Annotated in this window: 54 protein-coding genes and 1 other RNA gene (2 of these 55 cut by a window edge); 29 read left to right on the top strand and 26 right to left on the bottom strand. The window is 74.5% G+C overall.

Features of this window, described 5'->3' with window-relative positions:
* Positions 1-694: the 5' portion of a TetR/AcrR family transcriptional regulator C-terminal ligand-binding domain-containing protein gene (locus tag ACF1ED_RS12820; RefSeq protein ID WP_391759510.1), read on the bottom strand. Its footprint begins 47 nt before the window's first position; 694 of the gene's 741 nt are visible here — the first part of the coding sequence; it begins with the start codon at positions 692-694; its stop codon lies off the left edge, out of view.
* A 383-nt stretch (positions 695-1,077) separates the two neighbouring features.
* Positions 1,078-2,718: an MFS transporter gene (locus tag ACF1ED_RS12825; RefSeq protein ID WP_391759512.1), complete on the bottom strand. Its 1,641-nt coding sequence runs from the start codon at positions 2,716-2,718 to the stop codon at positions 1,078-1,080.
* A 171-nt stretch (positions 2,719-2,889) separates the two neighbouring features.
* Here ACF1ED_RS12825 and panB point away from each other — a divergent pair, with 171 nt between their 5' ends.
* The 3 genes from panB (at position 2,890) to ACF1ED_RS12840 (ending at position 5,727) form a co-directional block, all read left to right on the top strand.
* Positions 2,890-3,753 carry a 3-methyl-2-oxobutanoate hydroxymethyltransferase gene (gene panB, locus ACF1ED_RS12830; RefSeq protein ID WP_391759513.1) on the top strand — a complete coding sequence of 288 codons (864 nt, stop codon included), beginning with the start codon at positions 2,890-2,892 and terminating at the stop codon, positions 3,751-3,753.
* A gap of 109 nt (positions 3,754-3,862) precedes the next feature.
* A complete protein-coding gene (locus tag ACF1ED_RS12835) occupies positions 3,863-4,864 on the top strand; it encodes an ATP-binding cassette domain-containing protein (RefSeq protein ID WP_391759515.1) in 1,002 nt (333 codons plus the stop codon).
* Complete coding sequence (locus tag ACF1ED_RS12840) at positions 4,861-5,727, top strand: ABC transporter permease (RefSeq protein WP_391759517.1); 867 nt, start codon at positions 4,861-4,863, stop codon at positions 5,725-5,727. The genes ACF1ED_RS12835 and ACF1ED_RS12840 overlap by 4 nt, the downstream gene beginning before the upstream one ends.
* Before the next feature lie 23 nt (positions 5,728-5,750).
* Here the strand turns inward: ACF1ED_RS12840 and ACF1ED_RS12845 are convergent, their stop codons facing one another.
* Positions 5,751-9,047, bottom strand: a complete 3,297-nt coding sequence (locus tag ACF1ED_RS12845) for a BTAD domain-containing putative transcriptional regulator (RefSeq protein ID WP_391759519.1) — start codon at positions 9,045-9,047, stop codon at positions 5,751-5,753.
* A 134-nt stretch (positions 9,048-9,181) separates the two neighbouring features.
* On the opposite strand from ACF1ED_RS12845, the gene ACF1ED_RS12850 reads away from it, so the two are divergent.
* Positions 9,182-9,976: a site-2 protease family protein gene (locus ACF1ED_RS12850; RefSeq protein WP_391759521.1), complete on the top strand. Its 795-nt coding sequence runs from the start codon at positions 9,182-9,184 to the stop codon at positions 9,974-9,976.
* Here ACF1ED_RS12850 and ACF1ED_RS12855 read toward each other — a convergent pair.
* The gene (locus tag ACF1ED_RS12855; RefSeq protein ID WP_391759523.1) at positions 9,973-10,167 is read right to left on the bottom strand and encodes a hypothetical protein; all 195 of its coding nucleotides are present in this window, start codon (positions 10,165-10,167) and stop codon (positions 9,973-9,975) included. The genes ACF1ED_RS12850 and ACF1ED_RS12855 overlap by 4 nt on opposite strands.
* Before the next feature lie 101 nt (positions 10,168-10,268).
* Positions 10,269-10,967 (bottom strand): NADPH-dependent F420 reductase, encoded by a 699-nt coding sequence (gene npdG / locus ACF1ED_RS12860; RefSeq protein WP_391759525.1) that lies wholly within the window; start codon positions 10,965-10,967, stop codon positions 10,269-10,271.
* A gap of 92 nt (positions 10,968-11,059) precedes the next feature.
* Here npdG and ACF1ED_RS12865 point away from each other — a divergent pair, with 92 nt between their 5' ends.
* Both ACF1ED_RS12865 and ACF1ED_RS12870 read left to right on the top strand, forming a co-directional pair.
* Entirely contained in the window at positions 11,060-11,659 is a 600-nt protein-coding gene (locus ACF1ED_RS12865) for a hypothetical protein (RefSeq protein ID WP_391759527.1), read from the top strand.
* A gap of 101 nt (positions 11,660-11,760) precedes the next feature.
* Positions 11,761-13,071 carry an MFS transporter gene (locus ACF1ED_RS12870; protein ID WP_391759529.1) on the top strand — a complete coding sequence of 437 codons (1,311 nt, stop codon included), beginning with the start codon at positions 11,761-11,763 and terminating at the stop codon, positions 13,069-13,071.
* Positions 13,072-13,093: 22 nt separating this feature from the next.
* Here the strand turns inward: ACF1ED_RS12870 and ACF1ED_RS12875 are convergent, their stop codons facing one another.
* Positions 13,094-13,324, bottom strand: coding sequence for a hypothetical protein (locus tag ACF1ED_RS12875; RefSeq protein ID WP_391759531.1), 231 nt, complete (start codon positions 13,322-13,324; stop codon positions 13,094-13,096).
* Positions 13,325-13,385: 61 nt separating this feature from the next.
* On the opposite strand from ACF1ED_RS12875, the gene map reads away from it, so the two are divergent.
* Positions 13,386-14,243 (top strand): type I methionyl aminopeptidase, encoded by an 858-nt coding sequence (gene map / locus ACF1ED_RS12880; protein WP_391759533.1) that lies wholly within the window; start codon positions 13,386-13,388, stop codon positions 14,241-14,243.
* A 117-nt stretch (positions 14,244-14,360) separates the two neighbouring features.
* Complete coding sequence (locus ACF1ED_RS12885) at positions 14,361-15,011, top strand: heme oxygenase (biliverdin-producing) (protein ID WP_391759535.1); 651 nt, start codon at positions 14,361-14,363, stop codon at positions 15,009-15,011.
* Positions 15,012-15,020: 9 nt separating this feature from the next.
* Here the strand turns inward: ACF1ED_RS12885 and ACF1ED_RS12890 are convergent, their stop codons facing one another.
* The 3 genes from ACF1ED_RS12890 to ACF1ED_RS12900 all read right to left on the bottom strand — a co-directional run bounded on the left by ACF1ED_RS12890 (position 15,021) and on the right by ACF1ED_RS12900 (position 18,961).
* Entirely contained in the window at positions 15,021-15,698 is a 678-nt protein-coding gene (locus ACF1ED_RS12890; RefSeq protein ID WP_391759537.1) for a PhzF family phenazine biosynthesis protein, read from the bottom strand.
* Positions 15,699-15,788: 90 nt separating this feature from the next.
* On the bottom strand, positions 15,789-17,423 hold the full coding sequence (locus tag ACF1ED_RS12895; protein ID WP_391759539.1) for an HtaA domain-containing protein: 1,635 nt from the start codon (positions 17,421-17,423) through the stop codon (positions 15,789-15,791).
* Between the two features lie 116 nt (positions 17,424-17,539).
* Positions 17,540-18,961 (bottom strand): HtaA domain-containing protein, encoded by a 1,422-nt coding sequence (locus ACF1ED_RS12900; protein WP_391759541.1) that lies wholly within the window; start codon positions 18,959-18,961, stop codon positions 17,540-17,542.
* Between the two features lie 138 nt (positions 18,962-19,099).
* Between ACF1ED_RS12900 and ACF1ED_RS12905 the strand changes: the two genes are divergently transcribed.
* The 7 genes from ACF1ED_RS12905 to ACF1ED_RS12935 all read left to right on the top strand — a co-directional run bounded on the left by ACF1ED_RS12905 (position 19,100) and on the right by ACF1ED_RS12935 (position 26,500).
* Entirely contained in the window at positions 19,100-20,101 is a 1,002-nt protein-coding gene (locus tag ACF1ED_RS12905; protein WP_391759543.1) for a hemin ABC transporter substrate-binding protein, read from the top strand.
* 5 nt (positions 20,102-20,106) lie between these two features.
* Positions 20,107-21,186: a FecCD family ABC transporter permease gene (locus tag ACF1ED_RS12910; protein WP_391759774.1), complete on the top strand. Its 1,080-nt coding sequence runs from the start codon at positions 20,107-20,109 to the stop codon at positions 21,184-21,186.
* Positions 21,183-22,046, top strand: a complete 864-nt coding sequence (locus tag ACF1ED_RS12915) for a heme ABC transporter ATP-binding protein (RefSeq protein WP_391759545.1) — start codon at positions 21,183-21,185, stop codon at positions 22,044-22,046. The genes ACF1ED_RS12910 and ACF1ED_RS12915 overlap by 4 nt, the downstream gene beginning before the upstream one ends.
* Before the next feature lie 187 nt (positions 22,047-22,233).
* Positions 22,234-23,388 carry an iron uptake system protein EfeO gene (gene efeO, locus ACF1ED_RS12920; RefSeq protein ID WP_391759547.1) on the top strand — a complete coding sequence of 385 codons (1,155 nt, stop codon included), beginning with the start codon at positions 22,234-22,236 and terminating at the stop codon, positions 23,386-23,388.
* Positions 23,385-24,614, top strand: a complete 1,230-nt coding sequence (efeB, locus tag ACF1ED_RS12925) for an iron uptake transporter deferrochelatase/peroxidase subunit (protein WP_391759549.1) — start codon at positions 23,385-23,387, stop codon at positions 24,612-24,614. The genes efeO and efeB overlap by 4 nt, the downstream gene beginning before the upstream one ends.
* 19 nt (positions 24,615-24,633) lie before the next feature.
* The gene (efeU, locus tag ACF1ED_RS12930; RefSeq protein WP_391759551.1) at positions 24,634-25,512 is read left to right on the top strand and encodes an iron uptake transporter permease EfeU; all 879 of its coding nucleotides are present in this window, start codon (positions 24,634-24,636) and stop codon (positions 25,510-25,512) included.
* Positions 25,472-26,500: a hypothetical protein gene (locus ACF1ED_RS12935; RefSeq protein WP_391759553.1), complete on the top strand. Its 1,029-nt coding sequence runs from the start codon at positions 25,472-25,474 to the stop codon at positions 26,498-26,500. Before efeU ends, ACF1ED_RS12935 begins: the two co-directional genes overlap by 41 nt.
* Positions 26,501-26,524: 24 nt before the next feature.
* Here the strand turns inward: ACF1ED_RS12935 and ACF1ED_RS12940 are convergent, their stop codons facing one another.
* Positions 26,525-27,301 (bottom strand): bifunctional DNA primase/polymerase, encoded by a 777-nt coding sequence (locus ACF1ED_RS12940; RefSeq protein WP_391759555.1) that lies wholly within the window; start codon positions 27,299-27,301, stop codon positions 26,525-26,527.
* Positions 27,302-27,412: 111 nt separating this feature from the next.
* Entirely contained in the window at positions 27,413-28,036 is a 624-nt protein-coding gene (locus tag ACF1ED_RS12945) for a TetR/AcrR family transcriptional regulator (protein WP_391759557.1), read from the bottom strand.
* Between the two features lie 182 nt (positions 28,037-28,218).
* Here ACF1ED_RS12945 and ddaH point away from each other — a divergent pair, with 182 nt between their 5' ends.
* Positions 28,219-29,049, top strand: coding sequence for a dimethylargininase (gene ddaH / locus ACF1ED_RS12950; RefSeq protein ID WP_391759559.1), 831 nt, complete (start codon positions 28,219-28,221; stop codon positions 29,047-29,049).
* Here ddaH and ACF1ED_RS12955 read toward each other — a convergent pair.
* From ACF1ED_RS12955 to ACF1ED_RS12965, 3 genes are read right to left on the bottom strand one after another with little or no spacing between them, the layout of a single operon-like run.
* Entirely contained in the window at positions 29,046-30,032 is a 987-nt protein-coding gene (locus ACF1ED_RS12955) for a small ribosomal subunit Rsm22 family protein (protein WP_391759561.1), read from the bottom strand. The two genes, ddaH and ACF1ED_RS12955, sit on opposite strands and share 4 nt — an antisense overlap.
* Before the next feature lie 9 nt (positions 30,033-30,041).
* A complete protein-coding gene (locus ACF1ED_RS12960; RefSeq protein WP_391759563.1) occupies positions 30,042-30,530 on the bottom strand; it encodes a hemerythrin domain-containing protein in 489 nt (162 codons plus the stop codon).
* A 15-nt stretch (positions 30,531-30,545) separates the two neighbouring features.
* Complete coding sequence (locus ACF1ED_RS12965; RefSeq protein ID WP_391759565.1) at positions 30,546-31,844, bottom strand: Bcr/CflA family multidrug efflux MFS transporter; 1,299 nt, start codon at positions 31,842-31,844, stop codon at positions 30,546-30,548.
* A gap of 78 nt (positions 31,845-31,922) precedes the next feature.
* On the opposite strand from ACF1ED_RS12965, the gene ACF1ED_RS12970 reads away from it, so the two are divergent.
* The gene (locus ACF1ED_RS12970; protein WP_391759567.1) at positions 31,923-32,924 is read left to right on the top strand and encodes a Gfo/Idh/MocA family protein; all 1,002 of its coding nucleotides are present in this window, start codon (positions 31,923-31,925) and stop codon (positions 32,922-32,924) included.
* Positions 32,925-32,973: 49 nt separating this feature from the next.
* On the opposite strand, the gene ACF1ED_RS12975 is transcribed toward ACF1ED_RS12970, so the two are convergent.
* Positions 32,974-34,605 carry an alkaline phosphatase D family protein gene (locus ACF1ED_RS12975; protein ID WP_391759569.1) on the bottom strand — a complete coding sequence of 544 codons (1,632 nt, stop codon included), beginning with the start codon at positions 34,603-34,605 and terminating at the stop codon, positions 32,974-32,976.
* A gap of 167 nt (positions 34,606-34,772) precedes the next feature.
* On the opposite strand from ACF1ED_RS12975, the gene ACF1ED_RS12980 reads away from it, so the two are divergent.
* Entirely contained in the window at positions 34,773-35,516 is a 744-nt protein-coding gene (locus tag ACF1ED_RS12980) for an SDR family oxidoreductase (protein WP_391759571.1), read from the top strand.
* Positions 35,517-35,520: 4 nt separating this feature from the next.
* On the opposite strand, the gene ACF1ED_RS12985 is transcribed toward ACF1ED_RS12980, so the two are convergent.
* Positions 35,521-35,853 (bottom strand): nuclear transport factor 2 family protein, encoded by a 333-nt coding sequence (locus ACF1ED_RS12985; protein ID WP_391759573.1) that lies wholly within the window; start codon positions 35,851-35,853, stop codon positions 35,521-35,523.
* Between the two features lie 161 nt (positions 35,854-36,014).
* Here ACF1ED_RS12985 and ACF1ED_RS12990 point away from each other — a divergent pair, with 161 nt between their 5' ends.
* On the top strand, positions 36,015-36,449 hold the full coding sequence (locus ACF1ED_RS12990; RefSeq protein ID WP_391759575.1) for a hypothetical protein: 435 nt from the start codon (positions 36,015-36,017) through the stop codon (positions 36,447-36,449).
* Positions 36,450-36,461: 12 nt separating this feature from the next.
* Here ACF1ED_RS12990 and ACF1ED_RS12995 read toward each other — a convergent pair whose 3' ends face one another.
* From ACF1ED_RS12995 to ACF1ED_RS13005, 3 genes are all read right to left on the bottom strand, one after another.
* On the bottom strand, positions 36,462-38,021 hold the full coding sequence (locus tag ACF1ED_RS12995; protein WP_391759577.1) for a serine/threonine-protein kinase: 1,560 nt from the start codon (positions 38,019-38,021) through the stop codon (positions 36,462-36,464).
* A 137-nt stretch (positions 38,022-38,158) separates the two neighbouring features.
* Entirely contained in the window at positions 38,159-38,512 is a 354-nt protein-coding gene (locus ACF1ED_RS13000) for a hypothetical protein (protein WP_391759579.1), read from the bottom strand.
* 16 nt (positions 38,513-38,528) lie between these two features.
* On the bottom strand, positions 38,529-39,785 hold the full coding sequence (locus tag ACF1ED_RS13005) for a multiprotein-bridging factor 1 family protein (protein WP_391759581.1): 1,257 nt from the start codon (positions 39,783-39,785) through the stop codon (positions 38,529-38,531).
* 347 nt (positions 39,786-40,132) lie between these two features.
* Here ACF1ED_RS13005 and ACF1ED_RS13010 point away from each other — a divergent pair, with 347 nt between their 5' ends.
* The 5 genes from ACF1ED_RS13010 to ACF1ED_RS13030 all read left to right on the top strand — a co-directional run bounded on the left by ACF1ED_RS13010 (position 40,133) and on the right by ACF1ED_RS13030 (position 43,115).
* Complete coding sequence (locus tag ACF1ED_RS13010; RefSeq protein ID WP_391759583.1) at positions 40,133-40,339, top strand: hypothetical protein; 207 nt, start codon at positions 40,133-40,135, stop codon at positions 40,337-40,339.
* Between the two features lie 79 nt (positions 40,340-40,418).
* Complete coding sequence (gene tgmA / locus ACF1ED_RS13015; RefSeq protein WP_391759585.1) at positions 40,419-40,679, top strand: putative ATP-grasp-modified RiPP; 261 nt, start codon at positions 40,419-40,421, stop codon at positions 40,677-40,679.
* 5 nt (positions 40,680-40,684) lie between these two features.
* A complete protein-coding gene (gene tgmB / locus ACF1ED_RS13020) occupies positions 40,685-41,644 on the top strand; it encodes an ATP-grasp ribosomal peptide maturase (RefSeq protein ID WP_391759776.1) in 960 nt (319 codons plus the stop codon).
* Positions 41,641-42,804: an ATP-grasp peptide maturase system methyltransferase gene (tgmC, locus tag ACF1ED_RS13025; protein ID WP_391759587.1), complete on the top strand. Its 1,164-nt coding sequence runs from the start codon at positions 41,641-41,643 to the stop codon at positions 42,802-42,804. Before tgmB ends, tgmC begins: the two co-directional genes overlap by 4 nt.
* 17 nt (positions 42,805-42,821) lie before the next feature.
* Positions 42,822-43,115, top strand: coding sequence for a DUF6087 family protein (locus ACF1ED_RS13030; protein ID WP_391759589.1), 294 nt, complete (start codon positions 42,822-42,824; stop codon positions 43,113-43,115).
* Positions 43,116-43,238: 123 nt separating this feature from the next.
* Here the strand turns inward: ACF1ED_RS13030 and rnpB are convergent.
* Positions 43,239-43,637, bottom strand: an RNA gene (gene rnpB / locus ACF1ED_RS13035) — RNase P RNA component class A.
* Between the two features lie 78 nt (positions 43,638-43,715).
* On the opposite strand from rnpB, the gene ACF1ED_RS13040 reads away from it, so the two are divergent.
* Positions 43,716-44,492: a MerR family transcriptional regulator gene (locus ACF1ED_RS13040; protein ID WP_391759591.1), complete on the top strand. Its 777-nt coding sequence runs from the start codon at positions 43,716-43,718 to the stop codon at positions 44,490-44,492.
* Positions 44,479-45,342, top strand: coding sequence for a hypothetical protein (locus ACF1ED_RS13045; protein ID WP_391759593.1), 864 nt, complete (start codon positions 44,479-44,481; stop codon positions 45,340-45,342). The genes ACF1ED_RS13040 and ACF1ED_RS13045 overlap by 14 nt, the downstream gene beginning before the upstream one ends.
* On the opposite strand, the gene ACF1ED_RS13050 is transcribed toward ACF1ED_RS13045, so the two are convergent.
* Positions 45,287-46,735 (bottom strand): RNB domain-containing ribonuclease, encoded by a 1,449-nt coding sequence (locus tag ACF1ED_RS13050; protein ID WP_391759595.1) that lies wholly within the window; start codon positions 46,733-46,735, stop codon positions 45,287-45,289. The genes ACF1ED_RS13045 and ACF1ED_RS13050 overlap by 56 nt on opposite strands.
* 409 nt (positions 46,736-47,144) lie before the next feature.
* On the opposite strand from ACF1ED_RS13050, the gene yaaA reads away from it, so the two are divergent.
* Together yaaA and eda are read left to right on the top strand one after the other, a co-directional pair.
* Positions 47,145-47,912 (top strand): peroxide stress protein YaaA, encoded by a 768-nt coding sequence (gene yaaA, locus ACF1ED_RS13055; RefSeq protein WP_391759597.1) that lies wholly within the window; start codon positions 47,145-47,147, stop codon positions 47,910-47,912.
* A gap of 63 nt (positions 47,913-47,975) precedes the next feature.
* Positions 47,976-48,626, top strand: a complete 651-nt coding sequence (eda, locus tag ACF1ED_RS13060) for a bifunctional 4-hydroxy-2-oxoglutarate aldolase/2-dehydro-3-deoxy-phosphogluconate aldolase (protein WP_391759599.1) — start codon at positions 47,976-47,978, stop codon at positions 48,624-48,626.
* Here eda and ACF1ED_RS13065 read toward each other — a convergent pair.
* The 5 genes from ACF1ED_RS13065 to ACF1ED_RS13085 all read right to left on the bottom strand — a co-directional run bounded on the left by ACF1ED_RS13065 (position 48,610) and on the right by ACF1ED_RS13085 (position 53,513).
* Positions 48,610-49,413: a GNAT family N-acetyltransferase gene (locus ACF1ED_RS13065; RefSeq protein WP_391759601.1), complete on the bottom strand. Its 804-nt coding sequence runs from the start codon at positions 49,411-49,413 to the stop codon at positions 48,610-48,612. The two genes, eda and ACF1ED_RS13065, sit on opposite strands and share 17 nt — an antisense overlap.
* Before the next feature lie 51 nt (positions 49,414-49,464).
* Positions 49,465-50,850, bottom strand: a complete 1,386-nt coding sequence (locus tag ACF1ED_RS13070; protein ID WP_391759603.1) for a bifunctional RNase H/acid phosphatase — start codon at positions 50,848-50,850, stop codon at positions 49,465-49,467.
* Positions 50,850-51,593: a zinc ribbon domain-containing protein gene (locus ACF1ED_RS13075; RefSeq protein WP_391759778.1), complete on the bottom strand. Its 744-nt coding sequence runs from the start codon at positions 51,591-51,593 to the stop codon at positions 50,850-50,852. The genes ACF1ED_RS13070 and ACF1ED_RS13075 overlap by 1 nt, the downstream gene beginning before the upstream one ends.
* Positions 51,590-52,408 (bottom strand): Nif3-like dinuclear metal center hexameric protein, encoded by an 819-nt coding sequence (locus tag ACF1ED_RS13080; protein ID WP_391759605.1) that lies wholly within the window; start codon positions 52,406-52,408, stop codon positions 51,590-51,592. The genes ACF1ED_RS13075 and ACF1ED_RS13080 overlap by 4 nt, the downstream gene beginning before the upstream one ends.
* A gap of 67 nt (positions 52,409-52,475) precedes the next feature.
* Positions 52,476-53,513 carry an ABC transporter substrate-binding protein gene (locus ACF1ED_RS13085; protein ID WP_391759607.1) on the bottom strand — a complete coding sequence of 346 codons (1,038 nt, stop codon included), beginning with the start codon at positions 53,511-53,513 and terminating at the stop codon, positions 52,476-52,478.
* A gap of 240 nt (positions 53,514-53,753) precedes the next feature.
* Here ACF1ED_RS13085 and ACF1ED_RS13090 point away from each other — a divergent pair, with 240 nt between their 5' ends.
* A protein-coding gene (locus ACF1ED_RS13090; RefSeq protein ID WP_391759609.1) for a hypothetical protein crosses the window boundary here: on the top strand, positions 53,754-53,790 show its 5' end (the start). It continues 1,154 nt past the right edge of the window; only the first 37 of its 1,191 coding nucleotides appear in the window; its start codon is at positions 53,754-53,756; its stop codon lies off the right edge, out of view.

Consider the following 53,790-nt stretch of genomic DNA (forward strand, 5'->3'; position numbering starts at 1 on the left):
CCGGGAGGTCGGGCGACAGGTCGGCGTCGGGTTGGAGGACGGTACGGAGCAGGAGCGGGCCGACGAAGAGGTCGTTGACCAGCTCCAGGTCGAGGTCGGCCCGGATCTCGCCGGCGGCGACGCCCCGCTCCAGGACCTCCATGCCGAGGCGGCGGCGGGGTTCGATGGCGGTGCGGTGGTACTGGTCCCAGAGCCGGGGGTGGGTCTGCATCTGGGCGAACATGTTCCGCAACAGCGCGGAGGTCCGCTTGGCGAGTCCGCGCCGCCGCATGAACTCCAGGAGCATCACCAGGTCGTCGCGGACCGAGGTGCCGGGCAGCTCCGGGTCGGGCGGCTCGACGGACCGGATCAGCTCGACCAGCAGGTCCTCCTTGCCGGCCCAGCGGCGGTAGATCGTCGCCTTGCCGACCCCGGCGGTGCGGGCGATCCGCTCGATGGACACGTCCCCGAGCGCCACACCGCCCTCCAGCAGCCCGATGACCGCGTCGAAGACCGCCCGCTCGACCCCCTCGCTGCGGGGCCGGCCCCGCCGGGCCGCGCCCTCGGCGCACGCCTCCGGCCGCGCGTCCCCGTCCGGGCCGGGGGCCGGTGTGCCGGCCGTCGCCGGAGCGGCGGGGGCCGCCGGGGGCCGGGGGCCGGGGGCCGCGCCGGGCTCGGCCGGCTCGCCGGGAATCTGGCCGTCCGCCAAGGACACGCGTGTCGCCTCTCGTCGTCGTGGGAAAGCTGCGTCCCCTTCATTCTCGCCCCGCGGAAGGGCGCGGCCCGGCACGGGCCGGGAGCCCGCGCCGGTCGGAGGGGGCCGCTCCGGTGCGGGGGCAGCTCCGGTGCTGGGGGCCGCTCCGGTGTGGGGCCGCTCCGGCACCGGGGCCGTTCCGGTGTGGGGGGCACTCCGGTACGCGGGCAGCCCCGGTGCACGGGCGGGCCCGGTACGCGGGCAGCCCCGGTACACGAGCGGGCCCAGTACGGGAGCCGCCCCGGTACACGAGCGGGCCCGGTACACGAGCCGCCCCGGTACACGAGCCGCCCCGGCACGCGAGCGGGCCCCGCCGCCCGGCCCGCCCGTGCGCCGGGCGGGGGTCAGCGGCGGGCCGGTTCCGCCGCTCCGGTGGCCTCGGGGGCGGCCTGGGACGGGAGGCCGGGGACCGGGGCACGGCCGGGGAGGAAGACGGCGACGACGGCCGCGCCGACGGCGGCGATCGCCGCGGAGGCGTAGGCGGTGACGTGCATCGCGTCGAGGAACGCCTGGTGGGCGGGGGCGACGAGGGCCTCGACGTGGAGCTTCTCGGCCACCGCGAGGGTGGCCTCCAGGGACTCGCCCGCGGTGGCGCGCACGGCGGGCGGGAGGACGCCGAGGTGGGACTCGATCTCGCCCCGGTAGACCGAGGAGAGGACGGAGCCGAGGACGGCCACCCCGAGCGCGCCGCCGACCTGCCGGAAGGTGTTGTTGACGGCGGAGCCGGAGCCCGCCCTCTCCCGGGGCAGCGTCTGCATGATCGCGACGGTGACCGGCGGCATGACGTGCGCCATGCCCGCGCCCTGCACCAGGAAGACCAGGGCCATCACCCAGACCGGGGTGTCCGCGTCGAAGAAGGCGAAGGCGCCGAGGCCGAGGGCGACGGCGGCCATGCCGGTGGCGCAGACCGCCCGCGCGCCGAAGCGGGCGACGGCGAGCCGGGCCCGGGGCGCGAAGACCATCTGGGCGAGGGCGAGCGGCAGCAGGAGCAGGCCGGAGTCGAGCGCGCTGTAGCCGCGGACGCTCTGGAGGTAGAAGGCGGAGAAGAAGGTCACGCCCATGAGGGCGAAGAAGACCAGGGCGATCGCGGCGACGGCGGCGGAGAAGACCGGCTTGCGGAAGTACGAGACGTCGAGGGCCGGGTGGTCGCTGCGCTTCTCGTACAGGACGAAGGCGGTGAGGACGGCGAGGCCGCCGAGGACCGGCAGCAGGACGCCGGGCTCGGTGAAGGACGCCCGCTCGCCGCCGCGGATGATGCCGTACACGAGGAGGACCAGGCCGAGGACGGAGAGGAGTACGCCGACCAGGTCGATCCGGCCGGGCGCGGGGTCGCGGGACTCGGGGACGAGCCAGAGCATCAGGCCGAGGCCGAGGAGCACCACGGGCACGTTGACGAGGAAGATCGAGCCCCACCAGAAGTGCTCCAGCAGGACGCCGCCGGTGATCGGGCCGATCGCGATGGCGAGGCCGACGCTGCCGGCCCAGATGCCGATGGCCTTGGGCTGCTCGTCGCGCTCGAAGACGTTCATGAGGACGGCGAGGGTGGCGGGCATGACGAAGGCGGCGCCGAGGCCCATCACGGCCCGGTGGGCGATCAGCTCGCCGGGGGAGCCGGAGAAGGCGGCGAGGGCGGAGCCGAGGCCGAAGACGGCGAGGCCGAAGAGGAGGGACCTCTTGCGGCCGAGCCGGTCGCCGAGGAGGCCGGAGGCGAAGAGGAGGCCGGCGAAGACGAGCGTGTAGGAGTTGATGGCCCACTCCAGCTCGCTCTGGGTGGCGCCGAGGCCGGTGGGGGCCGGGGAGGCGATCGTCTTGACCGCCACGTTCAGGATCGAGTTGTCGAGGACGACGATCAGCAGGCTGAGCATCAGCACGCCGAGGACGGCCCAGCGGCGGCGGTGGACCGCCTCGGGGACGCGCCCCGGCCCGGCGGCGGGGGCGGGGGCGGGGGGCGGTGACGCGGAGGGGGAGGGGGACGGCTCTGGCATGGACACCACTGTAGACCCATTTCGAAACGGTCCCGTCTCGTATCGCAATGCGGCCCCGTGTGAACAGCGCCACTCCGGCCCACTTCCCCGCCCGCCCGGCGAAGTGCCACCATGGATGTGGTCCGGGGACGCCGTCAGGGCGCCTCGAGATGACACAAGGAGCCGTTGACCATGACGCTTCAGGCTGCCCAGAAAACGCCCGCCGACAGCACGAAGACGCTGTACGGGGGCAAGGGCTCGCGCCGTCTCACCGTCCACGACATCGCCGCCGCCAAGACCCGCGGCGAGAAGTGGCCCATGCTCACCGCCTACGACGCCATGACCGCCTCCGTCTTCGACGAGGCCGGGATCCCGGTGATCCTCGTCGGCGACTCCATGGGCAACTGCCACCTCGGCTACGACACCACCGTGCCCGTCACGATGGACGAGATGGCCCTCCTCTCCGCCGCCGTCGTCCGGGGCACCCGGCGCGCCCTCGTCGTCGGCGACCTCCCCTTCGGCTCGTACCAGGAAGGGCCCGTCCAGGCCCTGCGCAGCGCGACCCGGCTGGTCAAGGACGCGGGCGTCCAGGCGGTCAAGCTGGAGGGCGGCGAGCGCTCGCTGCCGCAGACCGAGATGCTGGTCCAGGCCGGCATCCCCGTCATGTCCCACCTGGGCCTCACCCCGCAGTCCGTGAACACCATGGGCTACCGGGTGCAGGGCCGCTCCGACGAGGCCGCGCACAAGCTGCTGCGCGACGCCAAGGCCGCCCAGGACGCGGGCGCCTTCTCGCTCGTCCTGGAGCTGGTCCCGGCCGAGCTGGCCGCCGAGGTCACCCGCTCGCTGCAGATCCCGGTCATCGGCATCGGCGCCGGCCCCGACACCGACGCCCAGGTCCTCGTCTGGACCGACATGGCCGGCCTGACCGGCGGCAAGGTCCCGCGCTTCAGCAAGCAGTACGCCAACCTCCGCGAGACGCTCGGCGACGCCGCCCGCGCCTTCGCCGAGGACGTGGCCGGCGGGGCCTTCCCCGCCGAGGAGCACACCTTCCACTAGGCGGTCCCCGCACGTCACCGACAGCCCGCCGACAGCACGTCGGCGGGCTGTCGGCGCTCTGTAGGCCGTTTGTCGGAAGCCTGTCGGTGGCGCCGTGTTCCATGGGGGCATGACGCGATCACAGACCAACGCCGTCGAGGTCCGGGGCCTCGTGAAGCACTTCGGCGACACCAGGGCCCTCGACGGGGTCGACCTGGACGTCCGCGAGGGCACCGTCCTCGGCGTCCTCGGGCCCAACGGCGCCGGGAAGACCACCCTCGTCCGCTGCCTCTCCACCCTCCTCGTCCCGGACGCCGGGACCGCCGTCGTCGCCGGCTACGACGTGGTGCGCCAGCCCCGCCAGCTGCGCCGCACCATCGGCCTCACCGGCCAGTACGCCTCGGTCGACGAGAAGCTCTCCGGCTTCGAGAACCTGTACATGATCGGGCGGCTGCTCGACCTGTCCCGCGCGGACGCCCGGCGCCGCGCCGACGAGATGCTGGAGCGGTTCTCCCTCACCGAGGCCGCCAAGCGCCCGGCGATGAACTACTCCGGCGGCATGCGGCGGCGGCTCGACCTCGCCGCCTCGATGATCGGGCAGCCGGCCGTGCTCTACCTGGACGAGCCGACCACCGGCCTCGACCCCCGCACCCGCAACGAGGTGTGGGACGAGGTGAAGCGGATGGTCTCCGAGGGCGTCACCGTCCTCCTCACCACCCAGTACATGGAGGAGGCGGAGCAGCTGGCGAGCGAGCTGACCGTCATCGACCGGGGCAAGGTCATCGCCCGGGGCGAGGTGGACGAGCTCAAGGCGAAGGTCGGCGGCCGCACCCTCAAGGTCCGCCCGGTCGACCCGGAGCAGCTGCCCGCGATGGCCGCCGCGCTCCGCGAGACCGGTCTCGACGGCGTCGCCGGCGCGACCGTGGTGCCCGACGAGGGCGCGCTGTACGTCCCGATCCTCACCGACCAGCAGCTGACGGCCGTCGTCTCGCTGCTCGGCGCCCGCGGCTTCGGCATCGCCCACATCGGCACCCATCTGCCCAGCCTGGACGAGGTGTTCCTGGCCATCACCGGTCAGAAGTCCACCACGTCCGACCCGTCCGACACGATCAGCGAGGAGGTCGCCGCATGAGCACGACCACGGTCACCAAGGCGTCCGCCGGCACCTCCGGCCCCGTCGGCGCGGGCCCGGTCCGGCCGGCCCTCTCCGACGCCGACACCCGCATCGGCCTGCGGGCCAACCTGCGCCACATCGGCGCCCTGGCGCGGCGCAACGCCCTTCAGATCAAGCAGGACCCGGAGTCGATGTTCGACGCCGTGTTCATGCCGATCATCTTCATCCTGCTCTTCGTGTACGTCTTCGGCGGAGCGATCTCCGGCAAGGGCAACAACGACGTCTACGTGAACTACGTGACGCCCGGCCTGATGGCGATGATGGGCATGAACATCGCCATGGGCGTCGGCGTGGGCATCAACGACGACTTCAAGAAGGGGGTGATGGACCGCTTCCGGACGATGCCGATCGCCCGCTCCTCGGTCCTCATCGCCAAGATCGTCGTCGAGCTCGGCCGGATGATGATCGCCACCGCGATCCTCCTCGGCATGGGCTTCCTGCTGGGCCTGTCGATCCACACCTCGGTGCTCCACCTGCTGGCCGCCATCGGCCTGTCGGCGGTCTTCGGCGCCTCCCTGATGTGGATCTTCATCCTGCTCGGCCTGAGCCTCAAGTCCGCGCAGGCGGTGCAGGGCATGGCGATGCTGGTCCTGATGCCGCTCCAGTTCGGCTCCTCGATCTTCGCCCCGACGACGACGATGCCCGGCTGGCTGGAGACCTTCACGGACTACAACCCGCTGTCGAACCTCGCCGACGCCGCGCGGAACCTGATCAACGGCGGCCCGGTCGCCCACTCCGTGTGGATGACGCTGGGCTGGGCGCTGGCCATCACGGTCGTCACGGCACCGCTCGCGGTCTCGAAGTTCCGCAAGAAGACCTGATCCGGCGCCCCCGTGACGGGGGCTCAGGACTCGGCGCGCTCACTGATCGCGTCGGCGGCGCTGCCGAGCAGGGCGGCGGCCTCTTCCAGGGAGAGGCCGTCGCCCTCGGCGTACGCCCGGGCGTACTCCGCCTCCCCGAGGGCCGCGCGGGCCAGCTCCGTGGCCCGTTCCAGGTTCTCCCGCTCCAGGGCCGGCCGCCGGTGCCCCTCCGGGACCAGGCCCTCCCGGGCCCCCAGGAGCACGGCCGCCGTGCGGGCGGCGGAGCCGCCGAGCCCGGCGAGCGCCCAGGCCGCGATGGTGAGGTGGCCGGACGGCATCTGCGGGGCGACCGTCATCGACAGCGGGCTCAGCGACCGTCCGTACCCCTCGATCGCGTTCCGCAGCCCGGCGGCGTAGTCGCCCTCCAGGACGTCGATCCAGGCGAGGCCGGCCAGGGTGAAGCCCTCGAAGATGGAGAGGGTCTCGCTGCTGAACTCGCCCAGCAGGGCGGTGAGGTGCTGCCGCGCCTCCTCGGTGCGGCCGGTGCGGCCGAGGGCGTGGGCGAGGAAGAGCCGGGCGGCGAGCTGCGGTTCGTGGCCGGTGCCGTGGCGGCCGTCCAGGACCTCCCGGAGGATCGCCTCGCCCTCCTCGAACCGGCCGGTCTCGACGAGGATGTCGGCGTACCGGGCACGCAGCAGGGCCTGCTGCGAGACGGCGTCGATCTTCTCCGCGTAGCCGATGGCGGCGACGAAGTCGGCGGCGGCCTCGTCGAATTCGAGCTTCCGCTCATGGGCCTCGGCGCGGGAGGAGAGCGCTTCGGCCATGCCCCAGGCGTCCCCGTACCGTTCGAAGATCACCAGGCTCTCGTCGGCGTCGGCGATGGCCTGGTCGGCCCAGTCGCCCCGGTTGGCCAGCATGTTGGCGCGCAGGTGCAGGACGCTGGCCAGCTCCCAGTCGTAGCCGTTGCGGCGGCACGCCTCGACGGTGGTGTCGAGGATGTCGTGCAGTCTGCCGGGGTCGCCGAGCATGACGACCGCGAAGACCGCGAAGGAGCCGGGGAGCCGGCAGGTCTGCGGCAGCCCCGGCCGGTAGACGGCGCTGATCTCGCGGAGCCGGGCGGTGCCCTCGGGGGTGGTCCAGCGGGCCGTCTCGTGGTCCATGTTGAACAGCTCGACGAGCCGGACGCCCCGCCGGGCCTCCCAGCGCTGCTCCTCGGAGAGCGGCGGCGGCCCGGCCGTGCACGGCTCGTGGAGCGGTACGACGGGCGCGGCGGGCGGCGCGAAGGGGTCGGGGCCGAGGGCGGCGGCGGCCCGGGCGCCCTGGAGGGCGTCGGCGCGCAGGTCGCGCAGCTGCCAGTACCAGAGCAGGCAGTGGACGAGGACGAGCGCCTCGTCCTCGTCGCGGGCGGCGACGGCCCGGGCGAGCGCGGTGCGGAGGTTGCCGTACTCGGCGTCGAAGCGGGCCATGGCGTCGACCTGTCCCGCGCCGCGCAGGGCGGGGTCCCCGGTGCGGGCGAGTTCGCGGTAGTACGTCAGGTGCGCCCGCTCGACCGCCTCCCGCTCCCCCGCCTCCGCCAACCGCTCCGCCGCGTACTCCCCCACCGTCTCAAGAAGCCGGAACCGCATCCCCCGCTCCCCCGGCGCCGACACCACCAGCGACTTGTCCACCAGAGCACCCAGCACGCCCAGCACGTCCGCACCCTCCGGACCCGCGCACACCGCCTCCGCCGCCTCCAGATCACACCCGCCCGTGAACACCGCGAGCCGCCGCAGCACCGCCCGCTCCGGCTCCTCCAGCAACTCCCACGACCAGTCCACCACCGCCCGCAGCGTCTGCTGCCGCGGCAGCACCGTCCGCGCCCCCGACGTCAGCAGCCGGAAGCGGTCGTCGAGGCGGTCCGCGATCTGCCGCGCCGACAGCATCCGCAGCCGGGCCGCCGCCAGTTCGATCGCGAGCGGCAGCCCGTCGAGCCGCCGCACGATCTCGCCCGCCGCTGCCGGGTCCTCCGCCCCGTCGAAACCGGGCCGCGCCGCCGCGCCGCGCTCGGCGAGGAGTCGCAGCGCCGTCGCCTCGGGCAGCGGGCCGAGCGGCCGCAGCCGCTCCCCCGGCACCCCCAACGGCTCCCGGCTCGTCGCCAGCACCCGCACCCCCGCACACCGCGCCAGCACCGCCTCCGCCAACCGCGCCGCCGCACCCACCACATGCTCACAGTTGTCCAGCAGCAACAGCATCCGCCGCCCCGCACAGTGCTCCACCAGACGCGACAGCGGATCCCCGCCGCCGCGCAGTTCCTCGGCGCCGGCGCCGCGCAGCACGGTCTCGCGGGCGCCGAGGGCGGTGAGGACGGCTTCGGGGACGGCCTCCGGGTCGCGTACGGGGGCGAGTTCGGCGACCCAGACGCCGTCGGGCCAGGCGTCGGCGGCCCGTTCGGCCGCCTCCTGGGAGAGCCGGGTCTTGCCCGCGCCGCCGGGGCCGAGCAGGGTCACGAGCCGGGCGCCGGCCAGGTCCTGGCGCAGGGCGGCGATCTCCTCGTCGCGCCCGACGAAGGAGGTGAGCCGGGCCCGCAGGTTGCCGGGGGCGGGGGCAGGGGCGGGGAGGGCCCGTGCGGGGGCGGGGTCCCCGGTGGTCAGCAGCCGCTCGTGGAGGGCGCGGAGCCCGGGACCGGGGTCGGCGCCGAGCCGGTCGGCGAGCGTCCGGCGCACCTCCTCGTACGCCGCCAGCGCCTCCGCCGCCCGCCCCGCCTCCCGCAGCGCACGGATCCGCAGCACCTGCAGCGGCTCGTCCAGCGGCCGGCCGGCACAGAGCGCGGTCAGCTCGGGCAGCACCTCGGCCGCCCGGCCGAGGCCGAGCGCCGCGTCGAGCCGGGCGCGCCGGGCGTCCAGGCGGCGGGCCTCCCAGCGGGCCGCCTCGGCGTGCCGGTCGGGCAGGTCGGCGAGGACGGGCCCCGCCCACAGGCCCAGGGCCTCGTCCAGGAGCGCCGCCGCACGGCCCGCGTCCCCGGCGGCCAGCGCGGCACACCCCTCGGCGGCGAGCCGTTCGAAACGGAAGAGGTCGACGTCCTCGCGGGTGGCGCCGAGGCGGTAGCCGCCCTCGACGGAGTGGACCCGGTCCCGTCCGAGCGCCTTCCGGAGCCGTCCGACCAGGGCCTGGAGGGCGGCGACGGCGTCGGCGGGCGGCTCGTCGCCGTGCCAGACCTCGTCGACGAGGGCGGCCACGGGCAGCGCCCGGCCGGGCCGGAGGGCGAGGGCGGTGAGCAGGGCGCGGACGCGCGGGCCGCCGACGGGCAGCTCGCTGCCGTCGGCGGTCAGCACTCGGGTCGGTCCCAGGAGGCGGTAACGCACTCCCCCATTCTCCGTGAGGGCCCGTCGTCCGCCGTGCGCCGGGGAGGGACGGGGAACCCGGGGGCGGGGCGGTACGTTCTCCGGCACACAGCCCGCGCGTCCCGTGCGGGGCACGCCCCCGGGGGGAACCCGTGATGAGTTCGGCCGCCGTCCGCCGCCAGGAGCGCCGGATCAGCCCCGTCTTCCTGGCGGTGCTCGCCGTCATGGCGGTCACCGGCTGGGCGGTGTGGACGGACTTCGCCGCCCTGCCCGGGGTGGCGGTCTTCCTCTTCGTCACCTCGGCGTGGATCGTCTCGCTCTGCCTGCACGAGTACGCGCACGCCCGCACGGCCCTGCACGGCGGGGACGTCACGGTGGGCGCCAAGGGCTATCTGACCCTGAACCCGTTCGCGTACACCCACGCCGTCCTGAGCGTGGTCCTGCCGGTGCTCTTCGTGATCATGGGCGGGATCGGCCTGCCGGGCGGGGCCGTCTTCATCGAGCGGGGCCGGATCAGGGGCCGCTGGAAGCACAGCCTGGTCGCGGCGGCGGGCCCGCTGGCGAACGTGCTGTTCGCGGTGGTCTGCACGGCCCCGTTCTGGCTGGGCGCGCTCGACGGGGTGCCGCCGGCGTTCCGGTACGCGCTGGCCTTCCTGGCGTTCCTCCAGGTGACGGCCGCGCTGCTGAACCTGCTGCCGGTGCCGGGGCTCGACGGCTACGGCATCGTGGAGCCCTGGCTGTCGTACCGGACGAAGCGGCGGATCGAGCCGTACGCGCCGTACGGCTTCTTCGTGGTGATCGCGCTGCTCTTCGTGCCGGTCGTGAACGGCGCCTTCTTCGACGCGGTCGACGCCCTGATGCGGTCGCTGGGGGTCGGCGACCTGACCCGCTACTGCGGCTCCGAGCTGTTCCGCTTCTGGGAGGGGACGCCGGAGTACTGCCCGCTCTAGACCCCGGCGGTCTCGGCGGCCCCGGCCCGCTCGGCCCTGGCGCGGCGGACGTAGTACCAGGCCATGTTGGAGGAGAGGCCGGCGAGCAGCACCCAGACGACGCCGATGAAGCTGCCGTTGACGAAGGAGATCACGGCGGCGGCGACGGCCAGGGCGCAGACCACGAGGGCGCAGAGGGCGAGACGGGGCATGGGGGTCGGCTCCTGTCGGGTACGGCTGAGGGTGCCCGACCAGTGTCCCCCATGCCCCGAAGCGTCCGTTCTCCGGCTCCGTCCCGGGGCGGGAGGACCGCTCAGACGTCGGTGACGCGCAGGCCCGCGTGGGCCTTGTAGCGGCGGTTCACCGAGATCAGGTTGGCGACCAGCGACTCGACCTGGTGGGCGTTGCGCAGCCGGCCGGCGAAGACCCCGCGCATGCCGGGGATGCGGCCGGCCAGCGCCTGCACGATCTCGACGTCGGCGCGCTCCTCGCCGAGGACCATGACGTCGGTGTCGATCTCGGCGATCGAGGTGTCCTTGAGGAGGACGGCGGAGAGGTGGTGGAAGGCGGCGGCGACCCGGGAGTCCGGGAGGAGCGCGGCGGCCTGCTCGGCGGCGGAGCCCTCCTCGGGCTTGAGGGCGTAGGCGCCCTTCTTGTCGAAGCCGAGCGGGTTGACGCAGTCCACGACGAGCTTGCCGGCCAGCTCCTCGCGCAGCGATTCGAGGGTCTTGGCGTGGCCGTCCCAGGGCACCGCGACGATGACGACGTCGCTGCGGCGGGCGCACTCGGCGTTGTCGGCGCCCTCGACGCCGTGGCCGATCTCGGCGGCGACGGCCTCGGCGCGGTCGGCGGCGCGGGAGCCGATGATCACCTGCTGGCCGGCGGCGGCAAGGCGGTAGGCGAGGCCGCGGCCCTGGTCGCCGGTGCCGCCGAGGACGCCGACGACGAGCCCGGAGACGTCGGGGAGGTCCCAGGGGTCCTTGGCGGGGCGGGGGGAAGTCGAGGAAGTCATGGGCCGACCCTACCGAGCGGTTCGGACCCCGTTCGGGTGGATCGGGGACAACGGGCCGCGCGCGGGCGTCTCCTGCGGCAGGATGCGGCGCCATGGATGCCGTACGGGTCGCGTTGCTGCGGGAAGTGCTCGCCGGGACGGAGTGGCCGGCGGCCGCCCGCCGCTTCGCCGGGGCGCTGCGGGCGTCGGTGGTGCCGCGGCGGGGCGGGCTGCTGCTGGTGGGCACGGAGGCGTACGAGCCCTGGCACCTGGCGGCGCACCTGGTGGACGAGGCGGCCTGGTCGGGGCTGCCGGAGCTGGCGCCGACGCTGGTGCGGCACCGGGCGCGGCCGGGGGACCCGGCGCACCTGGCGGTGGGCCTGGGGCGCCTGGAGGCGGCGGGCCGGGGGGCGACGCTCCTCGTCGTGGCGCCGGAGCGGCCGGAGGAGGGGCTGCTCCAGCGGGTGCACGACGCGCGGCGGGCGGGCGCGACGGTCCTCTCCCTGGACGGCGGCGACCCGGAGGTGCGGGGGCTCGCGCACGAGGCGCTGAGCGTCGCGGAGGGGGCCGGGGTGGACCTGGACACGGTCCAGCACCTGGTGGGCGCGGCGGCGGGCGAGAACAGCCTGCCCGCGCCCCGGGGCCGTGGCCTGCGGCACCGGCTCTCCCTCCTGGCCGACCACCTCACGTCGCCGCCCCCGGCGCGCTGGTGAGGGAGCGGTGCCCGGCCGCCGGCGGACGCGCCCGCCGGCGCGTCCGGCGCCCCGCGGAATTCGGTTGCCCCGGGCCACCGGTCGGCTGAACATGGTTGCTCGTGTCCTCCCCCGCGCCCTCCACGCTCCGCTCCCGGCTCGCCGCCGTGCTCCCCGACACCGCCCCGTGGCGGTCCTCCCGCGACTTCCGCCTGCTCTGGGGCCAGGGGCTCGTCACGTACTTCGCCAGTGCCATGGCGATGGTGGCGCTGCCGCTGCAGATCAAGGAGCTGACGGACTCGCCGTTCGCGGTGGGCGCGATGGGCGCCGTGGAGCTGGTGCCGCTGGTGGTCTTCGGGCTGTACGGCGGGGCGCTGGCGGACGCGGTGGACCGGCGGCGCGTGATCGTCGCGACGGAGGCGGGGCTCGGGCTGCTCGCGCTGCTGTTGCTGCTGAACTCGCTGCTCGGCGAGCCGCTGCTGTGGCCGCTGTACGTGGTCGCGGCGGGGGTGTCGGCGCTGGCCGGGCTCCAGCGGCCGGCGCTGGACTCGCTGCTGGCGCGGATCGTGCCGCACGAGCAGCAGACGGCGGCGGCCGCCCTGAACTCGCTGCGGTGGCAGCTGGGGGCGATCGCGGGGCCCTCGCTCGCGGGCGTGGTGGTGGCCTACGCGGGCCACGCCCCGGCGTACGGGGTGACGCTGGCCGGGTTCGCGGCGTCGGTCCTGATGTGCCGGCGGCTCTCGCCCGCGCCGCCCGCGCACGACGCGGAGAAGCCGTCGCTGCGGTCGATCGCGGAGGGCGCGCGGTACGCCTGGTCGCGGCCGGTGCTGCTGGGCACGTACGCGATCGACCTGGCGGCGATGGTCTTCGCCTTCCCGAACGCGGTCTTCCCCTTCCTCGCGGACGACCTGGACGCGCCGTGGTCGCTGGGCCTGATGTACGCGGCCGGCTCGGTCGGCTCCCTGGTGCTGGGGCTGACCAGCGGCTGGACGTCGCGGGTGCGGCGGCACGGGCTGCTGGTGGCGGGCGGCGCGGCGGGCTGGGGGCTGGCGATCGCGGGCGCGGGCTGGTTCGGGAACGTGTGGCTGGTGCTGCTGTGCCTGGCGTTCGCGGGCGCCGGCGACATGCTGAGCGGGCTGGGCCGCTCGACGATCTGGAACCAGACGATCCCGGAGGAGCTGCGGGGCCGGCTGGCGGGCATCGAGGTGCTGTCGTACAGCGTGGGCCCGCAGCTCGGCCAGGTGCGGGCGGGCGTGATGGCGGGCTGGACCGGGACCCGGACGGCCGTGTGGGCGGGCGGGGTGGCCTGCGTGGCCTCGGTGGGCCTGCTGTGCCTGGCGCTGCCGAAGCTGATCCGGTACGACTCCGGCACCGACGAGGACGCGCTGCGCCGCAAGGCCCAGCAGGAGGCGGCGGCGGCCGGGGCCGGGTGATCCGGGTCCCGGCCGCCCGCCGTCAGGTCCGGTCCTCGTCCGGCCCCGGCCGGTCGTGCCAGCGCGGGTCGGTCTCCCACTCCAGGTTGCGCTCGCGGGCGGTCTCCATGGCGTGGGAGGCCTCCTCACGGGTGGCGTAGGGGCCGAACCGGTTCTTCGCCGGGCATTCGGGCCCTTCCTCGACCTTCTTGTGTTCCAGGCAGTAGTACCACTCGCCCGGCTTTCCGGCCGTGCGCTTCTTGAACAGGGCCATGGTCGTCGGCTCCTTCCCTCGGGACCATGCTGCCCCAGACGCGGTCGTTAGACTCGCTGGCATGTCTGGCCAGTCGCTTCTCGTACCGGGGGAGCTCTCCCCCGCCCGCTCCGTCCCGGGCTCGATCCGTCGCCCCGAGTACGTCGGAAAGCCCGCTCCCGCCCCCTACACGGGGCCCGAGGTGCAGGACCCCGACACGATCGAACGGATGCGGATCGCCGGCCGCATCGCCGCGCAGGCGATGGAGGAGGCCGCCAAGCACATCGCCCCGGGAGTCACCACCGACGAGCTCGACCGGGTCGCGCACGAGTTCATGTGCGACCACGGCGCCTACCCGTCGACCCTGGGCTACCGGGGCTTCCCCAAGTCGCTGTGCGCCTCGGTCAACGAGGTCATCTGCCACGGCATCCCCGACTCCACGGTGCTGCGCGACGGCGACATCGTGAACCTGGACGTCACGGCGTACATCGGCGGCGTCCACGGCGACAACAACGCCACCTACCTGTGCGGCGACGTCGACGAGGAGTCGCGGCTGCTCGTCGAGCGGACCCGGGAGTCGCTGAACCGCGCGATCAAGGCGGTGAAGCCGGGCCGGCAGATCAACATCATCGGCCGGGTCATCGAGTCGTACGCCAAGCGCTTCGGCTACGGCGTGGTGCGGGACTTCACCGGGCACGGCATCAACACGTCCTTCCACTCCGGCCTGATCGTGCCGCACTACGACTCGCCCCACCACACCACCGTCATCCAGCCCGGCATGACCTTCACGATCGAGCCGATGCTGACCCTCGGCACCCACGAGTACGACATGTGGGACGACGGCTGGACCGTGGTGACCAAGGACCGCAAGCGGACCGCGCAGTTCGAGCACACCCTGGTGGTGACCGAGACCGGGGCGGACGTCCTGACGTTGCCCTGAGCCCCGGACGGGGTACAGCCTTTACCGACAGGTCGTCGGGAACCAGTTGACTTAGGTAAGCCTAACTTGGCACCATCGGGTCACTGGTCCCCGCCCCATCGGTCCCGGAGGCACGCCTTGGACACCCCCTTCTCCACCCTGATCCGCACGGCCTCGCACGAGCAGCACACCGAGGCGGAGACCTCGTCCTTCATGGGCGACCTCCTCGGCGGACGCCTGGGCGTGGACGCGTACGCCCGCTACACGGAGCAGCTCTGGTTCGTGTACCGGGCCCTGGAGGAGGGTGCGGAGGCGCTGCGGGAGGACCCGGTCGCCGGGCCGTTCATACAGCCCGAGCTCTTCCGCACGGCCGCCCTGGAGGCGGACCTGGCCCATCTGCGCGGGCCCGGCTGGCGCGCCGGGGCCTCGGCGCTGCCCGCCACGGAGGCGTACGCGGCGCGGGTCGCCGAGTGCGCCCGCGACTGGCCCGCCGGCTACGTCGCCCACCACTACACCCGCTACCTGGGCGACCTGTCGGGCGGTCAGATCATCCGCGACAAGGCCGAGCGGACCTGGGGCTTCGAGCGCAAGGGCGACGGCGTGCGGTTCTACGTCTTCGACGCGATCGGGAACCCGGCCGCCTTCAAGCGGGCCTACCGCGAGCTGCTCGACGGGGTGAACGCGGACGACCTGGAGAAGCAGCGGATCGTCGACGAGTGCAAGCGGGCCTTCGCCTTCAACACGGGCGTCTTCCGCGAGCTGGGCGGCGAGTTCCCGCTCAGCGCGTGACCGGGCCCCTCACCGGGTGAGGGTGCCCTCCAGGCGGACCCGTCCGCCCAACTCCACGATCCCGTCGGGGCCGGGGGCGGTCAGCAGCTGCGACCCCCGGCCCTGCGTGATGTTCAGGGCCCTGCCGAGCAGGTCGGTGAGGAGCAGGGCCGCCGCGCCGGTGGCCTCGTCCTCGTCGATGCCGTCGCCCCGGCCGGGGAAGGCACGCGCCCGGATCCGCCCGGCGGCCTCCTCCTCCCACGCCCAGGCGTAGATCCACTCGCCCGGCGGCGGCACCTCCAGGGCGTCCACCTCGGCGGCGGAGCCGTACTGGCGCAGGGTGCGCGGCGGGGCCCACTCGGCGCGCGCCTCGATCCAGGTGAACTCCCCGTCGCCGCGCACCCACACCTCGCCCGCCGGCGGGTGGACGACCTCCAGGTCGAGCAGCCAGGCGGCGCCGACGAGGGGGTGCCCCGCGAAGGGGAGCCGCAGGCCGGGGGCGTAGATGTCGACGATCCCGCGCTCGGGGTCGTCGACGAACACGGTCTCGCTGAAGCCGAGTTCCTTGGCGAGCGCCTGCCGGGACGACTCGTCGGGGTGGGCGCGGCCGTCACGGACGACGCCGAGCGCGTTGCCGTGGCGGCCGTCGCCCGCGCAGAAGACCCGCAGGACGTCGATCTCGGTGTCGGTCTCCCCAGTCGTGTTCATGGCGGAATTGAACCATCCAAGGGCAGACGGCAGGGCCGCACCTCGCTTTCCGGGGTGCGGCCCTGCCGGGTCGGGGGGGATGACGGTCGGTCAGGACTCGGTGCCGTCGGCGGTGCGGCGGCGGGCGGCGACCACGACGGCCCCGCCGGCGGCGACGACGAGCGCGGCGGTGCCGGCCAGCAGGCCGGTGGGGGCGGAGGAGCCGGTGGCGGCGAGGGCGCCGGAACCGCCGACCGTGCCCGCGCCGCCGACGGTGCCGCCGACGGTGGTGACGGTGCCGGTGGAACCGGTGGTGCCGGTGGTGCCGGTGGTGCCGGTGGTGCCGGTGCTGCCGGTCGTGGCGGTCGGGAGGGTGGCGTCCTCGTCGAGGGCGAGGGAGACGGTCACCGGGTCGAGGGCGAGGCCCGCGTCGTAGAAGGAGGCGCCGCCGGGGGCGGCGAACAGGGCGGCGCCGTCGGCGGTCAGCTTCGCGGGCAGGGCGGCGAGGGTGACGACGTCCTCCTCCGGAGTCCAGTCGGCCTTCGCGAGGTCGAGCTCGGCGAAGCGCACGCCCTTCCTGGTGCCGGAGGCGGTGGTGACGTCGGCGGTGAGGGTGCCCGTGGTGCCGCTCGCGGTGAGCTTCACGCCGCCGATCCGCCAGTCGATGCCGTGCGCGGCGCAGACGAAGTCGATCCGGCCGGTGAAGGAGGCGGTGAGGGTACGGGCGTCCGCGTCGAGGGCGGCCTCGTCGGCCTGGAAGCCGTACGCGGAACCGGACTTCACCGCTCCGGCGGCCGGGGTGACGGTGCCGCCGCAGCGCTCGGCGACGTACACCCGCCAGCGCTCCAGGACGCCCCAGGTGAGCCGCCCGGCGACGACGCCGGCCGGGTCCTCGGCGGGCGTGGTCGCCGTCGCCGTCGGGCCGGTGGCGGTGGTGGTCGGGGCCGGCGTGGTGGGCGCGGCGGTGGTCGGCGCCACCGTGGTCGGGGCGGTCGTCGGCGGCGTGGTCGGGGGCGTGGTCGGCGGGGTCGTCGGGGGCGTGGTGGTGGGCGGCGGCGTGGTGGGCGGGGTGGTCGGGCGGGCGCCGGCCTTCACGGTGAGGGTGGCGGCGTCGAGGGCGTCGCCCTCCTTGTAGAAGCCGGCGAAGGCGGCGGCGCCGTCCCCGGTGAGCGTGGCGGGTATGTCCTTGAAGACCATCGCGCCGCCGGCGCCCTGGCCGGGGCGGACGCCGGTCATGTCGAGCGCGGCGAAGGAGACGTCGTCGCGGGTGGTGAAGGAGCCGTCCTTCTCCTTGGTGACGACGTCGGCGGTGATCTCGCCGGTGGGCGCGGCCGAACCGGCGGTCTTCAGGCGGACGTCGGAGATCCGGATGTCGAGGACGCCCTCGTGGGCCTCGAAGTGGACGCCGCCCTTGAAGGCGGTGGCCGTGGCGTGGCCGGTCGTGTCGTAGGTGCCGGTGCCCTCGGCGAAGGTGAAGACGCCGTTGCCGGCGGCCTGCGTCGCGCCGCCCTCCAGGGTGGTCCTCCCCTTGGCGAAGGGCTGGGCGAGGTAGTTGCGGAAGGACTGCTTGATGCCCCAGTCCAGGGTGCCGTCCACGAGGGGCAGCGGCGGCGCCGGGGTGTCGGCGGCGGCCGCAGGGAGCGCGAGGGCGAGGGCGCCGGCGCCCAGGGCGGCGGCCGTGGCGACGGCGGCGGCCGTGGCGACGGCGGCGGCCAGGGTGACGGGGCGGCGCGTGCGGGTGGGCATGTCGGGTGTCTCCTCGGCGGGAAGGGGTGTACGGGGGTGTACGGGGGTGTACGGGGGTGTGGCGGGCCGCCGCGCGGGCGTCAGGCACGGCCCGTGCGGGAGGCGGAGGGGGAGGGTCAGTCGGTGGGCGCCGTCGCTCCGGTGCGGCGGCGGCGCGGGAGGGCGTACGCGGCGAGGGCGGCGGCCAGGACGGCCGCGGCGATCCCCGCGTAGACGGCGGCGGGGGCGCCGGAGTCCGACGAGGCGGCGGCCACGGGCGCGGCGGAGGCCGACGGCGTGGCCGAAGGGGCCGGGGAGGCCGCGGCGGAGGGGGTGGTCGTGGGGTCGCTGCCGAGGTCGGGGAGGGCGGGGAGCGCGACGGCCGGGTCGGTGGAGACGGCGAGGGAGACCGGGTCCATCGCGGTGCCCGCCTTGTACATCCCGCCGAAGGCCCGGGCGCCGCCCTCGGTGAGGGTGGCGGGTGCCTCGGTGACCACGGCGAGGCCGTTCTCCGGGGCGAGGCGGCCGGCGGCGAAGGTGACGAGGGGGACGGCCTTCTCGGTCTTCCCGGCGCTGGTGACGTCGGCGGCGAGGGTGCCGGTGCCGCCGGTCACCGTGACGGCGACCCGGGCGAGGGTGAGGTCGAGGTGGGTGCCGGTGAAGCGGACGCTGCCGGCGAAGGAGGCGTCTAGGGTGCCCGCGGCGGGGTCGTAGCGGCCGGTGCCGGAGGGGAAGCGGAAGAGGGCTCCGCCGTCCTGGGCTCCGTCGGCGAGGGTCCACTCCCCCTGGGCGATGGCGCCGGTGACGTACTCGCGGAAGGTGCGGCGGACGCCCCAGTCGACGGCGGCGGCGCGGAGGGCTCTGGCGGTCGCCTGCGGCTTCGGGGTCGCGCTCGGGGTCGCCGCCGGTGCGGTCGTCGGGGAGGCGGCGGGGGCCGCCGTCCGCACGTCGACGGTGAGGCTGACGGGGTCGAGCGCGGTGCCGGCCGGATAGTAGCCGGCGAAGGCGGTGGCGCCCTGGGCGGTGAGGGTGGCGGGCACGTTCGCGAGGGAGACGGGGCTGGTGCCGCCGCGCATGTCGACGCCGCCGAGGCCGAGGGTGGCGAGCGGGACCCGGGAGCGGACGGTCATCCGGCCGGTGTCCTTGGCCTTGCTCGCCATGTCGGCGTAGAGGGTGCCGGTTCCGCCCCGGATCCGGATCCGAGGGCGGCTGATGGTGAGGTCGAGTTCGTTCGTGCCGTCGGCCCCGCGGTGTCCGGTGAAGCGGACGCCGCCGGTGAAGGCGGCTTCGAAGGCGCCGGTGGCGGGGTCGTACGAGCCCCGCGCGGAGTGGAAGCGGTACTGGGACCCGACCGTGGCGGCGCCGCCGGTGAGGCTCCAGTTCCCTTGCGCGACGGGCCCGGTGACGTAGCCCTGGAAGGAGGACTTGATGCCCCAGTCCAGCCGGCCGCCCTGCACCGGGCGGCTCTCCGCGCGGGCGCCGGCGGCCGGGACGAGGGCGGCCAGCAGGGCCGCGAACAGGGTCACGGCGAGTGCGCGGCAGGGTCTGGACGGCAGCATGGGGCACCCCTCCGGGGCTAGCTAGTGAGGTAAGGCTAACCTAAGCTACATCCCGTTCCGGCCGGAACCCCCGCTCACCGGAGCGGACCGAGAGCCGGGCGACGAACCTCCCCCAGCGGAACGACAGGACGGTGTCCGGTGCGCAGAACTCGCCTCGCGGGAGCGCTGACAGCAGTGCTCGCCCTCGCCCTCACGGCGACCGGATGCGGCGGCGGGGACACCCCGGCCGCTCCGGCCGCGGCGAGAACGGCGGCCGCCCCCGACCGGGTCGAACCGCTCCCCTCCCCCGCCTCCCCCCGACTGCCCGTCACCGTCGCCTCCGCCGACGGCCGGAAGGTGACCGTCGGCTCGGCCGAGCGGATCGTGCCGCTCAGCGGCTCGCTCAGCGAGATCGTCTTCACCCTCGGCCTCGGCGACCGGGTCGTGGCCCGGGACGTCACCGCCACCTTCGAACAGGCCGCGGACCTCCCGGTGGTGACCCGCGCCCACGACGTCTCCGCCGAGAGCGTCCTCTCCCTGCGGCCGACCCTCGTCCTCGCCGAGTCCACCACCGGACCGGCCGAGGCCGTCGCCCAGATCCGCGACGCGGGCGTCCCGCTCGTCGTCGTCCCGGCCGCCGGGGACCTCGACGACGTCGGCGGCCGCATCGACGACGTGGCCGCCGCCCTCGGCGTCCCCGCCGCCGGCACGGCCCTGCGCGAGCGGACCGCCGAACGGCTCGACGCCGTACGGCGGAAGGTCCCCGCCCGCGCCGACAGGCCGCGCGTCGCCTTCCTCTACGTGCGCGGCTCGGCCGCCGTCTACCTCCTCGGCGGCGCCGGGTCCGGGGCGAGCTCCCTCCTGGAGGCGGCCGGCGCGGTCGACGCCGGCAAGGAGTCCGGACTGGAGAAGGACTTCACCCCCCTCACCAGCGAGGCCCTCGCCGCGGCGGCGCCGGACGCGATCCTCGTCATGACCAAGGGCCTGGAGTCCGTCGGCGGCGTCGACGGACTCGCGAAGATCCCCGGGGTCGCCGAGACCCCGGCCGGCGCCGCCCGCCGGATCGTCTCCGTCGACGACGGCGTCCTCCTCAACTACGGTCCGCGCACCGACCGGGTGCTCGCCTCGCTCGTGGACCAGCTGTACGGGGAGGCGAAGTGACGGCCGTGCGGGAACGGCCCGTGCTCCCCGCCGCGAAGGCGGACCCGCCGCCGCCCCGGCGGGGCAGGACCGCGCTGCTCACCGGCGGGCTGCTCGCCGCGCTGCCGCTGCTCGCCCTGCTGTCCGCCGGCATCGGCGCGTACGGCATCCCGCTCGGCGACGTCCTCGCCTCGGTCCAGCACCGCGCCGGACTCGGCGGGCACGCGCTCGACCGGACCGCCGAGAGCGTGCTGTGGAACATCCGGCTGCCCCGGGTGGTGCTCGCCCTCCTCGTCGGCGCCTCCCTCGGCTGCGCCGGCGCGCTGATGCAGGGCGTCTTCGGCAACCCGCTCGCCGAACCCGGCGTCATCGGCGTCTCCTCCGGCGCCGCCGTGGGCGCGGTCGGCGCGATCGTGCTCGGCGCGGGCTTCCTCGGCACCTGGACGGTGACGGTCTTCGCCTTCGGGGGCGGACTGCTCACGGTGGTGGCGGTGTACGCGATGTCCCGCTCGGGCGGCCGGACGGAGGTCGTCACCCTCATCCTCACCGGCATCGCGGTGACCGCCTTCGCGGGCGCGCTCATCGGGCTCTTCATCTTCTTCGCGGACAACGCGCAGATCAGCCAGATCACCTTCTGGCAGCTGGGCTCGCTGGCACAGGCGACCTGGCCCAAGGTGCTCGCCGTGCTGCCGTGCGCGCTGCTCGGCCTGGCCGTCGCCCCGCTGTACGCCCGCCGGCTCGACCTGCTCGCGCTGGGCGAGCGGCCCGCCCGGCACCTGGGCGTCGAGGTGGAGCGGCTGCGGATCGCGCTGATCCTGGTGGTGGCGCTGCTGACGGCGGCCGCGGTCGCGGTCTCCGGCATCGTCGCCTTCGTCGGCCTGGTCGTCCCGCACGTGCTGCGGATGGCGAACGGCCCCGGCCACCGCTTCCTGATCCCCGGCAGCGCGCTCGGCGGAGCGGTCGCGCTCACCGCCGGCGACCTGGCGGCCCGCACCCTCGCGGCCCCCGCCGAACTCCCCCTGGGCGTCCTCACCGCCCTCATCGGCAGCCCGTTCTTCTTCTGGCTGCTCCGCAGGACCCGTCGGAAGCAGGGTGGTTGGGCGTGATCGGCTGGTTCGGGAGGCGTACGCGGGAGCTGCCCGCGGCCGTGGAGCGCGGCGGGACCGTGGCGGCGGCGGACGCGGTGCGGGTGGCGCGGGGGCGGCGGACCGTCCTCGACGGCGCCCGGATCGAGGTGCGCGCCGGGGAGGTGCTGGCCCTGGTGGGGCCGAACGGCGCCGGGAAGTCGACGCTGCTGTCCGTGCTCGCCGGGGACCTGGCGCCCGGGGCGGGGACGGTACGGATCGGGGGCCGGGCGGCCGGCGACTGGAGCGCGCCGGAGCTGGCGCTGCGGCGGGCGGTGCTGCCGCAGACCGCCGAACTGTCCTTCCCCTTCCCGGTCGAGGAGGTGGTCCGGATGGGCCGGGCCCCGTGGGCGGGGACGGAGCGGGCGGGGGAGGACGAGGCGGCCGTGGCGGAGGCGATGGCCGCGACCGAGGTGACGGAGTTCGCCGCGCGTCCCTTCTCCGCGCTCTCCGGCGGGGAGCGGGCCCGGGTGGCGCTGGCCCGGGTGCTGGCCCAGCGGACCGGGCTGCTGCTCCTCGACGAGCCGACGGCCGCGCTCGACCTGCGCCACCAGGAACTGGTGCTGCGGGTCTGCCGGGAGCGGGCGGCGGCCGGGGACGCGGTGGTGGTCGTGCTGCACGACCTGGGGCTCGCGGCGGCGCACGCCGACCGGGTGGGGGTGGTGCACGGGGGCGGGGTGGCCGCCGACGGGCCGCCCGCCGGGGTGTTCGGCGAGGAGCTGCTGAGCCGGGTCTACCGGCAGCCGGTGGAGGTCTTCCCGCACCCGCGGACGGGCGTCCCGCAGGTCGTCCCCCGGCGGGACGCGCCCGCGCCTCGAAACGGGGCGAAGCGCCCTGCTTGACCGGTCCTTGACCCCGGGATGGGGCGGCGATGGCGCACCTGTGACCGCGCCGTGTCCGATCCGCCGGACGTGAGAGTCACATCACTGGACGGGCGGGTTTGACTGAGGTAAGCCTCGGTTAAGTTAGGTCCGCCTCAGTGGCATTCCCGGCCCGTCCCCCCGTCCCGCCCCCCGACCTGGAGCCCTCATGCGAGCCGTCCGCACCACCGCCGCCACCGCCCTGGCGGGCGCCGCCGTCCTGGCCGCCGTCACCGGATGCACCGCCAAGAGCGACGCCAAGGCGGAGGGCGACGGCGTCACCGTCACCGCCAAGGACGACTCCTGCGAGGTGTCGGAGAAGGAGTTCCCGGCCGGCCACGTCACCCTGAACGTGGAGAACCGCGGCTCCAAGGTCACCGAGGTGTACGTCCTCTACCCGGACGACCGGATCGTCACCGAGCGCGAGAACATCGGCCCCGGCACCAAGGCCACGCTCACCGCCGAGATCAAGGCCGGCTCGTACGCGATCGTCTGCAAGCCCGGCATGACCGGCGCCGGCATCCGCCAGGCCGTCACCCTCACCGGCGGCGCCGCCGCCCCGAAGCGCTCCGCCGAGATGGACGCCGCCGTCGCCGCGTACCGCCAGTACGTCCAGGCCCAGGCCGAGGAGACGCTGCCGAGGGTGAAGGTCTTCACCGACGCCGTCCGCGCCGGTGACCTGGAGGCCGCGAAGAAGGCCTACGCCCCCTCCCGCATCGGCTGGGAGCGCACCGAGCCGGTCGCCGAGTCCTTCGGCGACATCGACCCGAAGGTCGACGTCCGCGAGGACGGCCTGGAGGAGGGCCAGGACCCGGCGAAGGACTGGACCGGCTGGCACCGCCTGGAGAAGGCGCTCTGGCAGGACGGGAGGATCACCGCCCGCGAGAAGCAGCTCGCCGACCTGCTCGACAAGGACCTCGCGGACTGGGTGAAGCGCGTCGGCACCGCCGAGATCACCCCCACCTCCATGGCCAACGGCGCCAAGGAGCTCCTCGACGAGGTCGCCACCGGCAAGGTCACCGGCGAGGAGGAGCGCTACTCCCACACCGACCTGGTCGACTTCAAGGCCAACGTCGAGGGCGCGCAGAAGTCCTTCGACCTGCTCAAGCCGGTCGCCGCCAGGAACGACGCCGCGCTCACCGCCGAACTGGACGAGCAGTTCGCCGCGCTGAACACGCTGCTCGACAAGTACCGCGCCGACAAGGCCGGTTACGACTTCACCTCCTACGACAAGGTCGGCAAGGCCGAGCGCAAGGAGCTGTCGGACGGCGTCAACGCGCTTGCCGAGCCGCTCTCCAAGCTCGCCGCGGCAGTGGTCAAGTGACCCCCGCCCGCCGCACCGTCCTCGCCGCCGGCGGCGGCCTCGCCCTCGGCGCCGCCGTGGCCGGCGCCGCCGTCGCGGTCACCCGCGACGGGGACGCCGCCACGCCCGTCGCCGACGGCGGTGCCGCCGTCCCCTTCCACGGCCCGCACCAGGCCGGCATCGCCACCGCCGTCCAGGACCGGCTGCACTTCGCCGCCTTCGACGTCACCACCGACGACCGCGAGAAGCTGGTGGAGCTCCTCCAGGAGTGGACCCGGGCCGCCGAGCGGATGACCGCCGGCCGCGAGGTCGGCGAGGGCGCGTACGGCGGGCTCCCGGAGGCGCCGCCGGACGACACCGGCGAGGCGCTCGGCCTCAGGCCGTCCCGCCTCACCCTCACCATCGGCTTCGGCCCCTCGCTCTTCGACGGGCGCTTCGGGCTGAAGGACAGGCGGCCCGGGGCCCTGGTGGAGCTGCCCAGGTTCCCGGGCGACAACCTCGATCCGGCGCGCAGCGGCGGCGACCTGTGCGTGCAGGCGTGCGCCGACGACCCGCAGGTCGCCGTGCACGCCGTCCGCAACCTCGCCCGGATCGGCTTCGGCACGGTCGCGGTCCGCTGGTCCCAGCTGGGCTTCGGCAAGACGTCCTCGACCACCCCGGACGCGCAGACCCCGCGCAACCTCTTCGGCTTCAAGGACGGCACCCGCAACGTCGCCGGCACCGACACCGCCGCCCTCGACCGGCACGTGTGGGTCGGCCCGGAGGAGGCCACCGGCGGCGGCGCCTGGATGGCCGGCGGCTCGTACCTGGTCGCCCGGCGGATCCGGATGAACGTCGAGACCTGGGACCGCACCCCGCTCGCCGAGCAGGAGGACATCTTCGGCCGCGACAAGAAGGAGGGCGCGCCGGTCGGCAGGGCGAAGGAGCACGACGAGCCGTTCCTGAAGGCGATGAAGCCGGACTCGCACGTCCGGCTCGCCCACCCGGACGCCAACGGCGGCGCGCGGCTGCTGCGCCGCGGCTACTCCTTCACCGACGGCACGGACGGCCTCGGCCGGCTCGACGCGGGCCTGTTCTTCCTCGCCTACCAGCGGGACGTGCGGTCCGGCTTCGTCCCGGTGCAGACCGCGCTGGCCAAGGCGGACGCCCTCAACGAGTACGTCCAGCACGTCGGTTCGGCGGTCTTCGCCGTCCCGCCGGGCGTCCGCGACGCGGACGACTGGTGGGGCCGCGCCCTTTTCTCGTAATCCCCGGAAGGAGTCCGCCGTGTTCGGCAACTACCTGATCGGCCTCCGCGAGGGCCTGGAGGCCAGCCTCGTCGTCTGCATCCTCATCGCCTACCTGGTGAAGACCGGCCGCAGGGACGCCCTGAAGCCGGTCTGGACCGGCATCGGCGTGGCCGTCGCCCTCGCGCTGGCCTTCGGCGCCGGCCTGGAGTTCGGCTCCCAGGAGCTGACCTTCGAGGCGCAGGAGCTGCTCGGCGGCTCCCTGTCGATCCTCGCCGTGGTCCTGGTGACGTGGATGGTCTTCTGGATGAAGAGGACCGCCCGGCACCTCAGGGCGGAGCTGCACGGCAAGCTGGACGCGGCCCTGGCGATGGGCACCGGCGCGCTGGTCGCCACCGCGTTCCTGGCCGTGGGCCGGGAGGGCCTGGAGACCGCCCTGTTCGTGTGGGCGTCGGTCCGCGCCTCCTCCGACGGCAGCCACGCCCCGCTGGCCGGCGTGGTCCTCGGGCTGCTGACGGCGGTGCTGCTCGGCTGGCTGTTCTACCGGGGCGCGCTCCGGATCGACCTGGCGAAGTTCTTCACCTGGACCGGCGGGATGCTGGTCCTGGTCGCGGCGGGCGTCCTCGCGTACGGCGTGCACGATCTCCAGGAGGCGCGCTTCCTCGGCGGGCTCGCCGACAAGGCCTTCGACGTCTCGGCGGCGGTCCCGCCGGACAGCTGGTACGGCACGGTCCTCAAGGGCGTGTTCAACTTCCAGCCCGACCCGACGGTGCTTCAGGTCACGGTGTGGGCGCTCTATCTGATCCCGGCGCTCGCGCTGTTCCTCGCCCCGATAGGGTCGGGTCCGTCCGTGCGCGTGGAGAAGCAGAAGGCGACCGATGAGAAGGCTGAGGCTGGAGCGGCAGACCCGGCGGTCTGAGGGACGGCGCCGGGGCGGGTCCCTGGCGGCCGTGGCCGCGGCGACCGTCGTGGCGCTGACGGCGAGCGGCTGTGTGACCGTCCACGGCGAGACCGCGGTCGTGGCGGGGGCGACGCCCGACGAGGCGACGGCGGCGCTGGCCGCCTTCGTCACCGCGTTCAACCGGGCCGACAAGGCCAACGACCCGACGCTCGACGCCGACCGGGTGACCGGTCCGCTGGGGGCGATCAACCAGGCCGGCCTGAAGTCGAAGTCGGTGACCCAGCCGAAGGGCAACCCGGACCACGAGCCGCTGGAGCTGCGCGACGCCCGCTTCCTGGTCCCCCGGAAGGCGGGCTGGCCGCGCTGGTTCGTCGCGGACACCGACGCCAGCCGCGACGACGGCACGCCCCGGGCGGACGACCGCTGGCTGGTCGCCTTCCTGAAGAACGGCCCGGACCAGCCGTGGAAGGCCGCCCACCTGGCGATCGTCGGCCAGGACGCGATGCCCGGGTTCGCCGGGGAGCAGGGCGGCGAGGTGCCGGTCGACGCCGCCTCGAAGGCGACGGCGATCGCGCCGGAGGAACTGAGCGAGCGGTACGCCGATTACCTCAAGGACGGCGGTACGGGTCTCTTCGCGGCGGGCGCGCACACCAGCCAGTGGCGCGAGAAGCGGGCCCGCACGGCCCGGCGGCCGGGCCTGGCGACCCAGTGGATCGACCGGCCCGCCGACGCGGGCGACTTCGCGCCGCTGGCGCTGGCGACGGAGGACGGCGGGGCGCTGGTCTTCTTCGCGAGCCGTCACTACGAGCGCCAGACGACCGCGAAGGGCTACCGCCCGAAGGTGGGCCCGGAGCTCAAGGCCCTGATGAAGGGCGAGGTCGTGAACACGGTGACCAAGGAGTGGATGTCGAGCCAGGTCGTCCTGGTGAAGCCCGCCGGCGCGGAGAAGGACGCGGTCACCTTCGCCGGACGCCTCCAGGGCGTCGTCTCCGTCGAGGGCTCCTGACCCCTCCCCCGGCCGGGGCGGCGCTCAGCGGGTGAGCGGCCAGGCGACGCCGTGGGCGGCGTGGTCGTCGCCCTGCGCCGCGCGCTCGGCGGCGTGCCGGGCGCAGGCGTCGGTGAGGGTCTCCAGGAGGTTCAGCGGGTCGGGCAGCGCGTGCTCGGGGCCGCGGACCCAGCCGACGACCGGGTGGTCGGCCTCGTCGCCGGGGAGCCGGGCGGGCGGCACCAGGACGTAGCTGCCGCGGCAGTGCCAGCGCAGGCCGGGATGCTCGTCCATGGTCTCGGGGTGGCAGTCGAGCTCGCAGGGCCACCACTCGTCCTCGTCCTCGGGGGTGCCCCGGGTGGCGGTGAAGAAGAGCATCCGGCCGCCGTCGCCGGTGCTGTCCGGGGACTCGGCGACCGGTCCGACCTCGACGCCCTCGGCGAGGAGCCGCTCCAGCGCGGCGCGGCCGGCGGCCAGCGGCACGTCGAGGACGTCGTGGACCATGCCGGTGGCGGTGACGAAGTTCGCCTCGGGCCCGTTCCGCGCCCAGCGCTCGATCTGGGCGCGGTCGGTGGTCGACTGGGTCTGCCAGGCGAAGGAGACCGGGTGCCGGCCGGGGGTCGGACAGCCGATCCGCTCACAGGAACAGCTGTAGCCGACGGGGTGGGCGGCGGGGGCCAGGGGCAGTCCGGCGTCGGCGACGGCCAGGAGCAGCGTCTCGCGGGTGTTCCCGTCGTCGGCCGCGGTGCGTTTCGGGCGCCTGCGCAGCCATTGTGCGAGTTTGCTCTCCGTGCCGCGGTAGCGGCCGATGCCGTCGCCCATCTATCCCCTCACAGCTCATGCTCGCCCGTTCGGCTCCGCCCATGGTCCCACCATCCTGCTCCCCGGGTGACCGGAGTGGGGAACCGGGGCCGGTGACGACGCTCACGCTCGTCACGGACGGGGCGTGAGGCCGCGCAGGGCGTGCTCGACGAGGGCGTCGGCGTAGGCGTGGGTGAGGGGGCCGGTGCGGTGGAGCCAGCGGTGGTGGAGCGGGCCGACGAGGAGTTCGGTGGCGAGCCGGGGGTCGACGGCCGGGTCGGCCTGGCCGGCGGCCTGGGCGGCCTCGATGCGGCGGCCGAAGACCTGGAGCTGGGGTTCGAGGAGGGCGGCGGTGAAGCGGGCGCCGAGCTCGGGGTCGGTCGAGCCCTCGGCGGCGAGCGCCCGGGTGGGGGCGTCGTAGAGCGGGTTGTTGAGTTCGTCGACGGTGGCGCGCAGGACGAGCCGGAGGTCGGCGGCGAGGTCGCCGGTGTCGGGCAGCTCGGTCTGCCCCTCGGTCGCGCCGGCCTCCTCGGCGGCGCGGCGGGCGAGGTCGAGGAAGGCGTCGAGGAGGACGGCGGCCCTGGAGGGCCACCAGCGGTAGATGGTCTGCTTGCCGACGCCGGCGCGGGCGGCGATGCCCTCGACGGTGGTCTTCGCGTAGCCGGCCTCGGAGACGAGGGCGAGGGCGGCGTCGAAGATGGCGCGGCGGGAGCGCTCGCTGCGGCGGGAGGCGTCGGGGGCCTTGGGCTCGGGCATGGCGCCGAACCTACCATCGGGCGAGACGCCACGTCTCGCCAGGGGGCGGCCGGGAGTCGATCGGGTGTGCGCGGGACGAACCACCCGAACGGTCCACTGCGCGCGGGGCCCCGAGAGCGGACCATGGCTCCACCGATCCAACGGCCCGCCCCGGCGGGCCGCCCGTCCGTGAGGAGGCCCGATTGCGCTCCACTCCGCGCGAGTCCTCGCCCCGCCGCTACCTGATGTGCCCACCCGCGCACTTCACGGTGACGTACTCCATCAACCCGTGGATGGACCCGACGAAACCCGTCGACCTGCCGCTCGCCCTCGCCCAGTGGGAGGACCTCCGCGACCGCTACCTGGCCCTCGGGCACACCGTCGAACTCCTCGACCCCGACCCGGCGCTGCCGGACATGGTCTTCGCGGCGAACGGCGCGACGGTCGTCGGCGGACGGGTGCTCGGCGCCCGCTTCGCCCACCCCGAGCGGGCCGCGGAGGCCGGGGCGCACCTCGCGTGGTTCCGCCGCCACGGCTGGGCCGAGGAGGACCTGAGGGCCCCGGAGCACGTCAACGAGGGCGAGGGCGACTTCGCCGTGACCGCCTCCTGGATCCTGGCCGGCACCGGCTTCCGCTCCAGCCCGCTGTCCCACGGCGAGGCCCAGGAGTTCTTCGGCCGGCCGGTGATCGGCCTGGAGCTGGTGGACCCGCGCTACTACCACCTGGACACGGCGCTGTGCGTCCTCGACGAGGCGGCCGACGAGGTCATGTACTTCCCCGGCGCCTTCTCCCCCGGCAGCCGGGCCGTCCTCGCCCTGCTCTTCCCCGACGCCCTCCTGGCGACCGAGGAGGACGCGGCGGCCCTCGGGCTCAACGCGGTCAGCGACGGCCGCCACGTCCTGCTCCCGCAGACGGCGACCGGCCTCTTCGGACCGCTGCGGGCCCGGGGCTTCGAGCCGCTCGGCATGGACCTCGGCGAACTCCTCAAGGGCGGCGGCAGCGTGAAGTGCTGCACTCAGGAGCTGCGGCCCTAGTCGTCCCCGGCGGGCGGCCAGGAGTCGCCCCACTCGGCGTCACGGGCCTGCTTGTACAGGGGCCCGTGGCGCTTGGTGACGGTCTCGCGGCCGAGCCCCGCCGGTCCGCAGAGGTCGAGGAGGACCAGGCCCTTGCGGATCTGCGGCCTGCGGGTGACGCGGCCGGGCGCGGGGGCCACCGGGAACCGGGCGGCGGCGACGTACGCGTACTTCTCGTCCTCGTAGGGCAGCGAGCCGCCCTTCACCTGCCGGTGCAGCGAGGAGCGGCTGACCCGCGCCGAGAAGTGGCACCAGTCGGTGCCGGGCTCGATCGGGCAGGCGCCGCTGTGCGGGCAGGGCGCGGCGACGGTGAAGCCGGCGCCGGTCAGGACGGAGCGGGCGGCGATGATCCGCTCGTAGCCGTCCGGGGTGCCCGGTTCGACGATCACGACGGCGCCGCGCGCGGCGCGGGCCGCCTCGGCGACGAGCGCGGTCCGGTCGCCCTCGGTCAGCTCCTTGAGCACGTACGAGACGGTGACCAGGTCGGTCTCGTCGAGCCGCAGCGCGGTGCCGATCCGCTCGCGCCGCCACTCGGCGTCCAGGACCCCGGCGGCCAGCTCGCGGCCGAGCGCGAGCGCGGGCTCGGCCCAGTCGAGGACGGTGGTGCGCGGCGGCCGCCCGTCCCACACGTCGGCGGCGGCCCAGCCGGCGGCGCCCGTCCCGCCGCCGACGTCCGTGTGGGTGGCGGGCGCCCACTCCGGGGCGGCCGCCCGCAGCGCGTCCAGGGCGCCCCGGGCGGCCTCGAAGGTGGCGGGCATCCGGTAGGCGGCGTACGCGGCCACGTCCGAGCGGTCCCGCAGCACGGGCGCGTCGGTCGGGGTCGTCCCCCGGTAGTGGCTGATCAGCCGGTCCACGGCCTTCGTGGCCTGCGCGCGCGGCAGGCCGTCCAGGAGCCCGGCGAGGGCGGCGCGCAGGGACTCGGCGGAGGCGGTGGAGGCGTTCACCGATCCAGTCTAGGCGCCGCCGCCCGCCGCTCCGGCCGGGGCGACCGGGCGGCCGTGCACCGCGCTCCAGGCGTTCATCGCCAGGTCCCACTGGTCGCCGGTGAGTTCGGTGAGGGAGGCGGGGAAGAGGCCGTCCTCCTCCTTGGCGATGTGCGCGTGGAGTTCGTCGACGGCGCGGACGAAGGCGGTCCGCTGGGCCGGGTCGTCCAGGTCGAGGGCGGTGAGGAAGGCGTCGAGCTCGCGGTGCTCGGCGACGAGCGCGGAGACGTACCCCGCGTACTCGTCGTTCTCGGCCATGACCCGGAAAAGGCCCGCCTCCTCGCCCGCCCAGTGGCCGCGCAGCCGCACCGTCATCTCGGCGGCGAGGGCGGCGGCCCGCGCGCGGTCGCCCGCGCCGAGCGCGCGGACCGCGTCGCCGCCGAGGTCGGTGACGGCCTCGTGCTCGGCGATGAACTCCTTGATCAGCGGGATGTCGCGGCAACCGCAGTAGTGGCACATCCCGGGATCGTCACATCAGGACGCGGCCCTCTCCCGGGCGACGCGCCACGGGCGGCACATCAGGAGGAAGCAGGCGAGCGCGGCGGCCGCGCAGGAGAGCTGGACGACGGCCATGGGGACGGCGGTCCGCTCGCCCGCGACGCCGACGAGCGGCGAGGCGACCGCGCCGATGAGGAAGGAGGAGGTCCCCAGGAGCGCGGAGGCGGACCCGGCCGCGTGCGGGGTGCGCATGAGGGCCTGCGCGTTGGTGTTCGGCATCGCCAGGCCCATCGCGGACATGAGGACGAAGAGGCCCGCGGCGATCGGCACCAGCCCGACCTCGCCGAAGACGCCCGTGGTCATCAGGAGCAGCGCCGCCGAGGCGAGCAGGATCACGCAGAGGCCGACGCCGAGGGCCTTGTCGAGGCTGACCCGGCCGACGAGCAGCTTGCCGTTGACCTGGCCGACGGCGACGAGCCCGATGGAGTTGAGCCCGAAGAGGAGGCTGAAGGTCTGCGGGGAGGCGCCGTAGATCTCCTGGACGACGAACGGGGACGCCGAGATGTAGGCGAAGAGGGCCGCGAAGGCGAGGCCGCCGGACAGCATGTAGCCGGTGAAGACGCGGTCGGCGAGCAGCCCGCGCATGGTCCGCAGGGCCTGGCCGACGCCGCCCTCCTGGCGCCGCTCGGGGGGCAGCGTCTCGTGGAGGAAGCGCCACACGACGAGGGTGAGGAGGACGCCGATGACGGCGAGGACGTGGAAGACGCCCCGCCAGTCGGTGATCCGCAGGATCTGTCCGCCGATGACCGGGGCGATGACCGGCGCCACGCCGGAGATCAGCATGAGGGTGGAGAAGAAGCGGGCCATCTCGACGCCGTCGTAGAGGTCGCGGACGACGGCGCGGGCGATGACGATGCCGGCGGCGCCGGCGAGGCCCTGGAGGAGCCGGAAGGCGATGAGCAGCTCGGCGCTGGGGGCGAAGGCGCAGACGGCGGTGGCGAGGACGTAGACGACCATGCCGGCGAGCAGGGGCCGGCGGCGGCCCCACTTGTCGCTCATGGGACCGACGACGAGCTGGCCGAGGGCCATGCCGGCGAGGCAGGCGGTGAGGGTGAGCTGGACGGTGGCCGCGGGGGCGGTGAGCGAGCGGGTGACGTCCGGCAGCGCCGGCAGGTACATGTCCATGGACAGCGGCGGGAGGGCCGTGAGTCCGCCGAGGACGAGGGTGACGAGCAGTCCGGCCCGCCGGGCGGCCGGGACGGAGACGGCGCGGGGGACGGCCGACGACGGTCCGGCTATGTGTCCTCGTGTTGTTTTCTGGCCGCTTTCCGGCATCGACTGCTCCGTTTCGTTGAAACCTTGCCTATGCTCTCAGCTCGGCGGGGCTGATCGAGACCCTTGGGGTGGACAGGCATGGACGACGTGGTGCGGTGGGGCGTTCTCGCGACCGGCGGGATAGCCGAGCGGTTCGTGACGGACCTGGCGGAGCTGGACGGCGCCGAGGTGGTGGCGGTGGCGTCCCGTACGGAGGCGTCGGCGCGGGCCTTCGCGGACCGGTTCGGGATCGGGAGGGCGTACGGCGGGTGGGACGGCCTCTTCGCCGACCCCGAGGTGGACGTGGTGTACGTCGCCACCCCGCACCACGCCCACCGGGAGGCGGCCGGCCGCGCCCTGGAGGCGGGCAAGCCGGTCCTCTGCGAGAAGGCCTTCACGCTGAACGCCCGGGAGGCGCAGGAGCTGGTCGGCCTCGCCCGGGACCGCGGCCTCTTCCTCATGGAGGCCATGTGGATGTACTGCAACCCGCTGGTCCGGAAGCTCGCGGAGCTGGTGCGGGACGGCGCGGTCGGGGAGGTGCGGACCGTGCAGGCCGACTTCGGGCTGGCCGGGCCGTTCGGCGCCGACCACCGGCTGCGGGACCCCGCGGTCGGCGGCGGGGCGCTGCTCGACCTCGGCGTCTACCCGGTCTCCTTCGCCCAGCTGCTGCTCGGCGAGCCGGACTCGGTGCAGGCGCACGCGCGGATCTCCCCTGAGGGCGTCGACCTGAACACGGGCATGCTGCTGGGCTGGGACTCCGGCGCCTCGGCGCTGCTGTCCTGCTCGCTGGAGGCGGACACCCCGCTGACCGCCTCGGTGACCGGCACGAAGGGCCGGATCGAGGTGCCGCGCGGCTTCTTCTTCCCGGAGCGTTTCACGCTGTACCGGGAGGGCGCCGAGCCCGAGGAGTTCACCAACACCGACGACCCGCACTCGATGCGGCACGAGGCCGCCGAGGTGATGCGGTGCCTGCGGGCCGGGGAGACGCAGTCGCCGCTCGTCCCGCTGGACGGCACCCTCGCCGTGATGCGGACGCTCGACGCGGTACGGGACCGCGTCGGCGTCCGCTACCCGCAGGAGGCGGAGCTCACCCGGGTGTGAGCCGTGCAGGCCCGGTCTCACCCCGGTGCGGGCCCCCGCCGCCCCGGTCTCACGCGGGCGTGAGACCGGGGCGGCCGGCCTCCGTCACGAAGGAGCCGGCGGTGGTGACCGGGGCGCCCGGCGTCGTCACGTACGGGACCGTACGGAAGTCGGCGCGGGCGCTCTCCTCACCGAGGGACACGGTGACGTAGCCGCGCCGCCCGTTGAAGAAGCGCAGGTGCGGATTGGCCCCCATGAGCTTGTCGTAGTTCGACGGGCGGTCGGCGCCGTCCTTGCCGCTGGCGATCGAGGTGGCGACGATCTCGGTGCCGACGGTCCGCGAGCCCGGATCGCGGAAGTCGGCCTTGAGGTCGAAGGCGTAGCCGACGTGGACGTCGCCGGTGAGGACCATCAGGTTCTCCACCCCGGCGGACTCGGCGCCGGCGAGGATCCGCGCGCGGGAGGCCGGGTAGCCGTCCCAGGAGTCCATGGAGAGCTTGAAGTCGGCGGTGGGGCGGTCCCGGCGCTCGGCGAACACCACCTGCTGCGGCAGGACGTTCCAGCGGGCGCCGGAGGCGCGCCAGCCGTCGAGGAGCCAGCGCTCCTGGGCGGCGCCGGTCATCGTGCGGGCCGGGTCCTCGGAGAGCGGGCCCGGGACCTGCCAGCCGTCGCCGTAGGCCTGGTCGGAGCGGTACTGGCGGGTGTCGAGGATGTCGAACTGGGCGAGCCGGCCGAAGCGCAGCCGCCGGTGGAGCCGCATGTCCGGGCCCTCGGGGAGCTGGGGGCGGCGCAGCGGCTGGTGCTCCCAGTAGGCGCGGTAGGCGGCGGCGCGGCGGAGCAGGAACTCCTCGGGCGGGACGCCGTTCTCGGGGACGCCGCCCGCGTAGTTGTTCTCGGTCTCGTGGTCGTCCCAGGTGACGACGAAGGGGTGCGCGGCGTGCGCGGCCCGCAGGTCGGGGTCCGACTTGTAGAGGCCGTAGCGGAGCCGGTAGTCCTCCAGGGTGACCGTCTCGCGGTTGAAGACGGCCGGGAGGACGCGGTCGGTGTGGGCGCGGGCGCCGCCGGTGGCGTTCACGGCGTACTCGTAGAGGTAGTCGCCGAGGTGGAACACGACGTCGAGGTCCTCGTCGGCGAGGTGCCGGTAGGCCGTGAAGTAGCCGTCGTGGTACGCCTGGCAGGAGACGGCGCCGAGCCGCAGCTCCGCCGGCCGGGCCCAGGGCGCGGGCGCGGTGCGGGTCCGCCCGACCGGGCTGGTCCACTCCCCCGCCCGGAAGCGGTAGAAGAACTCCCGGCCCGGCTCCAGGTGTTCGACCTCGACGTGCACGGTGTGGGAGAACTCCGGGTGCGCGGTGGCGCGTCCGCGCCGCACGGGCCGGGTGAAGCGCTCGTCGCGGGCCAGCTCCCAGTGGACGGAGACGCGCCCGGCGGGCAGGCCGCCGCCGGGCTCGAAGGGGCGGGGCGCGAGCCGGGTCCACAGCAGGACGGAGCCGGGCAGCGGGTCGCCGGAGGCGACGCCGAGGGTGAACGGGTCCTCGGTGATCCGGCGGCCGTCCAGCTCGGCGGCGGCCGCCGCGCCGGCGGCGGGCAGCTGGGTGGCGAAGGCGAGCGCGGCGGCGGCGCCGGCCGTGGTGAGGAACCGGCGGCGGCCGAAGTGGCGCGCGGCGGCTCGGAGTTCCTCGCTGTGCTGCGGTGCGGGTGTCATGTGCCCCTCCCCTGACGGTTGGTGTCCGTCGGTATTCGAGGGGGCGGGGGCGACATCGCATTGTCGGGGACAGGTCATCCACGTGTCGGACGGATGAGTTCATGGGGCACGCGTCTGGCGTACGCTGCCCGGCCGGGGGCGACACGAAGCTGGAAGGTGGATTCGGCATGGGCGTCGCAGTGGTGACGGGAGCGGGTTCGGGCATCGGCCGGAGCGTGGCGCGGGCCCTCGCGGAGGCGGGCTGGTCGGTGGCCCTGGCCGGCCGGCGGCTCGCGCCCCTGGAGGAGACGGCGCAGGGCCCGGCCGCAGGCCGGACGGTGTGCGTCCCGACGGACGTGACGTCACCGGAGGAGGTGGCGGCCCTCTTCGACGCGGTCCGCGACCGCTTCGGCCGCGTCGACCTGCTCTTCAACAACGCCGGTACGTTCGCGGGCGGCGGCACCCCCGTCGAGGAGCTGTCCTACGACACCTGGCGCGCGGTCGTCGACGTCAACCTCACCGGCGCCTTCCTCTGCGCCCAGGCCGCCTTCCGGGCCATGAAGGAGCAGGACCCCCAGGGCGGCCGCATCATCAACAACGGCTCGATCTCCGCCCACGTGCCGCGCCCGCACTCGATCGCGTACACGGCGACGAAGCACGCGATGACGGGCCTGACGAAGTCCCTGTCGCTGGACGGGCGTCCGTACCGCATCGCCTGCGGCCAGATCGACATCGGCAACGCGGCCACCGACATGACGGCCCGCATGCGGACCGGCATCCTCCAGGCCAACGGCGAGCTGGCGGCGGAGCCGGTGATGGCCGCGGCGGACGTGGCGGCGACGGTCGTCCACATGGCGGCCCTGCCGCTGGAGGCGAACGTGCAGTTCGCCACGGTGATGGCGACGACGATGCCGTACGTCGGCCGCGGCTGACGGGCTACTCCGCGGCGGCCTGCCCGGTCTCGAAGCGGACGACCTTCCCGTCCTCCACGGTGAACCGCCAGTCCGTCCGCATGGACCCCCACGTGTCGTTGCTGTAGGTGGCGACGAGGACGAGCCCGTCGTCGTCCTCGCTCTCCACCACCATCCGCCCGTGCGACGAGAAGACCTCCCGCTCGGTCCACTCCCCCGGGTCCCGCTCGGACCCGTCGTCGGACATGGTCGCCCCGGGGGCGAGGACGCCGAAGAAGGCGTCGCGGTCGTTGGCGTTCAGCGCGGTGACGAAGGCGCGCACGGCGGGCTCGCTGAGCCGGTCCTCAGGAAGGGTCATGGCCCAGCCGTACCCGCCGGACGGCCCCGTGCCCCGCTCCCGCGCCGGGGATGGGCCAGTCGGGCGAGCCCCGCGACGCCCCCGCGGCGGCCTCCGGCGGCCGGGCGGCCGCCCCGGGCAGTATCGGGGGCACCAGACCCCCCTTCCCCGCTGGAGGAGCGATGTCGGAGCACGACCGGATCGTCAGGCTGTACGCGAAGGGGGCCCCGGTCGGGGTCCACGAGGGGAGGCTGGCCGCCTTCCCCGCCGACGGACCCCGCGCCGCCGAATGGGCGCTCGGCGAGGCGGACGGCGGCCACCGCCTCACCGTCAAGGGCACCGAGGACACCGTCATCGCCCCCGGCACCGACCGCGCCCAGGCCCTGGTCCGCCCCGACGCCTCCCCCGCCTCGGTGTGGCGCCTCCAGCGCGTCACCCCCGACGGCATCACGCCCGTACGCTCCCTCGCCACCCTCACCACCGGCACGTACGTCATCACCCAGAACGGCCTCGCCCTCGGCCGCGACCTCTTCGAGGACCCCTCCCCCGCCCCGAAACCGGTCGTCATCCGCACGGACGACCGCGAGCCGCACTGGACGGTGGAGGTGCTGATCTGAGGGGAGGGCGGGTCAGCGCCCGCCGGCCGCCGCCGCACCCCGGGGATCGCCCATGAAGCCGTCGCAGGCCAGGACGGAGTAGTGGACGAGCGTCACCGTGTAGGGGCCCCGGAACAGCTCAGGGTCCGTCTCCTCGTACCGCTCCGGCAGCTCGGCGGCCGACGCCTCCTTCAGGACCTCGGGCCAGCGGAAGGACCAGCTGCTCCGGCCGGCCGGGACCTTCAGCGAGACGATCGCCTCCCCGCCGGGCGGCTTCAGGAGGACGACGGGACCCCCGAAGTCGCCGATCTGCTCGGGGTCGAGGGTGACCGTGACGACCGCCCGGGTGGGATAGCCGTGCCGGTACCCCCCGGCGGCCACCGAGAGGTCGAAGCCCGGGGTCCTGGTGTCCACGCGCAGCCCCTCGTCCAGCGCGCAGCGCCGGGTGTCGGGGTCGTAGTGGAGCGACTCGACCAGGGTCCAGTTGCGGGGGTCGATGCCTCCCGGGGGCTCCGACGGGGTGTCGACCGGCGTCGGGGTGCTCCACGTCCCGGCCCCGGAGGCCTCCGGGGCCGGGTCGGCAGGCGCGGCCCGCCCGGGTGAGAACCACACCCCGGCGGCGGCTCCGGCGACCAGCAGGAGGACGGCCGAGGCGCCGAGCACGGCCCGGTTCCCGGCGCGGCCGGGGCGCGCGGGAGCGGCCTCGGTGACCTCGCCGGCCTTCGCCCTCCTCAGCCGCGGCCGGGGCGACCGCCGGAAGGCCGCGGCAGTCTCCTTGTGCCCGTAGGACCGCAGGGTGGTCAGGTGGGCGAGGACGTCGCTCAGGGGCGGCCGCTCCTGCGGGTCCTTCCGCATACAGGCGGCGATGAGCTCCCGCAGCTCCTCGGGCACGTCCGTGAGCCGGGGTTCCTCGTGGACCACGTGGTACTGCGCGGTGACGGGCGTGACGCCACGGAAGGCGTGGTCGCCGGAGGCGGCGAAGGTCAGGACGGCGCCGAGGGCGAAGACGTCGGAGGCGGCGCTGACCGGCAGTCCCTGCACCTGCTCCGGGGAGAAGTAGCCGGGCGTGCCGAGGACCGCGCCGGACTGGGTGGCGTGGCTGAAGTCCGTGGCGTAGGCGAGGCCGAAGTCGATGATCTTGGGCCCGCCGCCGGCGAGCAGCACGTTCGCCGGCTTGAGGTCCCGGTGGACGAGCCCGGCCCGGTGGATGGAGGCCAGCCCGAAGGAGAGCCCGAGCCCCATCTCGACCGCCTCGGCCGACCCCAGGGGCCCGTGCAGCCGCACGTGGTCGCGGAGCGAGAGCCCCTCCACGTACTCGGTGGCGAGCCAGGGCTCACGCGCCCGCGTGTCGAACCCGACCACCCGCACGGTGTACGGGCTCCGCACCGAGCCGGCCGCCGCGGCCTCCCGGGTGAACCGCCGCCGGAAGCCGTCCTCCTGCGCGTACTCGCTCCTGATCGTCTTGACGGCGACGTGCCCGTCCCGCCCGTCCTGGGTGGCGAGGTAGACGGTCCCCATCCCCCCGCTCCCCAGCCGCGCGACCAGCCGGAACGACCCGATCTCCGTCGGGTCGCCGTCCCCCAGATCCCACACGTCCCCCACCCTCCTCCGGCGCACGCAGACGATAGCGCCCCACCCAAACCCGGCGCGGCAAGGGCCGGTTGCCAGGAAGGAAGAACCGCGCACGAGCATGCGAAAGGGCCCCGCGGGGACGTCGCCGCTCCTGAGATTCAGACGGTCCCCTCGATGCGTTCGAAGATGTCCGCGTCCGTCTCCCGCTGCCAGACCGGCAGGTCGGACCAGTCGGCGACATATCCGGGCTTCGGGTCCTCGAAGTGCCTGAACATCTGGGCGGTCCAGCAGATCGCGACGAATCGGCCCTTCTGCTCGCGGGTGAGCCGGGCCGCGTGCCCGCCGCTGACCTCGATGAAGTCGCGCACCTGCCGGCAGACGGCAGCGGCGGCCTCGCGCTCCCATTCGGGCGTCTCGTCCCACGGCGTGACGTAGCCGGGCTTCGGCTCGCCGGGGTAGTGCTTGTTCACACCGTCGATCCACGCCTCGCGGAAGATCCGGCCGTCATTCATGCGCGTGTCCCTCTCGTCATGCGGTGCGCGGAAGCGCCGCGATTCGGTGATCAAGGGTCGAGACTCGGTCATCGGCCATGAGCGGGGCAAGACGTCCCCGAAGCCCGTCCAGCTTCTTGCCGATGAATCCCGAATTCGACCGGTCGGCCAGGCCGAGTGCCTGCTCCGCGTAGTGCACCACCTGGTCGACGTCCCGCCTGTGCGCCCCGAGCACGGCGAGATCGCTCAGAACGGCAGCGCGGCGACGCAGGGACAGGGGTTGGGCAAGGGCTGCGGTGAGCGCTTCCTCGGCGAGATCGGGGCGGCCCAGTTGGAGGTAGCAGGCCCCTCTCTCCTCTGCCAGGCGGGAGCCGTCGAAGCGGAGCCAGCCGCCGTTGTGGGAGTGAGCGCCTTCGAGGGCGTGCACTTTCTCGGCTTCGTCCAGAGCCCGCTTGCAGGCGTCGAGATCACCCACGGCCGCGTACGCCTGCGCCTGGACGGCCGCGACCCAGTGACGGGTGGAGAGAGTGTCGTCGCCCCGCCGGGCGATGCGGAAAGCTGCCGCCAGCAGGGGTTGGGCAGCGTGCGCGCGGCGCGCGTACAGCTCGACGTACGCGTGGCGGGTCATGGCACAGGCCCACAGGTCGTGGTCGCCACCGGTGTAGGCCGCGTTGGCGGCCAGCGTGTAGCACTGCGCGGCGTCGGTGTACCGGTTGGCGTCGAAGAACAGCTCACCGACGAGCTGGTAGACGTCGGCCGTCATCCGGCACAGTCGGAACCGGTCCACAGCAGTACGGGTCTCGGTCAACCCCTTCGCCACCACATCGAGTTGCGCGCGCACCGCAGGGAAGACGACCTGCTTGGAGTCCGACAGCGCGTAGACCTGCCAGAGGCTGCGGTGCAGGGCGTCCCCTGTCTCCAAGAGCGTCGACACTGCCCGCCCTCGGCCGGTCTCACCGGGGCCGGGAAGAGCGACCAGCGCACCCGTAACGGCGAGCAGACCCAGGACTTCGCGGCGCTTCATGTCGTCATCATCACCATGGAGGAGGGGTGGAACAGCGGAGAGCCCGGCCGGCTCGGCCGGCTGTTCGTCGGAGAGAAGGGCTTCCAGCTCGGGGAGGGTCACTCCCAACAGCCCTGCGATCTTCGGCCGTTGATGAGGACGCGGGGTGGCGCGACCGCTTTCCCAACGGACCACGGTGGACGCGGCCACCGAGAGCGCTTCTGCGAATTCCTCCTGAGAGTAACCCCGGGCCGCGCGCCGTTCCGCAAAGTGCCTTCGCCTCGACGTCATAGGTCTCCCCTCGCGAGAACCCTTTCACGCACTCGTACCCACCACGCGCCAACGCCTGGAAAACGCCCGGGTATTGCGCGAGGTCCGCTCTGGGAGAAGGTAACGGATCGTCGTTGACTGGTCACACGCCGCTCTGAGGTCGAAGGACCCTCCGGGCGGCTCCCCACGGAGAGGAGCGACCGAGTGACGACCTCCGGACCGCCCCGCAGGAACCCTGGCGCCAGTGGCCGCACGTACACGCCGCCGGAGCCCCGGCCGGGTGCGCCGAGCCGGGCTCTTCGGGTGCGAGCGGCCGGCGGCTGGGAGAAGTTCATGCGCCGCGTCGAGGCCCGGCAGGAGCCGGAGGAGTGAACCCCGTCGGTTCCGACGGCCACGAGCACCACCCGCTCCTGGACACGCTTGTCCGTGACATCGCCTCGTGTGGGGAGGGCGTGCTCGTCGCCGTCACACACGAGCTCCACAGCCACGGCACGGTCCGCATTGCGCACATCCGGCCCGCGTCCGGAGTCGAGTGGACGACCGCGGCCGACAACATCCAGGCCGCTCGCCCCTGAGCCGCGGCCCACAGATGGCCGTCCGCGCCCCCTGGCGCAGACGCATTCCCGCACCACACCCTTCAACACAAGGAGTCTCATGACCACCTCTGTTGCACTCCCCTCCCCCACACGCCCGTGGGGTGCGGGCCGACTCGCGCCCTACCCGGCGGTCATCCGCCGACCCCACGCCACGGTCACCATCGACCCCACGACGCAGCTCGGGGTGTTCCGCGACCGCGTCGGGCAGGTGGTCGAGAGGGGCAAGCACGGCACCAGCTCCGGCACCGAGACCTCCACGACGACGAACTCGGACTCCCGGAACGACCAGGGTCACGACCAGGACAGCACGCAGGACTGATGACCATGACCGAGGAGAGGCCGGTTCTGGTGGCCACCGAGGCGGACGACGTCACCGCCGACATGGTGATCACCGCACTCAACCGGCGCCATGTGCCGGTGGTCCGGTTCAACCCCGCCGACATCGGCGAAAACCTCACGGTCTCGGCTCGGTTCGGCACCTGCCCGGCCCCGGTGGCCGGGCAGGTGCGCACCCCGTCGAGAACCGCTGACGTGACCCAGGTCCGGTCGGTGTACTGGCGCCGCCCGGAATGGCCCACGTTTCCCCACCTGTCCGCTGACGACTCCCGGTTCGCGGCGGCGCAGGTCCGCTACGGATTGGGGGGCACCCTCTACGCCCTGGGCGGCCCGCTCTGGGTCAACCACCCCCTGCGCGTTGCCGCAGCCGACTACAAGCCCGCGCAGCTCGTTCTCGCCCAGCAACTCGGCTTCACCGTCCCTCCCACCCTTGTCACCAACGACCCGGACGAGGCCCGCGAGTTCGTCCGGGCTCAGGGGCAGGCGATCTTCAAGACGCTGCGATGGACCCCCTACACGCGTGATGGCGTACCGGTGACGGGGTGGGCTGCCCCCGTCGCGCCCGAGGAGATCGACGACAGCGTGCGGGTCGCGCCCCACCTGTTCCAGGCCCGCGTGGACAAGGTCGCCGACGTTCGGGTGCTGCTCGTGGGCCGGCATGTGTTCGCCGTACGCATCGACTCCGGCCTCCTGGACTGGCGCAAGGACTACAGCGCCCTGACCTACACCGTGGAACACCTTCCCGACCGGGTGGCCAAGGGACTGCATGCCTACCTGGACCGGCTGGATCTGGTGTCGGGAAGCTTCGACCTCGCGGTCGACCGGGCGGGGGACTACTGGTGGCTGGAACTGAATCCCAACGGACAGTGGGGGTGGCTGGAGACCGAGACTGGCCTCCCGATGTCCGCTGCCTTCGCCGACCTACTCGCACAGGGAGATCGCCGATGACCGACCCGGCATCCGAGCGACGCCGCATGGCGACCGTTCTCGTGAAGGAAGGGGTCCTGAAATCCCCCTGGCTGCGTGAGGCCGTCGAGTCCGTCCCCCGCGAGCGGTTCCTCCGTCCAGGAGTCTTCCTGGACGAGGGGCTGACCTGGCGGCCCGTCACCGCCACCGACACGAATCCGGACGAGTGGCTGAAGATCGCATACAGCGCAGCCACCCTCACCACCCAGCTCGACGGGCACCTCACCGCCGACCAGGCCGACGGACCCGTCGTGGGCGTGCCCACGTCCTCCTCGACCGACCCGGCCACCGTCGTCGGCATGATCGAGACCCTGGACCTCGCGGCGGGCCACCGGGTCCTGGAGATCGGCACGGGCACGGGCTACTCCACCGCCCTGATGTGCCACTACCTCGGCGAGGACAACGTCACCACGGTCGAGGTCGACGCACAGGTGGCCGCGCGCGCCGATGCCGCTCTCGAAGCCGCCGGCTTCTCGACGTGGACCGTGACGGGCGACGGGCTCCTCGGCCACCCGCACCGGGCACCGTACGACCGGGTCGTCGCCACCTGCGCGGTCCGCCGCATCCCGTACGCGTGGATCAGGCAGACGAGGCCCGGGGGCGTTGTCCTCGGCACGGTCGGCTCGTGGCCGTGGGGAACCGGCCTCGCGAAACTGGCAGTCGGTGAGGACGGCACCGCCGAGGGCTCGATCGTCGGGCGCTCCTCGTTCATGCAGGCACGGGCCCAGGCCGTGGCCCCCGTGGCCGGCGATCTCTCCGCCCGGACCGCGTACGCGGACGGTGAGCGGCGCACGAAGGTGTCTCCTCATGTCCTGGAGGAGTGGATGCCCGCCTTCCTCGCCCAGTTGGCGGCGCCCGGCGCCCAGTTCGTGCGCGCGACGGGCGGTGACGGGTCGCCCTTGCGGTACCTGTTCGATCCGGCGAAGGAGTCGTTCGCCGAGTTCCTCGTCGCCGACCAGAACTGGACCGTCCGCCAAGGTGGTCCGGTGGCCTTGTGGGACGACGTGGAACGTTCCCTCGCCGCCTGGCAGGACGCCGGGGCGCCGGAGATCGACTCCGTACGGCTCCGCGTGACGCCCACGTCCCACCGGTACTGGATCGACGGGACCCCTTCCCTGCGATGGGAGCACCGGATCACCTGACCCACTACGCTCCGGACATGGACGACGAACCGCTCTCCCAGTGGGCCGAGCGTCGCGACGCGAGGATCGGGCAGCTCCGCGCCGTCCCCCTCGTCACCGGCGACGGCCCGAGGGCATCGCATCTGAACCCCGATGCGCCCCGTGCGATCCAGCGGTGGAACGGCCATCTGTGGGAGCCGCACGGCTTCGCGGCGAACCTCGCGGAAGCACGGCGCGTCCTGTTTCCCCACGCCGGAGCCGCCGCCGCTCCTGAGGGGTCACCGAAGCCCGGCCCCGGGACCGGCAGACATCGGAAGCCTCCGGTGCCCTGACGCCGGACCTTTCCGTAGGCACACAGCGCGGAAGGCTCCTCGGCCCGGCCGACGCCCCCGATTCCACGATGGGACGAGAAAAGGCCCCTGACCTGCGGTATCGCAGGTCAGAAGCCTGAGGGGCAGACGAGTCGGGCTGTACGCCGGGTTCTGTGCCCCGGGACCTCGCGGTCGTCGGGGTGACGGCCATCCATCTAGGGCCGGCGTTGCCACCGGCCTCGTGCGGTCTACCCGCGAACTCGGGCGAGCAGCCCTCGATCATTCGCGCAGGGACACCGGGGTGTCCCCTCTTGACCTTGCTCCGGGTGGGGTTTACCTAGCCGCCTGAGTCACCTCAGGCGCTGGTGGTCTCTTACACCACCGTTTCACCCTTACCGTGGGCCGAGGCCCCCGGCGGTCTGTTTTCTGTGGCACTGTCCCGCGGGTCACCCCGGGTGGCCGTTAGCCACCACCCTGCTCTGTGGAGCCCGGACGTTCCTCGGGGAGATCCGGGGATCTCCACGCGGCCGCCCGCCCGGCTCGTCTGCCGTGCCGACCATGCTACCTGGCGGGAGGGCGGGGCTTGACCTTGTCGCGACGTCAGGGTTTCTACTGGGGGGCATGCGCATCGGCGAGATCGCCGCGCTCGTCGGGGTCACTCCCCGGGCGGTGCGGCACTACCACCACCTGGGGCTGCTGCCCGAGCCCGCCCGGCTGGCCAACGGCTACCGGGAGTACGGCATCCGGGACGCGGTGCTGCTCGCCCGCGTGCGGCGGCTGACCGAGCTGGGGCTCGGCCTCGACGAGGTGCGGGACGTGCTGGCCGACGACGCGGGGCGGGAGCTCGTGGAGGTGCTGGAGGAGCTGGACGCCGACCTCGCCCGGCAGGAGGCGCTCGTCCGGGAGCGGCGGGCGCGGCTGGCCGGGCTGCTCGACGCGGCGCGGGCCGGGCGGCTCACCGCCGAGGGGCCCGTGTCGCCGGAGCTGGCCGCGCTGCTCGCGGGGGTCGGCGAGCTGCCGGACTCGCCGATGGCCGTGAAGGACCGGGAGATCCTCGCCCTGCTCGACACCGTCGTGCCCGAGGCGGAGCGCGCCCGGCTGATGGGGCTCATGCACGAGGTCGCGGGCAGCGCCGGGCACGTGTACGGACTGCTCGACGCGCTCGTCGACGCCGGGCCGGACGATCCGCGGGTCGAGGAGGCCGCGCGGGCGCTCGCCGGAGTGCTGCCGGACGGGATCGGCGGCTTCGATCTGCCGGTGGAGGGGGCGGGCGGGCTCGCCGACGTCTTCTTCGCCGATCTCGCCCCGGCCCAGGCGGCGGCCGTGCGGCGGGCGATGGAGCTGGTGGCGGCACGACCGGAACGGGAAGGGGATGGGGATGGGCATGGCGGGGCGTGAGCGGGGGGCGGTGCCGCGGGCGCTGCGGGCGGTCGCCTACGCGGCGCTCCCCGCCGAGCTGGTGCTCTTCGCGCTGCTGCTCGGCGGGGTGCGGATACCGGGGGCGGCGGTGGCCGGCGCGGAGCTGGTCATGGCCGGGCTGCTGGCCGCCGAGGCGGTCGTGTGGGTGCGGCTGCGGCGGCGGGGGCTCTCGCGGCGGGAGGCGCTGGCGGAGCTCGTACCGGAGCGGGTGCTGCGGCTGATCGGGCACGAGCTGAGGCTGATGGCGGCCCTCGGGCGGTGGGTCGCGCGGCGGCCGCACGGGACCGAGGGGGCGGCGGGCGTGTTCCCGCACGCCCGGGACCAGGCCGCCCTCATGTACGGCTTCGCCTTCGTCTGCCTCGTCGAGACCGCCGGCATGTCGTGGCTGCTGGCCGGCCTGCCCGTGGTGCACGCGGTCGTCCTCGTCCTGGACGTCTACACGGTCCTCTTCGTCCTGGGGCTGCACGCCGCCTCCGTGACCCGGCCGCACGTCCTGGGCGACGGGCGGCTGAGGGCCCGGCAGGCAGCCCACGTGGACGTGTCCGTCCCGCTGGACCGGATCGCGGCCGTCCGCCGCGAGAACCGTTTCACCCACGAGAAGAGGGACGGCGAGCTGAACCTCGCGGTCGGGTCGCAGACCTCCGTGACGCTGGAGCTGACCGAACCGGTGGACGTGGTCGGGCTGCTCGGGAAGGTCCGGCGGGTGACGACCGTCCGGCTGCACGCGGACGACCCGAAGGCGCTGTACGGGGCGGTCCGCGACGCCGTCGCCGTCACGCGGGCGCGAACAGCACCTTCGCCCGGCCAGGATCCGCTTCCGACAGCCTGACCCGCAGCCACTCCCCCAGCGGCAGCGCGGCGGTGCCGCCCTCGACCCGGGCGACGATCGCCGGGGCGTCGAGGTGGACGGTGCCGACGGACGGCTCGCGCTCCTTGACGTCGATCACGTACGCGTCGAAGAGTTCCCCGACCCGGCCGGAGAGCAGCGCCGCCTCCACGATGTCGACGCTCTCCCGCTCCACGGTGTTGGCCCGGCGCGAACCGGCCGCCATGGTGTCGGGCAGGCCGGGCAGCGCGGCCCGCGCCCACTCGGGCGGCTCGGTCCCGGCGACCGCCGCCAGGCACAGCTCGGAGGCGTACCGGTCGACGAGCCGGCGCAGCGGCGCCGTGCAGTGGGTGTACTCGTCGGCGACGGCCGCGTGCACCGCCGGCTCGGGCAGCTTCCCGTCGGTGAAGACGGTGTAGCCGGCGCCGCGCAGCAGGGTGGTGCACTCCTGGAGGAAGGCGGCCTGGCGCGGGTCGGTGGGGTCGGCGTTCCTGACCACCTCCGCGTACGGCACGTGGTGCGGCCAGGCGACGCCGAGGGCCTCGGCGGAGCGGCGCAGCCGGGCGACGGCCCCGTCGGGGGCGGTCGGCAGGGTGCGCAGGATGCCGGTGCCGGCGGCGGTCATCAGGTCGGCGGCGGCCATGCCGGTGAGCAGGGAGATCTGGGCGTTCCAGCCCTCGGCGGGGACGGGGGCGCGGTAGGCGAGGGTGTAGGTGTGGTCGCCGGGGACCTCGACGATCTCCTGTTCGGGGACGTCGAGGGAGATCCCGCCGCGTTCGATCTCCCGCTCCTCGCGGAGCCGGCCGATGTCGCGGAGCAGGGCGAGGGGTTCCTCGGCGGTGCCGGAGTCGATCCGCCGCTGGACGGTGGCGTAGTCGAGCTTGGCGCGGCTGCGGACGAGGGCGCGGCGCAGGTCGGTGGCGACCCTGCGGCCCTCGGCGTCGAGGTCGATCCGCCACAGGAGGGCGGGGCGGGGCTCGCCGGGCAGCAGGCTGGCGGCGCCCTCGGAGAGGACCGGCGGGTGGAGGGGGACCTTGCCGTCGGGGAAGTAGAGGGTGAGGACCCGCCGGTGGGCCTCGGCGTCGAGCGGCCCGCCGGGTGCGACGAAGGCGGCGACGTCGGCGATGGCGTAGTGCACGCGGTAGCCGCCGTCGGCCCGCCGGGCCAGGTGCATGGCCTGGTCGAGGTCGGTGGAGGTGGGCGGGTCGATGGTGAGGAAGGGCAGGTCGGTGGCGTCGTACGCGGGGAGGCGGGGGTTCTTCGCGGCCGCCTCGGCCTCGGCGAGCGCGGCGGGCGGGAAGCCCTCGGGCACCGCGAGCTCGGTACGGAGTGCGCGCAGGGCGGCCCGCAGCGGAGCCTCGGCTGCGCCGGTCACGTGAATGTGGCGGCGGGGCATGGAACCGAGCGTAGGGCGGGGGGCGGGACGCGGCACGTCGTGGGCGGGGGGCGGGGGATTGGGGCGCGGCGCGTCGTTCGTGGGATGGGGGGTGGGGGGGCGCGGCACGTCGTTCGTGGGGCGGGGACACCGCACGTCGTGGGGCGGGGTCGAGGACGGAGGCGGGAGCCGGCCGGGCGGGGCGGGCCCGGGCGAACGAGAGGGAGGCGTGAGCCGGGCGGGGCGGGCCCGGGCGGGCCGGGGCCTGGGCGCGGCACATCGGGGGGGCGGAGGCGGACGGGAGCGGCGTGAGCCGAGTGAGACGGGGCGGCGAGGGGCAGGACGGGCCGGCCGGGCTCGGGGCCGGGACCTCGTACGCTGGCTTCCGGGGCCGCATCCCCCTCACCGGTCCGTATGAAGGAGAACCACCGTGCTCGTGCTGCTGCCGCCCTCCGAAGGCAAGGCGCCCTCCGGGTCCGGGGCGCCGCTCAAGCCGGAGTCGCTGTCGCTGCCGGGGCTCGCGGAGGCGCGGGCCGCGGTCCTGGACGAGCTGGTCGAGCTGTGCGCCGCCGACGAGGAGAAGGCGCGCGAGGTGCTGGGCCTGAGCGAGGGGCTGCGCGGCGAGGTCGCCAAGAACGTCGAACTGCGCACGGCGGGCGCCCGGCCGGCCGGGGAGGTCTACACCGGCGTGCTGTACGACGCGCTGGGCCTGGCCACGCTGGACGCGGCGGCCCGCGAGCGCGCGGGTGCCTCGCTGCTGGTCTTCTCCGGACTGTGGGGCGCGGTGCGGGTGACGGACCGGATCCCGTCGTACCGCTGCTCGATGGGGGTGAGGCTGCCGGGGCTCGGCGCGCTGGGCACGCACTGGCGGGGCGCCATGGCCACGGTGCTGCCGGAGGCGGCCGGGGACGGGCTGGTGCTCGACCTGCGCTCGGCGGCGTACGCGACGGCGTGGAGGCCCAGGGGCGAGGTGGCGGCGCGGACGGCGACGGTACGGGTGCTGCACGCGCCGACCCGGAAGGTGGTCAGCCACTTCAACAAGGCGACCAAGGGCCGGATCGTCCGCGCCCTGCTGGAGGCGGGCGCATCCCCCGGCACGCCGGCGGAGCTGGTGGAGGCGCTGCGGGACCTCGGGTACGTCGTGGAGACGGGCGCGAAGGCGGGGGCGCTGGACGTGCTGGTGGACGAGATCCACTGACCGTCCGTTGCGTGCTGCGCAACGGCCATTGCGTGGACTGGTGGTGCCGGTCAGGATGAGCTCATGCCCCGCACCCCCGGTCCCTTCGCGCTCGCCCCGCACGTCCCCGTCGTCCCCGTCGTGGTGGTCGAGGACGCCGCCGACGCCGTGCCGCTGGCGCGGGCCCTGGTGGCGGGCGGCCTGCCGCTGATCGAGATCACCCTGCGCACCCCCGCCGCGCTCGACGCGGTGCGGGCGGTCGCGGCCGAGGTGCCGGAGGCGGTGGTCGGCGCGGGGACGGTGGTCTCGGCGGCCGGTGCCGCCGACGCGGTGCGGGCCGGGGCGCGGTTCCTGGTGAGCCCGGGGTGTTCGGGGCGGCTGCTCGGGGCGCTGCGGGAGTCGGGCGTGCCGTTCCTGCCGGGCGTCTCGACCGCGTCCGAGGCGCTGGCCCTCCTGGAGGAGGGCGTCACGGAGCTGAAGTTCTTCCCGGCCCGGGCGGCGGGCGGCGTCCCGTACCTGAGGTCCCTGGCGGGTCCGCTGCCACAGGCGCGTTTCTGTCCGACGGGCGGTGTCTCGGCCGCCTCCGCCCCCTCCTACCTCGCCCTGCCGAACGTGGCCTGCGTCGGCGGCACCTGGATGCTGCCGCCGGACGCGCTCGCCGCCCGCGACTGGGGCCGGGTGGAGGCCCTGGCGCGGGAGGCGGCGGGGCTGCGGGTGCCTACGCCCGGGGCGTGAAGCGCACTCCGAGGTGGTCGGCCACCGGGCGGTAGCCGAGGCGCCGGTAGAGGGCGTTGCTGGTGGGGTTGGCGAGGTCGGTGAAGAGCAGGACCTGCGCGGCGCCGGAGGCGAGGGCGGCGCGGGTGGCGGCGGTGGTGACGCCGGCGGCGTGGCCCCGGCCGCGCTCGGCGGGCGCGGTGTAGACGAGGTGGACGCGGGCCTGGCCCTCGATGACGCGGGAGACGGCGGCCATCGCCACGGGGCGGCCGTCGGGGGCCTCCCAGACGTGGAGGCGGCCCTCGGCGATCCGCTCGGTGAGGAAGTCCGTGTAGTCGTCCTGCGGTTCGTAGCGGTGGACGGCGGCGAAGTCGGCGGTCCAGTCGCACAGCAGGGGGAGGTCCGCCGTGCCGCCGGGCCGGGAGCGCCCGGCCGGAGCGGGGTCCTGGGGGGTGAGCTCGCCGAGCCGGAAGAGCCGGATGCCCATGGCGGGTTCCCAGGAGAGGCCGGTGGCACCGGCGTACGCCTCCACGGCCGCCGTCTCCCCGCGCAGCGTGGCCGGTTCCGCGCCGTCCGGCAGGACCAGCGCGGCGGCGGCCTCCACGGGCACCGCGCCGAAGGTGAGGGCGGGGGGCGGGGACCCGGCGAGGACGCCGGCCACGGTCCCGTCCGGACCGGTCCACCAGCCGAGGAGCTCAGCGCCGTCCATCATGGTCAGCACGGCGGTGTTGCGGGCCGGATCGGCGGCGAGGTGCGCGCGGGCGGCGGCCCGGAAGGTGGCCGGGTCGGTGGTGAAGTGCCAGGTCATACGGGGATGGTGGTACGGGTCCCCCCGCCGCCGCCACCGGTTTGACGGCTTTCAGCGTCTGAGGTGCGAGGTGTCGTTGAGGAGGCGTACGGACGCGTTGCCGTCGGCGTAGTAGGCGACGGCGGAGAGCGAGGCGGCGGACAGCTCCATCTTGAACAGCGACTCCGGCGGGGCGCCGAGCGCCAGCCTGACCAGGGTCTTGATGGGCGTGACGTGGCTGACGAGGAGGACCGTGCGGCCCGCGTGGGCGGCGGCCAGCCGGTCGCGGGCGGCGGCCACGCGGCGGGCCACGGCGGTGAAGCTCTCGCCGCCGCCGGTCGGGGCGGCCTTCGGGGAGGCGAGCCAGGCGTCCATGTCCGCCGGGTACCGCTCGCGGACCTCGCCGAAGGTGAGGCCCTCCCAGGCGCCGAAGTCGGTCTCGCGCAGCCCCGGTTCGATCACGACGTCGAGCCCGAGGCGGGCGGCGACGGTCTCGGCGGTCTGGCGGCAGCGGGTGAGCGGGGAGCTGACGACGTGCTGGATCGTGCCGCGCGCGGCGAGGGCGTCGGCGACGGCGGCGGCCTGGCGGCGGCCGGCCTCGGACAGCCCGGGGTCGCTCCCGCCGCTGCCCGAGAACCGCTTCTCGGGAGTGAGCGCGGTCTCCCCGTGCCGGAGGAGGACGAAGGTGGCGGGGGCGGCCATGTCCGGCGGGGGGCCCGCGGCGCGGGCGGGGGCGGGACTCGCGGGCGCGGGGCCTGCGGGTGCGGGCTCCGCCGGCGCGGGCTCGGCGGGTACGGGCTCGGCGGCGGGCGGGCCCTGGGGGGCGGTGCCCGGCACCGGGGGCTGTGCCCACCCTCCCCCGGAGGGGGTACCGCCACGCCCTGCGGAACGATCGCCCGCAGCGGGGGCGGCGACGGGGGCGGCACCCGCGCCCGTCAGGGCCGCGCGGGCGCGGGCCGCGCCCGCCGTCGCGTCGCCGGGCGGGCCCGACGGGGGGAGGGCCGCGGCGGCGCGGGCGGCGGAGAGGTCGCGCGGGGCCCACTGCTCGCCGCGCCGGCCCGCGTCCATCGCCTCGTTGGCGAGCCGGTCGGCGTGCTTGTTGCGCTCGCGGGGGATCCACTCGTAGCGGACGCGGTCCCGGGGGAAGGCGCGGGCCGCCTCCGCCGCCAGGGGCTTCATGTCCGGGTGCTTGATCTTCCAGCGGCCGGACATCTGCTCCACGACGAGCTTGGAGTCCATCCTGACCCGGACCGTGGCGTCGGGCGCCAGGTCCAGGGCGGCGCGGAGGCCCGCGATGAGGCCCTTGTACTCGGCGACGTTGTTCGTCGCGACGCCGATGTACTCGGCGGCCTCCGCGAGCGTCTCGCCCGTGGCCGGGTCGAGGACGACGGCGCCGTAGCCGGCGGGCCCGGGGTTGCCCCGGGAGCCGCCGTCCGCCTCGACCACGAGCTCGCGCATTACAGGCCGGACTCCGCCGTCCGGACCAGGATCCGGCGGCAGTTCTCGCAGCGCAGGACCGTGTCCTTCGCGGCGGCCCGGACCTCGTTCAGCTCGGTGATGTTGAGCTCGATGTGGCAGCCCTCGCACTTGCGCTGGTAGAGGCGGGCCGCGCCGACGCCGCCCTGCTGCTCGCGGAGCTTGTCGTACAGCTTGAGGAGGTCCGCCGGGACGGTGCCGGCGACGACCTCGCGCTCCTTGGCGACGGTGGCGGCCTCCTCGTCGAGACCGGCCTGGGCCGTGTCCCGGCGGCCGGTGGCGTCGTCGACCTTGGCCTGGACGGCCTCGGTGCGCCCGGTCAGCTCGCTGACGCGCTCCTGGGCGGACTCGCGGCGCTCCATGACCTCCAGGACGACCTCCTCCAGGTCGCCCTGGCGCTTGGCGAGCGAGGTGATCTCGCGCTGGAGGTTCTCCAGGTCCTTCGGGGAGGAGACGGCGCCGGAGTCGAGCCGCTGCTGGTCGCGGGCGGCGCGCTGGCGGACCTGGTCGACGTCCTGCTCGGCCTTGGTCTGCTCGCGGGCGCAGTCGCTCTCCTCGGTCTGCGCGGCGACGAGCAGGGCGCGCAGCTGGGTGAGGTCCTTGGTCAGCGCCTCGATCTCCGCGTGCTCCGGCAGCGCCTTGCGCTTGTGGGCGAGCTGCTGGAGGCGGACGTCCAGGGCCTGGACGTCGAGGAGGCGGATCTGGTCGGCGGGCGCGGCGTTCAGTTGGGGGCTCCAGGAGAGGTGTGGTGGGAGGACCAGGGGTCGGTGACCGTCGTCGAGACGTGGACGCGGAGGTCCCAGCCGTGACGGTCGGAGATCGTGTCGAGCTGGGCGGCGGCCAGCTCGCACCAGGGCCGTTCGGTGGCCCAGTGGGCGGCGTCGACGAGGCCGAGCGGTGAGTGCTGGGTGGCCTCGGAGACGGGGTGGTGGCGCAGGTCCGCGGTGAGGAAGGCGTCCACCCCGGCGGCGCGCACGGCGTCGAAGAGGCTGTCGCCGGAGCCGCCGCTGACGGCGACGCGGCGGACGGTCATGTCCGGGTCGCCGGCGACCCGGACGCCCTGCGCGGTCGCGGGGAGCCGCTTCGCGGCGCGGGCGGCGAACTCGGCGAGGGTCTCGGGGTGGTCGAGCTCGCAGATCCGGCCGAGGCCGTTCTCGGGGACGAGGGGTCCGGTGACGCGCAGGCCGAGGGCGCCGGCCAGGGCGTCGGAGACGCCGGGGTCGGCGGTGTCGGCGTTGGTGTGCGCGACGTGCAGGGCGATGTCGTGCTTGATCAGGGTGTGCACGACGCGGCCCTTGAAGTGGCCGGCCGCGACCGTCGTGGTCCCCCGCAGGTAGAGGGGGTGGTGGGTGACGATCAGGTCGGCGCCGAGGGCGACGGCCTCGTCCGCGGTCTCCTGGACGGGGTCGACGGCGAAGAGCACGCGGCCGATCTCCGCGTCGGGATCGCCGCAGACGGTGCCGACGGCGTCCCACGACTCGGCCCGCTCGGGCGGCCAGAGGGCGTCGAGCTCGGCGATGACTTCAGAGAGACGGGGCACGGAGGAAAGGCTACCTGTCCTCCGTGCCCCGCCGTCCTGGCCCGTGGGCGACCCGGGGGCCGGGCCGCTACTTCTTCACCAGGTCGGCGCGCAGGTCGTCGAGGACGCTGTTCGCCGCGGTGACGCCGAGGCCGAGGTACCAGGTCTCGTCCGGGACGTCCTTGGCCCGGCCGGCCTTGACGGCCTCCAGGTTCTTCCAGAGGGGGTTGCCCTGGGCGGCGTCCTTCTTGGTCGCCTTGGCGTCGCCGTAGACGCCGGTGAAGATCCAGTCGGCGTCGGCCTGGTCGATCTTCTCGGGGCTGATCTCGGCGGCCAGCTCGTCGATCTGCTGGTTCTTCGGCCGGGGCAGGCCGGCGTCCTCCAGGATGGTGCCGATGAACGACGCCTTCGCGTAGAGGCGGATCTTGCCCGGGAGGTAGCGGACCATCGAGATGGTCGGCTTGTTCGTGCCGACGTCGGTGCCGAGCTGCTCGGCCTTGGCCTCGTACGCGCCGAGCTTCTCCTTCGCCTCGGCGGTCTTGTCGAGCGCGGCGGCGTTGAGGAGGTAGTTCTCCTTCCAGGTGAAGCCCGGGCGGATGGAGAAGACGGTCGGCGCGATCTTCGACAGCTCGTCGTACTTGTCGGCGGCGCGCAGCTGGCTGCCGAGGATGAGGTCGGGCTGGAGGTTGGCGATGGCCTCCAGGTTGAGGTTGTTGATGGTGCCGACCGACTTGGGGCTGCCGGCGTCCTTGGCGAGGTAGCCGGGGATGCCGTCGTCGCCCTCGGAGGGGGCGTAGCCGACGGGCTGGACGCCGAGCGAGACGACGTTGTCGAGCTCGCCGACGTCGAGGACGACGACCCGCTTCGGGGCGGCCTTGAGCTCGCTCTTGCCCATCGCGTGGGTGAGGGTGCGGGGGAACTGGCCCGGCGCGGCGTCGGTGCCCAGGGCGGCGGTCTTGGCGGCGGCGTCGCCGAAGTCCTTGCCGCCGGTGGCGACGTCCTTCTTCTTCGCCGTGTCCTCCTTCTTGGAGGCGTCGGACGAGTCGTCGCCGCCTCCGCAGGCCGCGAGGGAGAGCGCGGCGGCGAGGGCGACGACGGCGGCGGTGCCGCGGCGGCGGAGGGACATCGGGAGGGCTCCTCTTCGATGGCGGACGGCGGGGTGGAGCGGTGGTGCGGGGTTCCGCGGCGGAGCCACAGGATCCGCTTAGGTTCGCCTTACCTTACGTACCTCTGGTCCCGTCAGCACAACCGCCCCCCTCCGCTCAATCGAACCGGCGCACCGCCACCCTTATGTGTGAAGTGGGCGGGGTCGTGTTGTTCGGCTGGAAGTGCGAAAACTAGCTTCGTGGCCGGAGGTGACGAGTCGATGACAGCGTGTGCCATCGAGACCACGGCCGAGGACG

The sequence above is a fragment of the Streptomyces sp. NPDC014656 genome, from assembly GCF_043084305.1.
GTDB lineage: Bacteria > Actinomycetota > Actinomycetes > Streptomycetales > Streptomycetaceae > Streptomyces.

What these genes read in the sequence shown, in the direction of transcription:
- ACF1ED_RS12850 (WP_391759521.1), top strand. Translation starts at nt 9,182, where the DNA reads ATGAGTTCGGCCGCCGTCCGCCGCCAGGAGCGCCGGATCAGCCCCGTC.
- tgmB (WP_391759776.1), top strand. Translation starts at nt 40,685, where the DNA reads ATGACCGAGGAGAGGCCGGTTCTGGTGGCCACCGAGGCGGACGACGTC.
- ACF1ED_RS12855 (WP_391759523.1), bottom strand. Translation starts at nt 10,167, where the DNA reads ATGCCCCGTCTCGCCCTCTGCGCCCTCGTGGTCTGCGCCCTGGCCGTC.
- map (WP_391759533.1), top strand. Translation starts at nt 13,386, where the DNA reads ATGTCTGGCCAGTCGCTTCTCGTACCGGGGGAGCTCTCCCCCGCCCGC.
- ACF1ED_RS13040 (WP_391759591.1), top strand. Translation starts at nt 43,716, where the DNA reads ATGCGCATCGGCGAGATCGCCGCGCTCGTCGGGGTCACTCCCCGGGCG.
- ACF1ED_RS12990 (WP_391759575.1), top strand. Translation starts at nt 36,015, where the DNA reads ATGTCGGAGCACGACCGGATCGTCAGGCTGTACGCGAAGGGGGCCCCG.
- ACF1ED_RS13085 (WP_391759607.1), bottom strand. Translation starts at nt 53,513, where the DNA reads ATGTCCCTCCGCCGCCGCGGCACCGCCGCCGTCGTCGCCCTCGCCGCC.
- ACF1ED_RS12940 (WP_391759555.1), bottom strand. Translation starts at nt 27,301, where the DNA reads ATGGGCGACGGCATCGGCCGCTACCGCGGCACGGAGAGCAAACTCGCA.
- ACF1ED_RS12985 (WP_391759573.1), bottom strand. Translation starts at nt 35,853, where the DNA reads ATGACCCTTCCTGAGGACCGGCTCAGCGAGCCCGCCGTGCGCGCCTTC.
- ACF1ED_RS12840 (WP_391759517.1), top strand. Translation starts at nt 4,861, where the DNA reads ATGAGCACGACCACGGTCACCAAGGCGTCCGCCGGCACCTCCGGCCCC.
- ACF1ED_RS12945 (WP_391759557.1), bottom strand. Translation starts at nt 28,036, where the DNA reads ATGCCCGAGCCCAAGGCCCCCGACGCCTCCCGCCGCAGCGAGCGCTCC.
- ACF1ED_RS12865 (WP_391759527.1), top strand. Translation starts at nt 11,060, where the DNA reads ATGGATGCCGTACGGGTCGCGTTGCTGCGGGAAGTGCTCGCCGGGACG.
- tgmC (WP_391759587.1), top strand. Translation starts at nt 41,641, where the DNA reads ATGACCGACCCGGCATCCGAGCGACGCCGCATGGCGACCGTTCTCGTG.
- ACF1ED_RS12980 (WP_391759571.1), top strand. Translation starts at nt 34,773, where the DNA reads ATGGGCGTCGCAGTGGTGACGGGAGCGGGTTCGGGCATCGGCCGGAGC.
- tgmA (WP_391759585.1), top strand. Translation starts at nt 40,419, where the DNA reads ATGACCACCTCTGTTGCACTCCCCTCCCCCACACGCCCGTGGGGTGCG.
- ACF1ED_RS13005 (WP_391759581.1), bottom strand. Translation starts at nt 39,785, where the DNA reads ATGACGTCGAGGCGAAGGCACTTTGCGGAACGGCGCGCGGCCCGGGGT.
- ACF1ED_RS12875 (WP_391759531.1), bottom strand. Translation starts at nt 13,324, where the DNA reads ATGGCCCTGTTCAAGAAGCGCACGGCCGGAAAGCCGGGCGAGTGGTAC.
- ACF1ED_RS12975 (WP_391759569.1), bottom strand. Translation starts at nt 34,605, where the DNA reads ATGACACCCGCACCGCAGCACAGCGAGGAACTCCGAGCCGCCGCGCGC.
- ACF1ED_RS13050 (WP_391759595.1), bottom strand. Translation starts at nt 46,735, where the DNA reads ATGCCCCGCCGCCACATTCACGTGACCGGCGCAGCCGAGGCTCCGCTG.
- eda (WP_391759599.1), top strand. Translation starts at nt 47,976, where the DNA reads ATGCCCCGCACCCCCGGTCCCTTCGCGCTCGCCCCGCACGTCCCCGTC.
- npdG (WP_391759525.1), bottom strand. Translation starts at nt 10,967, where the DNA reads ATGACTTCCTCGACTTCCCCCCGCCCCGCCAAGGACCCCTGGGACCTC.
- ACF1ED_RS13070 (WP_391759603.1), bottom strand. Translation starts at nt 50,850, where the DNA reads ATGCGCGAGCTCGTGGTCGAGGCGGACGGCGGCTCCCGGGGCAACCCC.
- efeO (WP_391759547.1), top strand. Translation starts at nt 22,234, where the DNA reads ATGCGAGCCGTCCGCACCACCGCCGCCACCGCCCTGGCGGGCGCCGCC.
- ACF1ED_RS13065 (WP_391759601.1), bottom strand. Translation starts at nt 49,413, where the DNA reads ATGACCTGGCACTTCACCACCGACCCGGCCACCTTCCGGGCCGCCGCC.
- ACF1ED_RS13030 (WP_391759589.1), top strand. Translation starts at nt 42,822, where the DNA reads ATGGACGACGAACCGCTCTCCCAGTGGGCCGAGCGTCGCGACGCGAGG.
- ACF1ED_RS12900 (WP_391759541.1), bottom strand. Translation starts at nt 18,961, where the DNA reads ATGCTGCCGTCCAGACCCTGCCGCGCACTCGCCGTGACCCTGTTCGCG.
- ACF1ED_RS13000 (WP_391759579.1), bottom strand. Translation starts at nt 38,512, where the DNA reads ATGAATGACGGCCGGATCTTCCGCGAGGCGTGGATCGACGGTGTGAAC.
- ACF1ED_RS13045 (WP_391759593.1), top strand. Translation starts at nt 44,479, where the DNA reads ATGGCGGGGCGTGAGCGGGGGGCGGTGCCGCGGGCGCTGCGGGCGGTC.
- ACF1ED_RS12835 (WP_391759515.1), top strand. Translation starts at nt 3,863, where the DNA reads ATGACGCGATCACAGACCAACGCCGTCGAGGTCCGGGGCCTCGTGAAG.
- panB (WP_391759513.1), top strand. Translation starts at nt 2,890, where the DNA reads ATGACGCTTCAGGCTGCCCAGAAAACGCCCGCCGACAGCACGAAGACG.
- ACF1ED_RS12960 (WP_391759563.1), bottom strand. Translation starts at nt 30,530, where the DNA reads ATGTGCCACTACTGCGGTTGCCGCGACATCCCGCTGATCAAGGAGTTC.
- ACF1ED_RS12935 (WP_391759553.1), top strand. Translation starts at nt 25,472, where the DNA reads ATGAGAAGGCTGAGGCTGGAGCGGCAGACCCGGCGGTCTGAGGGACGG.
- ACF1ED_RS12970 (WP_391759567.1), top strand. Translation starts at nt 31,923, where the DNA reads ATGGACGACGTGGTGCGGTGGGGCGTTCTCGCGACCGGCGGGATAGCC.
- ACF1ED_RS12965 (WP_391759565.1), bottom strand. Translation starts at nt 31,844, where the DNA reads ATGCCGGAAAGCGGCCAGAAAACAACACGAGGACACATAGCCGGACCG.
- ACF1ED_RS12825 (WP_391759512.1), bottom strand. Translation starts at nt 2,718, where the DNA reads ATGCCAGAGCCGTCCCCCTCCCCCTCCGCGTCACCGCCCCCCGCCCCC.
- ACF1ED_RS12895 (WP_391759539.1), bottom strand. Translation starts at nt 17,423, where the DNA reads ATGCCCACCCGCACGCGCCGCCCCGTCACCCTGGCCGCCGCCGTCGCC.
- ACF1ED_RS12890 (WP_391759537.1), bottom strand. Translation starts at nt 15,698, where the DNA reads ATGAACACGACTGGGGAGACCGACACCGAGATCGACGTCCTGCGGGTC.